The 57,671-nt window shown below is 70.9% G+C and carries 43 protein-coding genes and 2 tRNA genes (1 of these 45 running past the window's edge); 24 read left to right on the top strand and 21 right to left on the bottom strand.

Annotated features, from left to right (window positions below; translation table 11 throughout):
• The coding region (locus FHT37_RS00005) for an anti-phage deoxyguanosine triphosphatase (protein ID WP_221210931.1) at nucleotides 1-1,340 on the top strand (1,340 nt) is incomplete at its 5' end.
• Between the two features lie 83 nt (nucleotides 1,341-1,423).
• Here the strand turns inward: FHT37_RS00005 and FHT37_RS00010 are convergent.
• From FHT37_RS00010 to FHT37_RS00020, 3 genes are all read right to left on the bottom strand, one after another.
• Nucleotides 1,424-1,499: transfer RNA gene (locus tag FHT37_RS00010), tRNA-Asn, on the bottom strand.
• 103 nt (nucleotides 1,500-1,602) lie between these two features.
• Nucleotides 1,603-1,678 (bottom strand) — tRNA-Asn (locus FHT37_RS00015).
• Nucleotides 1,679-1,714: 36 nt separating this feature from the next.
• Nucleotides 1,715-3,880 (bottom strand): TonB-dependent siderophore receptor, encoded by a 2,166-nt coding sequence (locus FHT37_RS00020; RefSeq protein WP_255489457.1) that lies wholly within the window; start codon nucleotides 3,878-3,880, stop codon nucleotides 1,715-1,717.
• A gap of 409 nt (nucleotides 3,881-4,289) precedes the next feature.
• Here FHT37_RS00020 and FHT37_RS00025 point away from each other — a divergent pair, with 409 nt between their 5' ends.
• From FHT37_RS00025 to FHT37_RS00080, 12 genes are all read left to right on the top strand, one after another.
• A complete protein-coding gene (locus FHT37_RS00025) occupies nucleotides 4,290-5,054 on the top strand; it encodes an SDR family oxidoreductase (protein WP_183478436.1) in 765 nt (254 codons plus the stop codon).
• 164 nt (nucleotides 5,055-5,218) lie between these two features.
• Complete coding sequence (locus FHT37_RS00030) at nucleotides 5,219-5,539, top strand: hypothetical protein (RefSeq protein WP_183478437.1); 321 nt, start codon at nucleotides 5,219-5,221, stop codon at nucleotides 5,537-5,539.
• A 195-nt stretch (nucleotides 5,540-5,734) separates the two neighbouring features.
• Entirely contained in the window at nucleotides 5,735-6,253 is a 519-nt protein-coding gene (locus FHT37_RS00035) for a hypothetical protein (RefSeq protein WP_147240312.1), read from the top strand.
• Between the two features lies 1 nt (nucleotide 6,254).
• Nucleotides 6,255-6,923 (top strand): PspA/IM30 family protein, encoded by a 669-nt coding sequence (locus FHT37_RS00040; protein WP_147240313.1) that lies wholly within the window; start codon nucleotides 6,255-6,257, stop codon nucleotides 6,921-6,923.
• Nucleotides 6,920-7,546, top strand: coding sequence for a YqiJ family protein (locus FHT37_RS00045; protein ID WP_091722113.1), 627 nt, complete (start codon nucleotides 6,920-6,922; stop codon nucleotides 7,544-7,546). The genes FHT37_RS00040 and FHT37_RS00045 overlap by 4 nt, the downstream gene beginning before the upstream one ends.
• Before the next feature lie 84 nt (nucleotides 7,547-7,630).
• Entirely contained in the window at nucleotides 7,631-9,388 is a 1,758-nt protein-coding gene (locus FHT37_RS00050) for a flotillin family protein (protein WP_183478438.1), read from the top strand.
• A 179-nt stretch (nucleotides 9,389-9,567) separates the two neighbouring features.
• A complete protein-coding gene (locus tag FHT37_RS00055; RefSeq protein WP_183478439.1) occupies nucleotides 9,568-12,417 on the top strand; it encodes an AAA family ATPase in 2,850 nt (949 codons plus the stop codon).
• 266 nt (nucleotides 12,418-12,683) lie between these two features.
• Nucleotides 12,684-14,111 carry an efflux transporter outer membrane subunit gene (locus tag FHT37_RS00060; protein WP_183478440.1) on the top strand — a complete coding sequence of 476 codons (1,428 nt, stop codon included), beginning with the start codon at nucleotides 12,684-12,686 and terminating at the stop codon, nucleotides 14,109-14,111.
• A gap of 71 nt (nucleotides 14,112-14,182) precedes the next feature.
• Nucleotides 14,183-15,409 carry an HlyD family efflux transporter periplasmic adaptor subunit gene (locus tag FHT37_RS00065; protein ID WP_183478441.1) on the top strand — a complete coding sequence of 409 codons (1,227 nt, stop codon included), beginning with the start codon at nucleotides 14,183-14,185 and terminating at the stop codon, nucleotides 15,407-15,409.
• Nucleotides 15,410-15,431: 22 nt separating this feature from the next.
• Nucleotides 15,432-16,970, top strand: coding sequence for a DHA2 family efflux MFS transporter permease subunit (locus tag FHT37_RS00070; RefSeq protein WP_183478442.1), 1,539 nt, complete (start codon nucleotides 15,432-15,434; stop codon nucleotides 16,968-16,970).
• 21 nt (nucleotides 16,971-16,991) lie between these two features.
• Complete coding sequence (locus tag FHT37_RS00075) at nucleotides 16,992-17,198, top strand: hypothetical protein (protein WP_183478443.1); 207 nt, start codon at nucleotides 16,992-16,994, stop codon at nucleotides 17,196-17,198.
• A 75-nt stretch (nucleotides 17,199-17,273) separates the two neighbouring features.
• Nucleotides 17,274-22,205, top strand: a complete 4,932-nt coding sequence (locus FHT37_RS00080; RefSeq protein ID WP_183478444.1) for a C39 family peptidase — start codon at nucleotides 17,274-17,276, stop codon at nucleotides 22,203-22,205.
• A 102-nt stretch (nucleotides 22,206-22,307) separates the two neighbouring features.
• Here FHT37_RS00080 and FHT37_RS00085 read toward each other — a convergent pair whose 3' ends face one another.
• From FHT37_RS00085 to FHT37_RS00135, 11 genes are all read right to left on the bottom strand, one after another.
• Nucleotides 22,308-23,399: an NAD(P)/FAD-dependent oxidoreductase gene (locus FHT37_RS00085; RefSeq protein WP_404932389.1), complete on the bottom strand. Its 1,092-nt coding sequence runs from the start codon at nucleotides 23,397-23,399 to the stop codon at nucleotides 22,308-22,310.
• A gap of 66 nt (nucleotides 23,400-23,465) precedes the next feature.
• Entirely contained in the window at nucleotides 23,466-23,789 is a 324-nt protein-coding gene (gene fdxA, locus FHT37_RS00090) for a ferredoxin FdxA (RefSeq protein ID WP_091722144.1), read from the bottom strand.
• Between the two features lie 116 nt (nucleotides 23,790-23,905).
• Entirely contained in the window at nucleotides 23,906-24,766 is an 861-nt protein-coding gene (gene cobA / locus FHT37_RS00095; protein ID WP_183478445.1) for a uroporphyrinogen-III C-methyltransferase, read from the bottom strand.
• 20 nt (nucleotides 24,767-24,786) lie between these two features.
• Nucleotides 24,787-26,079, bottom strand: a complete 1,293-nt coding sequence (locus tag FHT37_RS00100; protein ID WP_183478446.1) for a sulfate adenylyltransferase subunit 1 — start codon at nucleotides 26,077-26,079, stop codon at nucleotides 24,787-24,789.
• 84 nt (nucleotides 26,080-26,163) lie between these two features.
• Nucleotides 26,164-27,123 (bottom strand): sulfate adenylyltransferase subunit CysD, encoded by a 960-nt coding sequence (cysD, locus tag FHT37_RS00105; protein WP_147241469.1) that lies wholly within the window; start codon nucleotides 27,121-27,123, stop codon nucleotides 26,164-26,166.
• Nucleotides 27,120-27,968, bottom strand: coding sequence for a phosphoadenylyl-sulfate reductase (locus FHT37_RS00110; RefSeq protein WP_183478447.1), 849 nt, complete (start codon nucleotides 27,966-27,968; stop codon nucleotides 27,120-27,122). Before FHT37_RS00110 ends, cysD begins: the two co-directional genes overlap by 4 nt.
• A 2-nt stretch (nucleotides 27,969-27,970) precedes the next feature.
• Complete coding sequence (locus FHT37_RS00115) at nucleotides 27,971-28,480, bottom strand: DUF934 domain-containing protein (RefSeq protein ID WP_091722165.1); 510 nt, start codon at nucleotides 28,478-28,480, stop codon at nucleotides 27,971-27,973.
• Between the two features lie 11 nt (nucleotides 28,481-28,491).
• On the bottom strand, nucleotides 28,492-30,189 hold the full coding sequence (locus tag FHT37_RS00120) for a nitrite/sulfite reductase (protein ID WP_183478448.1): 1,698 nt from the start codon (nucleotides 30,187-30,189) through the stop codon (nucleotides 28,492-28,494).
• Between the two features lie 199 nt (nucleotides 30,190-30,388).
• Nucleotides 30,389-31,318: a DNA-binding protein YbiB gene (gene ybiB, locus FHT37_RS00125; RefSeq protein ID WP_221210932.1), complete on the bottom strand. Its 930-nt coding sequence runs from the start codon at nucleotides 31,316-31,318 to the stop codon at nucleotides 30,389-30,391.
• Nucleotides 31,319-31,458: 140 nt separating this feature from the next.
• Nucleotides 31,459-32,019: an outer membrane protein gene (locus FHT37_RS00130; protein ID WP_183478450.1), complete on the bottom strand. Its 561-nt coding sequence runs from the start codon at nucleotides 32,017-32,019 to the stop codon at nucleotides 31,459-31,461.
• A 290-nt stretch (nucleotides 32,020-32,309) separates the two neighbouring features.
• Nucleotides 32,310-33,404: an ornithine cyclodeaminase gene (locus FHT37_RS00135; protein WP_183478451.1), complete on the bottom strand. Its 1,095-nt coding sequence runs from the start codon at nucleotides 33,402-33,404 to the stop codon at nucleotides 32,310-32,312.
• Between the two features lie 216 nt (nucleotides 33,405-33,620).
• Between FHT37_RS00135 and FHT37_RS00140 the strand changes: the two genes are divergently transcribed.
• Nucleotides 33,621-34,046: an Lrp/AsnC family transcriptional regulator gene (locus FHT37_RS00140; RefSeq protein WP_091722186.1), complete on the top strand. Its 426-nt coding sequence runs from the start codon at nucleotides 33,621-33,623 to the stop codon at nucleotides 34,044-34,046.
• A gap of 51 nt (nucleotides 34,047-34,097) precedes the next feature.
• Here FHT37_RS00140 and FHT37_RS00145 read toward each other — a convergent pair whose 3' ends face one another.
• Nucleotides 34,098-34,961 (bottom strand): hypothetical protein, encoded by an 864-nt coding sequence (locus FHT37_RS00145; protein ID WP_183478452.1) that lies wholly within the window; start codon nucleotides 34,959-34,961, stop codon nucleotides 34,098-34,100.
• A gap of 96 nt (nucleotides 34,962-35,057) precedes the next feature.
• Between FHT37_RS00145 and pncB the strand changes: the two genes are divergently transcribed.
• Nucleotides 35,058-36,272, top strand: coding sequence for a nicotinate phosphoribosyltransferase (pncB, locus tag FHT37_RS00150; RefSeq protein ID WP_183478453.1), 1,215 nt, complete (start codon nucleotides 35,058-35,060; stop codon nucleotides 36,270-36,272).
• 33 nt (nucleotides 36,273-36,305) lie between these two features.
• Here pncB and FHT37_RS00155 read toward each other — a convergent pair whose 3' ends face one another.
• Entirely contained in the window at nucleotides 36,306-38,711 is a 2,406-nt protein-coding gene (locus FHT37_RS00155) for a penicillin acylase family protein (protein WP_183478454.1), read from the bottom strand.
• Nucleotides 38,712-38,794: 83 nt separating this feature from the next.
• Here FHT37_RS00155 and FHT37_RS00160 point away from each other — a divergent pair, with 83 nt between their 5' ends.
• Nucleotides 38,795-39,775, top strand: a complete 981-nt coding sequence (locus FHT37_RS00160; protein WP_183478455.1) for a patatin-like phospholipase family protein — start codon at nucleotides 38,795-38,797, stop codon at nucleotides 39,773-39,775.
• Nucleotides 39,776-39,793: 18 nt separating this feature from the next.
• Here the strand turns inward: FHT37_RS00160 and FHT37_RS00165 are convergent, their stop codons facing one another.
• Nucleotides 39,794-40,363 carry a YdeI family protein gene (locus tag FHT37_RS00165; RefSeq protein WP_183478456.1) on the bottom strand — a complete coding sequence of 190 codons (570 nt, stop codon included), beginning with the start codon at nucleotides 40,361-40,363 and terminating at the stop codon, nucleotides 39,794-39,796.
• 282 nt (nucleotides 40,364-40,645) lie between these two features.
• Here FHT37_RS00165 and FHT37_RS00170 point away from each other — a divergent pair, with 282 nt between their 5' ends.
• Nucleotides 40,646-41,353, top strand: a complete 708-nt coding sequence (locus tag FHT37_RS00170) for a TetR/AcrR family transcriptional regulator (protein ID WP_183478457.1) — start codon at nucleotides 40,646-40,648, stop codon at nucleotides 41,351-41,353.
• 107 nt (nucleotides 41,354-41,460) lie between these two features.
• On the opposite strand, the gene phaP is transcribed toward FHT37_RS00170, so the two are convergent.
• Complete coding sequence (gene phaP / locus FHT37_RS00175; RefSeq protein WP_091722216.1) at nucleotides 41,461-42,018, bottom strand: TIGR01841 family phasin; 558 nt, start codon at nucleotides 42,016-42,018, stop codon at nucleotides 41,461-41,463.
• A gap of 198 nt (nucleotides 42,019-42,216) precedes the next feature.
• Between phaP and FHT37_RS00180 the strand changes: the two genes are divergently transcribed.
• The 6 genes from FHT37_RS00180 to FHT37_RS00205 all read left to right on the top strand — a co-directional run bounded on the left by FHT37_RS00180 (nucleotide 42,217) and on the right by FHT37_RS00205 (nucleotide 48,651).
• A complete protein-coding gene (locus tag FHT37_RS00180; protein ID WP_183478458.1) occupies nucleotides 42,217-43,170 on the top strand; it encodes a histone deacetylase in 954 nt (317 codons plus the stop codon).
• Nucleotides 43,171-43,199: 29 nt separating this feature from the next.
• Nucleotides 43,200-43,682, top strand: a complete 483-nt coding sequence (locus FHT37_RS00185; protein WP_183478459.1) for a thioesterase family protein — start codon at nucleotides 43,200-43,202, stop codon at nucleotides 43,680-43,682.
• Nucleotides 43,679-44,410 (top strand): nitroreductase, encoded by a 732-nt coding sequence (locus FHT37_RS00190; protein ID WP_183478460.1) that lies wholly within the window; start codon nucleotides 43,679-43,681, stop codon nucleotides 44,408-44,410. The genes FHT37_RS00185 and FHT37_RS00190 overlap by 4 nt, the downstream gene beginning before the upstream one ends.
• Before the next feature lie 91 nt (nucleotides 44,411-44,501).
• A complete protein-coding gene (locus tag FHT37_RS00195) occupies nucleotides 44,502-45,485 on the top strand; it encodes a D-glycerate dehydrogenase (RefSeq protein ID WP_091722233.1) in 984 nt (327 codons plus the stop codon).
• 329 nt (nucleotides 45,486-45,814) lie between these two features.
• Nucleotides 45,815-47,281 carry a DNA recombination protein RmuC gene (locus FHT37_RS00200; protein ID WP_091722238.1) on the top strand — a complete coding sequence of 489 codons (1,467 nt, stop codon included), beginning with the start codon at nucleotides 45,815-45,817 and terminating at the stop codon, nucleotides 47,279-47,281.
• A 179-nt stretch (nucleotides 47,282-47,460) separates the two neighbouring features.
• Nucleotides 47,461-48,651 carry an MFS transporter gene (locus FHT37_RS00205; RefSeq protein WP_183478461.1) on the top strand — a complete coding sequence of 397 codons (1,191 nt, stop codon included), beginning with the start codon at nucleotides 47,461-47,463 and terminating at the stop codon, nucleotides 48,649-48,651.
• Nucleotides 48,652-48,893: 242 nt separating this feature from the next.
• Here the strand turns inward: FHT37_RS00205 and FHT37_RS00210 are convergent, their stop codons facing one another.
• Complete coding sequence (locus tag FHT37_RS00210; protein WP_183478462.1) at nucleotides 48,894-49,853, bottom strand: hypothetical protein; 960 nt, start codon at nucleotides 49,851-49,853, stop codon at nucleotides 48,894-48,896.
• 255 nt (nucleotides 49,854-50,108) lie between these two features.
• Here FHT37_RS00210 and FHT37_RS00215 point away from each other — a divergent pair, with 255 nt between their 5' ends.
• Complete coding sequence (locus tag FHT37_RS00215) at nucleotides 50,109-53,339, top strand: EAL domain-containing protein (protein ID WP_183478463.1); 3,231 nt, start codon at nucleotides 50,109-50,111, stop codon at nucleotides 53,337-53,339.
• On the opposite strand, the gene FHT37_RS00220 is transcribed toward FHT37_RS00215, so the two are convergent.
• Together FHT37_RS00220 and FHT37_RS25590 are read right to left on the bottom strand one after the other, a co-directional pair.
• Entirely contained in the window at nucleotides 53,324-55,396 is a 2,073-nt protein-coding gene (locus tag FHT37_RS00220) for a M3 family metallopeptidase (protein WP_183478464.1), read from the bottom strand. The two genes, FHT37_RS00215 and FHT37_RS00220, sit on opposite strands and share 16 nt — an antisense overlap.
• Before the next feature lie 154 nt (nucleotides 55,397-55,550).
• On the bottom strand, nucleotides 55,551-57,671 hold the 3' portion of the coding sequence (locus FHT37_RS25590) for a methyl-accepting chemotaxis protein (protein ID WP_221210933.1). It continues 9 nt past the right edge of the window; the window shows 2,121 of its 2,130 coding nt (coding positions 10-2,130); its start codon lies off the right edge, out of view; the stop codon is at nucleotides 55,551-55,553.

A 57,671-nucleotide genomic window follows, 5' to 3' on the forward strand; every position in this document is an offset into this window, starting at 1 on the left:
CAAGAAGTTACCCACAGCCTGAGCCTCAGAGGCTCGAACAAGGGTGGGTCAAGATTGGATGGAAACGGTGGGTCAGTATCGAGCGGGAATCAACACGCGTGATCCACTCCTCAGCGTTCCGAAGGCTGCAGGCGAAGACTCAGGTTCTGGGGATAGGGGAGGGTGACTTCCATCGAACTCGACTGACGCACTCTATGGAGGTGGCTCAGATTGCGCGCGGTATTGTGCGCATGTTCAAAGAAAAGGCTTCCGGCTCGGAATCGTGGTATCAGTGGTTGCCCGGTCAAAACCTGATAGAGGCAATCGCACTTTGCCACGATCTGGGACATCCTCCGTTTGGGCACGGTGGAGAGGTCGCGCTCAATTTTGCAATGAGAGAGGCCGGCGGATTCGAAGGCAACGGCCAAACGTTGCGTCTCGTAAGTTCATTGGAGGCTCACACCGAAGGGCATGGATTAGATTTGACGCGCCGAACGTTGTTGGGTGTTCTCAAATACCCAGCGCCTTACGAGCGTGTCGTGAAGAGCACCTTGCCCGATTGGCCAATCTCCACAATCCAACTTAAACGCGACGATTGGAAGCCTCCAAAATGCTTCCTCGGAACCGAATTGAATTTGGTCGAGTGGATCATGGATCCCTTCGACATCAACGACAGGGAATTATTTACGTCTTGCCAAACTGCTGACCAAGGAAAGCATTCAAAGACTCTGTATATCGCGTTTGATACTTCCATTATGGAATTGGCGGACGATATTGCCTATGGCGTACATGATTTCGAGGATGCAATCGCGTTGCGAATGGTTGTGCGCGAAGATTGGCAGGAGGTTGCGAGTTTCCTCGATCCTGCGTGGGCTACAGAGAGGGGGCTTGGGTCATCCGAGGAGGTTGAAGCTGCATTGTTCGGATCCTCCGCAGCCTCGCGTAAGCAAGCGATTGGAGGGCTTGTTAACGCATTCATTATCTCGGCCAGTGTTCGAGTTCAGGAAGGTTTTTCCCATCCGCTTTTGAATCACCGCGCTGAGTTGGAACCAGCGGCCACAAGGTTCTTGGACGGGCTGAAAGATCTTGTCGTAAGGCGGGTGATTAGAAATCCTCAAGTGCAGACACTTGAGTACAGGGGGCAGCAAATCGTCGTTCGCTTGTTCGAAGCCCTGCAGTCGGATCCCGAGCGCTTATTAAAAGAGTCTTTTCAGGAACAGTTGAAGAGGGCTGCTGGGGTTCCGAATGCACGCATGCGGGTTGTTTGTGACTACATCGCAGGCATGACTGATGGTTATGCCACGCGCATGTTTGAGCGGCTCTTTATACCGAGACAAGGGCAGTTCTCGGACAGATTCTGATTGGGGGATTGACACGCTCCCAGCATTCCCGAGCGCCAAAAGAAAAAACCCCCGACACCTTGCGATGTTGGGGGCTTCAATTTTGGCTCCTCGACCTGGGCTCGAACCAGGGACCTACGGATTAACAGTCCGGCGCTCTACCGACTGAGCTATCGAGGAAAAGTCTGCTCAGATCCTATCGATCTGAATTCTTTGGCCAGGGTCTTCGGTCGGACTCTGGCTGAAAAAGAACGAAGGTCCGAAGACCTTCGTCATCTGATCTTGGCTCCCCGACCTGGGCTCGAACCAGGGACCTACGGATTAACAGTCCGGCGCTCTACCGACTGAGCTATCGGGGATCAGAGCCTAAGAGTATACACAGAAAAATCAGAAGCTCACAAGACCCACTCCACCGACGCACGCCAGGTGCGATTGGCGAGCGGGTACAGGTAGACGTGACCGTACTGATACGGCGACTCGCGCCACGCCCGGCGGTCGGTCACGTTGTCCACGCCGACACGCCAGATCAGCTGTTGCCGACCGATGTTCTGCTCGTAGCGCGCGCCCAGGTCCAGCCGCGTCCAGCTCGGGATGGCCAGCGAGTTGTCCGGCAGCACCATGCGCTTGCCCTCGTACACGACGCCCGCCTGCAGCTCCAGGCCCGGCAGCCCGACGCCCTGGCGCGCCTGCAGCTTCAGCACCGTCTCCGGCACGTTGGTCGGCTTCAGGCCGTTGAGCGTCGCGTCCTCGCTGCGCTCGCGGCGCGCGCGCAGCTTCATCGCGCTTGCCATCAGGCCGCCGTTCGTCCACTTCAGGTCCGCTTGCGCTTCCACGCCGCGATGGTTCTGCTCGCCGTCGATGCGGGTCTCGAGCATGTCCAGGCCGTTCACCGTGACCGCCACGTCGCGCGTCGCGGGCTTGCTGACGTCGAAGTAGTTGATCGACCAGTCCACCGTCCGGCTGCCCGACTTCAGACCGATCTCCCACTGCCTGCTGCGCAGCGCCGGCAGCACCGCGGTGCGGTTCGCATAGATCGGCAGATTGGGCACGACTGCCGATTCGATGCCCTGGCCCCAGCTCGCATAGGCCAGCAACTGCGAGTTGATCGCGTAGCTCACGCCGAGCCACGGCGTCGTGAACGACTGCGCGTACGGATTCGGCGTGCCGACCTGGCCGGCCTCCGGGCCCACCGCGACGCTGTCGCGCTTGAGCCGCGTGTGACGCACGCCGAGCCAGCCTTGCCAGCGCTCGCTGAACTGCATCGCGTCGCGCAGGTAGACCTCGGTGCTGCGCTCGGTGCGGTTGGTGTTGGTGCCGGTGAGCGTCGGATCGGCCGTCGTCGGCAGCGTGCCCCAGATGTTGCCGGTGCCCGCCCAGTTGTAGGCCTGGCCCTGCAGCCGGCTCTTGTAGCGCGAGAGCAGCACGCCGGTCGTCAACTCGTGCGTGATGCCGGCCGTGTTGAGCCGGCCCTGCGCCGAGAGGTCGAGCGCGTCGCTGTTGCGGTGCTCGTTCTCGCTGCGGAAGTCGTACTGGTCGAAGGTGCCGTCGGGGCAGTAGGTGCTCGGGTAATAAGTGCCGTCGCCGGCGGTGCAGCCGAAGGGGTAGGCGAGGCGGTCATCGGTGACCAACCGCTGGATCGCGGCATGCGCCTGCAGCTTCCAGTCGGCATTCAATTGGTGCTGCACGCGCAGGGAAGCGGTGCGGCCTTCGAAGACGACCGGCAGGCTCCACGATTGATTGTTCAGGTTGGTGCGCGGATCGATGGACTTCGCGTCGGGCAGGCGGTCGCCGAGCAGGCTGAAGCCGGGCTGGCTGGGCTGGGACTGGCGGGAGACCTCGACCTCGGCCTCGACCAGCGTGTCGCGCGTGACGCGCCAGTCGCCGGCGACGGCCATCATCCAGCGATGGCCGTCGGCGTCGCGCAATTCGGGCCGGAGTTTGGCGGCCTGCAGATTGACGCGCAGGCCGAAGGCCTTGTCGTTGCCGTGGCCGTCGCTGAAGCGGTGGCTCCAGTCCATCGCCGATTCGAGGGTGCCGCGCTCGCTGACGCCGAGCGTCACGCTGGTGAGCTCGGTCGTCGGCCGCTTCACGACGAGGTTCACGAGGCCGCCGGGGGCGCTGGTGCCCGCCTGGATGCCGCTCGTGCCCTTGAGCACCTCCAGGCTGCTCTTGTTCGCGAGGGGCAGGGCGGTCTCGGCGTTGATCGGCAGGCCGTCGCGACGGAAGTTGAAGCGGTTGTCGAGGTCGTAGCCGCGGATCTTCAGGTAGGAGACATACCCGGCGGAGTTGTACGAGTCGCCCACGCTGGCATCCAGCAGTGTCAGGCCGGCCAGGCTGGTGAGGCCGCGGTCGGTGAGCTGCTCGGCGCTGACGATGCTGGCCTGCATCGGCAGCTTGGCGACCGGCGTGTCGCCGAAGCCGCCGACGGTGGCGGGCGCCTCGGCCGAGCCCTTGATGACGACGCTGGGCAGCGCCGGCGCGGCCGTCTGCGCGGCGGCGTGGAAGGACAGGCCGCCGGCCGCGAGCGCGAAGGCGAGGCGGCGGAGCGGGAATGGAGTCAAGCGAGACGAAGTTGCCATCGATGTGCCGGAGCCAGAAACGCGATGGCAGGTCGGCAAACCAGCACGCCGATGAGAAGGCGGCGTGCGAGGACACGAGGCGTGTCGAAGGCATGCTTCCCTGCGCGAGGATTACCTCAAGTCTCCTGAAGGAGACTTTGACGCGCGCCTTGCGGCACGCGCCAACAGGTTCAAAGGGACTTTCTCAGCCGGCCCCTGACGCATCGTCCGGACCAGCACCCCTAGCGAGGCTCGCCGGACGGGCCGGCGAGCGGGTGGGATTCTAGCGGGAGGCGCCGCGGCGCCGGGGCTGCCACCCGGGGATGTCACAACACGCCTTCGCATCTCGTCTTGCCAGTGTGGCCAGCCGATGTCGCGTTGGCCCACGCCTCAATCCTGGAAGGACAGTGACATGAACGTGACGATCATCGGAGGCAGTGGCCTCATCGGCCGGAAGCTCGGCCCCCTGCTGGAACGCGCCGGTCATCGCGTGGTCCTGGCGTCGCCCTCGCAAGGCGTCAACACCTTGACCGGCGAGGGCCTGGCCCAGGCCGTGGCCGGCGCGGACGTGGTGGTGGACGTCAGCAACTCCCCCTCGTTCGAAGCCCAGGCGGTGCTGCAGTTCTTCCGGACCTCGACGACGAACCTGCTCGCCGCCGAGGCGTCGGCGGGTGTCCGCCACCACGTGGCCCTGTCGGTCGTCGGGGCCGACCGGCTCGCAGACAACGGCTACATGCGTGCCAAGGTCGCCCAGGAGGCGCTGATTCAGGAGGGCCAGGTGCCCTACACGATTGTGCGAGCCACCCAGTTCTTCGAGTTCCTGACCGCGATCGCCGGGGACGGCGCCGAAGGCGACGGCGGCGCGCGCGTGTCGTCGGCGCTGTTCCAGCCCATGGCGGCCGCGGACGTGGCGGCGGGCCTCGCGGACGTCGTGTCGCGGGCGCCGCGCAACGCCATCGTGGAGATCGGCGGGCCGCAGCGGCTGCCGATGAGCCAGGCGGTGCAGCGGGCGCTCGAGGCCCACGGCGATGCGCGCCGCGTCGTCCCGGATGCCCAGGCGCCGTACTTCGGCTCCGTGCTGGACGACGCCTCGCTGGTCGCGGGCGCGGACGCGCAACTCGGCGCGACGAGCCTCGAGGCCTGGCTAGTCAATATCGCCCGCGCGGGCGACCGCTGAACCGGAGCGCGGGAGCGCGGGAACGCGGGAACGCGGCCCGTGCCGCGTCGCCGCCCGCCCGCGGCACCGGCCCGTTCAACGGCCTCAGCCGCAGCTCGCGACATGGCCTGCCCCGTTGCCGTGCGCGCCGCATACAACGCCTCCACCACCAAGGAGGATTGAACATGCATGCGGATTCAGCAGCCGTCGCGGCGGCACGGGCGGGCGAGGGGCAGGCGCCGCTCGCTCCCCCTCGGAAGAAGGGCTACTTCCTGGCCAACGTCGCCACCGTGCTCGCCCTGGCGGTCGGCGCGGCGGCGACCTGGATCACGGCGATGGCGCTCGTGGAAGCCTATGGCATCGGGCCGGACAACTTCGGCCAGGCGGTCCAGGCAGCGCGGCGGGAAGCTCCCGGCGTCGGCCTGTACCTGCTGGACGCCGGCGCGCTCGCCGTCGTGGCCGTGCTCTCCTGGCTCGCCGCGCGAGGCTATCGGTCCGGGCGCTGAAGTTCGACGTCTCCCACCAATGGGGGAAAGCGATTGACGTCGACGCCACGGACCGGTCCACTCCGCCCTCGTGAGCGCGCCCAGGGCGCGGCAAAACCTGCATGAGGCGTCGGAAATTCGAATGCATTCGCCTGTTGACGGATGAATTCGAATGAATACACTGGGCCGGTCCCAACGGTTTCAAGCCTCATCGTCATGAACGCGAGCAGCCCGCCGCCCACCATGGAGCCTTTATCGGCTCGCATCCCCAGCGACCTGTACCTCTGGCTCGCCCAACTGCAGGTCGAAGGGGCGACGACCAACAGCGACAAGCTGCGCGTGCTGCTCGGCCAGCTCAAGCGCCAGCACGACGGCGCCTTCGACTACGTCGCCGCCCATGCCTGGACCCGCGACCTCACCGCGCGGCTGCGCGAGGCGCTGGTCCGGATCGAGAGCGAGACCGGCCACCACTCCGAGGTCGTCAGCCTGTTGCTGGACCACTTCGTCGCGGCGCTGGCGCTGGCGATCAGCCAGGCCCCGGCCGACGCCGACGACGCCCGCAAGTTCGAGGAGGCGCTGGTTCGACGCGCCGCCACCCTGTGCGAGACCCTGCTGCGCCAGGGCACGCCGCTCACCGCCGCGGCCTACGACCCGCAGGTCGTGAGACGTCACCTCGGGCCGACCCTGGACCTCGCCCATCCCCTGCAAGCCACTTCGTCCTCGAAAGGATCCTGAGATGACCGACTCCCTGAAGACCCGCGTCGGCCGCGTGATCGCCGGCAGCGTGCACGCGCTCCTCGACCGCATCGAGGATCAGGCGCCCGAGGCGACGATGGAGCAGTCCCTCCGCGAGGCCGACGCCGTCATCGACGAAGTGCGTCATGAGCTGGGCACCGTGTCGGCCAACCGCCACCTGTCGCAGCGCCAGCACGCCAACCTGAACCAGCTGCACGCGACCCTGTCGTCGCAGATCGACGAGGCGATGAGCGCCGGCCGCGAGGACCTGGCCCGCGCCGCCGTGGCCCGCCAGCTCGACATCGAGGCCCAGCTGCCGGTGCTCGAGACCACGCTGGCCGAGCACGCGCGCCAGGAAAGTGAGCTGACCGGCTTCGTCGCCGCGCTGCTCGCGAAGAAGCGCGAGATGCAGGACGCGCTGGCCGAGTTCCGCAAGAGCCGCGCCGCCGCCGCGACCGCGACGGCACCCACCGGTGCCGGCAGCGCGGCCCACCGCATCGGCAAGGTCACCGACGCCTTCGACCGCGTCTACGAGCGCCAGACCGGTCTCTCCGGCACCGCTCGTCAGAACAGCCTGCAACAGGCCGCGCAGCTCAAGGAGCTCGATGACCTGGTCCGCGACAACAAGATCGCCGAGCGCATGGCGCAGCTGAAGGCCGCCAAGTCATGAGCCTGTTCACCGCGCAGGAGAACCTGCCGTTCGGGATCGGCTTCGCGCTGATCGTCGGCATCGCGGTGGTCGAGGGCGCCGGCATGCTGATCTCGCTCAGCCCCAGCAACCTGATCGACGACTGGCTGCCCGAGGTCGACGGCGACTCCGGCCTGGACCGCGTGCTGGGCTGGCTGCACCTGGGCAAGGTCCCGGCGCTGGTCCTGCTGCTGCTGTTCCTGACGGGTTACACCGTCTTCGGCTACAGCCTGCAGGTCGTGATGAACGGCCTCTTCGGCGGCTACCTGCCCGCCGCAGTGGCCGGCCTCGCGGCGGTGCCGGCGGGGCTGGCGACGGTGAGAGGCCTGGGCGCCTTGATCGCGCACATCATTCCGCAGGACGAGACCAGCGCCGTCAGCGAGCAGAGCCTGGTGGGGCGCGTCGGGGTCGTCGTGACCGGTTCGGCCCGGCGCGGGCTCGCGGCGCAGGCGCGGGTCAAGGACGTCCACGGTCGCTCGCACTACCTGATGGTCGAGCCCGATGTGGATGACGAGGTCTTCCAGGAGGGGGCGCAGGTGCTGATCGTCAGCAAGGCCGGCGCGTTCTACCGCTGCATCGCCAATCCGCATCCAACCTTGATGTAGCGCGGCGCCACGGAAGGCGAGTCGTGCCGCCGCCGATTTCCATACCAACACGGATTCCAAGTTTCTTGAGGGAGTAACCAGTCCATGAGCAATCTGATCGAGCTGCTGACCATCGCGGGCATCGCCCTGGTCGCGCTACTGACCATCGGCTTCGTCTTCGCGCGCCTGTACAAGCGTTCGACGAAGGAGACCGCCTTCGTCCGCACCGGCCTGGGTGGCCAGAAGGTCATCATGGACGGCGGCGCGATCGTGCTGCCGGTGTTCCATGAGCGGGTGCTGGTCAACATGAACACGCTCAAGCTCGAGGTGCAGCGCCGCGAGCGCGAGAGCCTGATCACCCGCGACCGCATGCGCGTCGACGTGACCGCGGCCTTCTTCGTGCGGGTCAAGCAGACCGAGGAGGCGGTCAGCATCGCCGCGCAGACGCTGGGCGCCCGCACGATGAGCCCGGACGAGCTCAAGGCGCTGGTGGAGGACAAGTTCGTCGACTCGCTGCGCGCGACGGCCGCCACGATGTCCATCCAGGAGCTGCAGGACAAGCGCCGCGACTTCGTCCAGGCGGTGCAGAACGCCGTCGCGGAGGACCTCGAGAAGAACGGCCTCGAACTGGAATCGGTGTCGCTGACCAGCCTGGACCAGACGGACAAGCAGTTCTTCAACCCGAACAACGCCTTCGATGCCGAAGGCCTGACGCGGCTGACCGAGCAGACCGAGGCGCGCCGCAAGCAGCGCAACGACGTGGAGCAGGACACCGAGGTGCAGGTCCGGACCAAGAACCTGGATGCGACGCGGCAGAAGCTCAACATCGAGAAGGACCAGGAGTTCGCGACGCTGTCCCAGCAGCGCGAGATCGAGATCACCCGGGCCGAGCAGGTCGCGTTGATCGCGTCGCAACAGGCCGAGCGCACCCGCCAGGCCGAGGCGGCGAAGATCGAGGCCGAGCGTCAGGTCAGCCAGAAGCGCATCGAGGCGGATCGCGAGATCAAGTCGGCGGAGATCGAGAAGAACCTGGTCGTGCAGACCCGCGAGATCGAACTCGAGCGCAAGACCGAGATGCAACGCGCCGAGCAGCGCAAGCAGGTCGAGATCGCTCGCCAGGACACGCAGATCGCGATCGCGACGAAGTCGCGCGAGCAGTCCGATGCCGACGCGGCCGCCAACATGGCCCGCGCGGACGCGGTCAAGGCCGAGGAACTGGTGAACACGGCGCGGCAGGTGGCCGTCGCCGAGCGCGAGAAGAACATCCAGCTGATCGAGGCCTCCAAGGAAGCCGAACAGCTCGCCATCGCCGTGCGGGTGTCCGCATCGGCGGAAAAGGAGGCGGCGCTGGACCGCGCCGAGGCGCTGACCATCGAGGCCCAGGCCAAGCAGGCCGCGGCGCTGGCGGAAGCCGAAGGCCGCCGGGCGATCAACGAGGCGCTGAACACTCTGTCCGCCGCGCAGATCGACCTGCAGGTCCGCACGATGCTGCTGCAGCAGCTGCCCAACATCCTGGAGCAGGCGGTGCGTCCGATGGAGAAGATCGATTCGATCCGCATCTTCCAGGTCAACGGCATGCCGGGCGCGAGCAACGATGGCGGCGCGGCGAGCGGGCAGGGCGGCGCGGGCGGCACCGGTGCGGGCGTCGGCGCGACCTTCCCGGAGCAGGTGATGAACTCGGCGCTGCAGTACCAGATCGCCAAGCCCATCGTCGATGCGGTGATGAAGGATGCGGGTCTGTCCAACGAAGGCATCACCGGCGTGGCGCAGTCGCTGGCCGGCATGCTGGGGCAGGGCAACGGCGCGCCGGTCCCCCAAGTCCCGCACGCAGCGCAGAAGTCGATCGACGGTCCGCACGCCTGATCAGCCAACCTGAAGGAACGAAGCCCGCCGGTGAAAGCCAGCGGGCTTCTTGCTTTCAGACAGGCGAGTTCCGCGAGTCAGGCCGCGAGGGCGAGTCGGGCGTCGTGCTCTTCACCTCACGGCTGCATATCGAGTTGATCGTTCGCAAGTCTTGGCCGAGGCAGATAATCCTCGCCGCCATGGACGATCCCTCAGTTCCCCTGTCGTTGCGCTTCGGTCCGTTCGCCTTCGACGAGGCGAATGCGCGGCTCTTGGCCGAGGGACAGGCGATCGCTCTGGCGCCCAAGGCCTTTGGCGTGCTCACGGAACTGCTGCGCCATGCCGGCACGCTCGTGACCAAGGACGCGCTGCTCGACAGCGTCTGGGGCCATCGCCACGTGAGCGAATCCGTGCTCAAGACCACGATCAGCGAACTGCGCGCCGCGCTCGGCGATGACGCGAAGCATCCGCGCTGGGTCGAGACCGCCTCGCGGCGCGGCTACCGCTTCATCGGATCAATCGAGGGCACGGCCACCGCGCTCAACGAGCCCCGCGGGCTCATCGGCCGCGAGCCTGAACTCGCCCGCCTGCGCGCCGCCTGGTCGCGCGCCGCGGCCGGACAGCGCCAGCTGTGCTGCGTCGCCGGCGAGGCCGGCATCGGCAAGACCGCGATGATCGACGCCTTCGTCGCGTCGCTCGGCGAGGCCGCCACCGCCCACGGCCAGTGCATCGAGCAGGTCGGCGAGGGCGAGCCCTACCTGCCGGTGCTGGACGCGCTCGCCGGTCTGGCGCGCACGGATGCGTCGCTCGTCACGCAGCTGCGCCGCGTCGCGCCGACCTGGCTGCTGCAGCTGCCCTGGCTCATCGACCGCGAGGAACAGGAACGGCTGCAGGCCGGCCTCGCCAGCGCCACGCAAGACCGCATGCTCCGCGAGTTCTCGGAGCTGGTGGAGCAGCTCACCGCCGTTCGGCCGCTGCTGCTCGTCACCGAGGACCTGCACTGGTGCGACGAGGCCACCGTGCGTCTGATCGACCACGTCGCGCGCCGCCGCCCACCGGCGCGCCTGATGTGGATCGTCACCTACCGCACGCCGGAACTCGTCGCCAACGACCATCCGCTCAACGGCCTGCGCCACGAACTGCGCGCCCGCCGGCTGTGCGAGGAACTGCTGCTCGATCCCTTCAGCGAGGCCGAGCTCGCTGCCTACCTCGCGCGGCACCGGCCTGGCCTGGCCGCCGACGAGGCGCATGTCCGCCGCCTGCACCGCCAGACCGACGGCTTGCCGCTGTTCGTCGCCAACGCGGTCGACGAGCTGTCCACGGCCACGACCTCAGGCGACGCCGGCTCGCACGACGACTGGGCGGTGCCCGATTCGCTGGCCGGCGTCATCGAGCGCCAGCGTGCCCGCTTGGCGCCGGACGCCGCCGCGCTGCTGGAAGCCGCCGCCGTCTGCGGCGTTGAGTTCGCCTGCTCGATCGTGGCTCACATGCTGGGCAGCGATGCCGCCACCGTCGCGGCGGACTGCGATGAACTCGCGCGCCGCCAGGCCTGGCTGGCGCCGGCCGCGCTGGAGCCGCTGGCCGATGGCACGCTGGAGGCGAGATTCACCTTCCGCCACGCGCTGTACCGGCAGGCGCTCTATCAACGCATCGCGCCGTCGGCGCGCGTGTCGCTGCACCGGCGCGCCGCGGCCGCGCTCGAGCAATGGCGCGCCGATCGCATCGACGCGGTCGCCGCCGCGCTCGCGCTGCACCATGAGCGCGGTCTCGATGCGCTGGCCGCCATGCGCGCCTACGCGGCGGCCGGCGAACGCGCGCTCGGGCGCTTCGCGCCGCACGAGACGCTGTTGCTGGTCACGCGCGGCCTGACCCTGCTCGACCGCGCGCCCGAAGGCGAGGCCCGCTGCGAGGCGGAACTCGCGCTCCAGCAACTGCGCGGCGCCGCGCTCGCCCAGTCCACGGGCGTGACGACACCGGAAGGCCGAGCCGCCTATCTCCGCTGCGCGACGCTGTGCGAGCTGCTCCCGCCGACCCGGCCGCGCGCCTGGGTCATGACCGGCCTGGTCTGGATGTTCACCGCGTCCGGCGAATACCTGCAGGCCGAGGCCATCGCGCTGCGACTGTGCGCCGCGGCCGACGCCTTCGACGACGACCTGCTGCGCGCCGCCGGCGCCGTGTCCCTGGCCGTGACGCTGCTGCAGCGTGGCCGGATCGGGGAGGCCATGCCCCTGGTGCAGCGGGCCCGCGCCTTGACCGAAGCGCTCGGCCATCCGCGCCTGCCCGTGACGGTGATGCACGACCCCTCCGCGCTAGCGTGGGGCGTCGGCGCGGTCGTGCATGCGTACACGGGCGCTGTCGAGCTCGCCCGGCAATGGGCCGAGGCGGGCGCCGCGCGCGCCGCCGAGATCGGCGTGCCGGTGATGCGGGGCTTCGCGGCGCGCTGCGCGAGCATCGTCGACGTGCGCTTCGGCCGCGCGCAGCAGGTGCTCGCCCGGACACAACGGATGCGCGAACTGGTGCGGGAGCATCAGCTGGGACAGGGCGAGGGTCCGAGCCGCGCCATGCTGGGCTGGGCGCGTGCGCGGACCGGCGATGCCGCCGGGCTGTCCGACGTGGAGGCCGGCTGCGCCGCCCACGCGGCGACGGGCGCCTGGTTCGAGGCGTCCGGATTGCGGTGGATGGCGGTGGACGCCGCGCTCGCCAGCAACGACCTGGCCGCGGCGCGGCGTCATCTGGACGATGGCTTCGCGATGGCCGAACGGCTGGGCGAGACCCTGCATCTCCCCGACCTGTGGGCCGCCCGAGCCACCCTGGCCGAGCGCGAAGGTGACCTCACCGCCGCGCGGGAGGCGGCCGGGACCTCCGCGCGCCTGGCGGCGGAGCAGGGCGCGTTGACGGCGGAGCTCATCGCGCGCCTGGCGCTGTGCGAGCTGCAAGGCGCCTCGCCGGCCGAACTGGACGACCTGCGCGCGCTGCGCGCCCGCTGGCACGACACGACGCCCTGGCCGGTGCTGGCGCGCGTGGACGCGCTACTGGCCGCCGGCGCCTGACGCGCGGCGCCGGCCACGCTTCGGCCAGGCATCGGCGAGGCACCGGTCAGGCACCGGTCAGGCAACGGGCACGTATTGGCCAGACATCGGCCAGACATCGACCGGGCGCCGCCCGGACCCGTCGTCCTGACCGCCCGGCGCCCGTTCCCGACCATTCCCGGACCGTTCCCCGACCGTTCCCGAACGACTTCCCGGACCCTCGTCCCTACGCTTCAGTCCATGGCCGATGCGCTCCCGCGCCGGCCGCAACGACTGGAGAAAAGACGATGTCCACCCGCCCACGCCGCTTCGCCCGCCTCGCGCTGGTTCCGGCCGTCGCGGCCGCCCTGGCCGCCTGCGCGGCCCTGCCCGAGACCCCGCCGCTGGCGACGCCCCGTCCCGTCGACGGCTACGCCGCGACGCAGTCGCTGGCCGCCGCCCGCGCTGACTGGCCCACCGACGCCTGGTGGCGCGCCTATGGCGACGCGCAGCTCGACCAGCTCGTCGACGAGGCGCTGGCCGGATCGCCCTCGATCGCGACCGCCCAGGCCCGGCTGGCGCGTGCCGAGTCGGTGGTGCAGACCTCGCGCGCCGCCAGCCGGCCGCAGCTCAAGGCCAACGCGTCGATCAGCGAGCAGAAGCAGAGCTACGAGTACCTGACCCCCCGCGCCGCGACGCCCGACGGCTGGAAGGACTACGGCCGCGCGACGCTGGACTTCTCCTGGGACCTGGACTTCTGGGGCCGCAACCGCGCCGCGCTGGCGGCGGCGCTCTCCGACGCCGAGGCCGCCCGCGCCGATGCCGCGCAGGCGCGGCTGATGCTGGCGGCCTCGATCGCCTCCGCGTATGCCGAATTCGCCCGCCTGTGGGCGCTGCAGGACACCGCCGAGGCGGCACTGGCTGTGCGCGACAAGACGGTCCAGCTGCTGCGCATGCGCCGCGAGAACGGCCTGGAGACGCTGGGCGGCGTGCGCCAGGTCGAGGCCCGCCGGGCGATGGCCGACGCCGATCTGCAATCGGCCCGCGAGCAGCTCCAGCTGCAGCGGCATCGCCTGGCGGCGCTCACCGGCGCAGGCCCCGACCGTGGGCTGGCGCTCAGCCGCCCGGAGCTGGACGTCGCCCGCGACTTCGGTCTGCCGGAGCAGCTTCCCGCCCAGTTGCTTGGCCGCCGCCCGGACATCGTCGCCGCGCGGCTGCGCGTCGAGGCCGCGCTCGGCCGTGTGGATTCCGCCAAGGCGGCGTTCTATCCGGACGTCAACCTGACGGCCTTCGCCGGCATGCAGTCGCTGGGCCTGTCGAAGCTGACCGACGGCGGCGCCTTCACCGGCAGCATCGGCCCGGCGATTTCGCTGCCGATCTTCGACGGCGGCCGGCTGCGCGGACAGCTGCGCGGCGTCCGGGCCGATGCCGACGCGGCTGTCGCCAGCTACGACCAGGCGGTCGTACAGGCGCTGCAGGAAGTGGCCGACATCGCCGCCAGCGAGCGCGCCCTCGGCGGCGAGCTGGCGAGCACCGATGCCGGCGTCGAGGCCGCGCGCGAGGCCTGGCAGATCCAACAGCGGCGCTACGCCGGCGGCCTGTCCACCTACCTCGAGGTGCTGACCGCCGAGGACGCCTGGCTGACCAACCTGCGCACGCAGACCGACCTGCGCTCGCGCGCCTTCACGCTCGATGTGGCGCTCAAACGCGCCTTAGGAGGCGGCTTCCGCAGCTGACGCGGAAGTTGTGTCGGGAAAACGACCGAGCAAACCATCAATGAAACCTTAGAGAGAAAGCGAGTCCCGTCATGTCCGAAGCCACCTTGCCGCGCGCCGCGGCCACGCCGTCCGCCAAGTCGCCCCTGCATACCGCCGATCCCGCCCACGACACGCCGGCGGCCCCGGCCCGCCCCGAGGCGCGCAAGAAGCTGTTCACGCTGCTCGCGCTGACCGTCGTTGCCGCGGCGGTGGGCGTCTTCGCCTACGAGCACTTCTTCGCGTCGCGCTACGTCAGCACCGAGAACGCCTATACGGCCGCCGAAATGGCGCAGGTGACGCCCTTCGTCGGCGGCATCGTCCGCGAGGTCCGCGTCTCCGACACGCAGGCCGTGCGCCGCGGCGATGTGCTGGTCGTGCTGGACGACACCGACGCCCGGCTCGCGCTGGAGCAGGCCGAGGCCGAGCTCGGCCGCGCCCAGCGGCGCGTGCGCGGCTACGTCGCCAACGACACCAGCCTGGCGGCGCAGGTGATCGCGCGCGATTCCGACCGCCTGCGCGCCGAAGCCCAGCTCGCGTCGGCCGCGTCCGACCTCGAGCGCGCCAAGGTCGACTTGGAGCGCCGCGAAGCGCTGTCGGATTCGGGCTCGGTCTCAGCGGACGAGGTGACCCGCGCCCGCAACGCCTTCCAGACCGCCACCGCCGCGCTGGCCGCGGCCAAGGCGGCCGCGGCCCAGACCAACGCCAACCGTGCGGCAGCGCTCGGCCAGCGCGAGGCCAACGCCACGCTGATCGCCGACACCACCGAGGCCGCCAACCCCGAGGTCGCCCTGGCCCGCGCCAAGCGCGACCAGGCGCGCGTGAACCTGGAACGCGTGGTCGTGCGCGCCCCGGTGGATGGCGTCGTCGCCCGGCGCGCGGTGCAGCTGGGCCAGCAGGTCGCCGCCGGCACGCCCTTGCTGGCCATCGTCCCGATGGGCCAGGTCCACGTCGACGCCAACTTCAAGGAAGGCCAGCTTGACAAGGTCCGCATCGGCCAGCCGGTGGAGGTCGAATCCGATCTCTATGGCCGCTCGGTCGTGTACCACGGCACCGTGCAGGGCCTGTCCGGCGGCACCGGCTCGGCCTTCGCTGCGATCCCGGCGCAGAACGCGACCGGCAACTGGATCAAGGTCGTGCAGCGCGTGCCCGTGCGCATCGCGCTGGATCCGAAGGAGCTCGCGCAGCGTCCGCTGCAGGTGGGACTGTCGATGACGGCCACGGTCGACACGCGCGCCGAAGCACGCGCCGAAACCAGCGCCAACACGAGCGCGCAATGAGCGCCCGACCAGGAACCGCGCCATGAACGCCGCCATCCCCGACGACCAGCGCCCGCTCGAGGGCGGGCAGCTGTGGCTCGCCGCCATCGTGCTGGCCGCCGCGAACTTCATCGCGGTGCTGGACATGACGATCGCCAACGTCTCCGTGCCCGATATCGCCGGCAGCCTGGGCATCAGCTCGAGCCAGGGCACCTGGGTCATCACCTCCTACGCGGTGGCCGAGGCCTGCATCGTGCCGCTGACCGGCTGGATCGCCGGCCGCTTCGGCGCGGTGCGGGTCTTCGCCACGGCAATGGTGCTGTTCGGGCTGTGCTCGGCGCTGTGCGGCCTGTCGCCGACGCTGGGCCTGCTGGTCACCGGCCGGGTGCTGCAGGGCCTGTCGGGCGGCTCGCTGATGCCGCTGTCGCAGACGCTGCTGCTGCGCATCTTCCCGAAGGAGAAGGCCGGCGGCGCGATGGCGCTGTGGGCCATGACGACGCTGGTGGCGCCCATCCTCGGGCCGATCCTGGGCGGCTGGCTCTGCGACGCGTTCTCGTGGCCGCTGATCTTCTTCATCAACGTGCCGATCGCGCTGGTCGTCGCGCCGCTGGCCTGGCGCATGCTGCGCCGCTATGAGACGCCGCTGGAGCGCCAGCCGATCGACCGCGTCGGGCTGGTGCTGCTGATCGTCTTCGTCGGCGCGCTGCAGCTGATGCTGGACCTGGGCAAGGAGAAGGACTGGTTCGAGTCGACCGAGATCATCGCGCTGGCCGTGGTGGCGGCGATCGGCTTCGTCGCCTTCCTGATCTGGGAGCTCACCGAGCCCTATCCGATCGTGGACCTGCGGGTGTTCCGGCATCGCGGCTTCGCCGTCGGCGTGCTGACGATCGCGCTGGGCTTCGGCGCGATGTTCGGCGCCAACGTGCTGACGCCGCTCTGGCTGCAGAGCTACATGGGCTACACCTCGACCTGGGCCGGCCTGGCGACGGCCTGGTCCGGCGTGCTGGCGGTGGCGGCTGCGCCGATCGCGGGCAAGCTCGCCGGCAAGGTCGATCCGCGGCCGCTGGTGTTCTTCGGCCTGGCCTGGCTGGGCGCGGTGATGGTGCTGCGCACCGTCGGCACCACGCAGATGGGCTACTGGCAGATCGCGCTGCCGCTGCTGCTGATGGGCGTGGGCATGCCCTTCTTCTTCGTGCCGCTGACGGCCTTGTCGCTGGGCAGCGTGGAGCCGCGCGAGACCGCCTCCGCCGCCGGTCTGCAGAACTTCGTGCGCACGCTGTCGGGGGCGGTCGCGACCTCGCTGGTCACCACCAGCTGGGAGAACCGCACGACCGCGATCCATGCCGACCTGGTCGGCGAGCTGGACCGCTCGGGCGAGGTGATGCGCACGCTGACCGGGCTGGGCCTGCCGTCGGACGCGCGCAGCGGGGTGCTCGACAACCTGCTCACCGGCCAGAGCGTGATGCTGGCGACCAACCAGATCCTGTGGATCGTGGCGGCGCTGTTCCTGGTCTCGGCCTTCGCGATCTGGCTCGCGCCGCGGCCCACGCGCACGGTGGAGATGAGCGAGGCCGGTCACTGACCCCCGACGCCGGAGGCTGCGATGACGCTGGATCGAGACCCGCGGCATCCCGCCCGCCGGCAGTACGTGCTCAAGCTCGACCGCCGGGCGGAACCCAGCCGTGCCGCGCTGAGCGGACGGGTCGAGAACCTGGCCACCGGGCAGGCCTTCGAGTTCAGCGACGTCGAGTCGCTGCTCGAGGGCCTGGCGCGGGACCTGGCCGCGCCCGTGGACCGCAACGATGCCTGATCGGTCACGGTCCGGCGCCGCGAGGCGGGGGCAACCCTGAAGGCGCGGGCAGGCGGCTTCGCTAGCATCGCGCGCATGAACATGAGGGAGGGGAGCGCGCCCACGCTTCCAGAACAAGACTGGTCGGCGATCGATCGATCGCTGGATCTCGGGCACTACCTGACGGTCGCCGACCGGATCGACGGCTGGATTGCCGACGGTTCGCCGGATGCCGCCGTCCGCGCCATCCGCGCGCTGAGCTACCTGGGCGACGACCGCCGCGCCGAGGCGCTGGCGCTGCGCCTGGGGCGCCGCCACCCCGGTCACCCGCAGGCGCGGCTGTACCTGCTGCGCACGGTGCTGGCGCGGCAGGGACCGTTCGGGATGTGGCGGGCCTGGCGCCGCTTCCCGTCCCCGCCCGGCCAGGACGATGCGGCCCGCGCCGACGAGCACGCGCTGCGCGGCACCTGGCTGGGCCAGCTGCGCGACTTCAGCCGCGCCTGCGCCGAGCATGAGCGGGCGATCGCGCTCGATCCGTCCGACCCGTGGCTGCGCATCGAGTACAGCTTCACCCTGATGGGCCAGGACCGCTACGAGGACATGCTGGCGCGGGCCCGCGAGGCGCTGGCGCTGTGCCCTGGCTACCGCTCCGGCCTGCAGGCCGAAGCCCGCGCGCTCACGCTGCTGAACCGCCAGGACGAGGCCGTCGACGTGCTACGCGCCGCGATGGCGAGCACCGAGTGCGCGGCCATCGCGCTGCAGCTGGCGGATCTGCTCAACGAGCGCGAGGCCTGGTCCGAGGTGCTGGCGCTGCTGGCGGAGGCGCAGCGGATGATGCCGCGCGCGAACGCGGCTGAACTCGGCTACCTCGAGGCTCGGCGCGCCGACGCGCTGATGCGCCTGGGACGCCATGCCGAAGCGCGCGAGGCGGCGCTGCGCGTGCCGGGGACCGGCTTCTACAGCGCGCTCGCCGAACGCCTGGTCGATCCGCCGCCGGGCCAGGCGCGGGTGCTGCTCCGGCTGCCTTTCGTGCGCCAGCATTGGTCCACCTGCGCGCCGGCCACGCTGAGCTCGCTCTGCCAGTACTGGGGCTGGCCGGCCGAGCACCTCGAGATCGCCCAGGCCATCTGCTACGACGGCACCAGCGATGCCAACGAGCGTCTCTGGGCCGAGCAGCGCGGTTTCCTGGTCCGGGATTTCCGCCTGGACTGGGACAGCGCCTGCGCGCTGATCGACGCCGGCGTGCCCTTCGCGCTGGTCACGAAGGGGGCCGCGAGCGGCCACCTGCAAGCCGTGGCGGGATATGACCGGCTGCGGCGCACGCTGCTGATCCGCGATCCCTTCCACCCCTCCCATGCGGAGATGGAAGCGGCGCCGCTGTTCGCCGCGCAGGCGGCCCACGGGCCGCGCGCGATGCTCATGGTGCCGCCGGACCAGGCCCACCGCCTCGACGGCATCGGGCTGCCCGAGGCCGAGGACCACGACGAGCTGTTCCGCGTCCAGACCGCGCTGGAGCGGCACGACCGCCCGGCCGCGCTGGTGGCGCGCGACGTGCTGGCCGCGCGCTCGCCGGGCAGCCGCCTGGCCTGGCGTGCCGCGCGGCTGGTCGCGCTCTACGACGGCAACGAGCCGGCGATCCTCGAGGCGACCGAGGCCCTGCTCGCGATGTTCCCTGACGATCCTCACCTGCGGCTGAGCCAGGTCGCGTCGCTGTCCGCGATCGCCGGCCAGGCCGCCAGTTCGCGCGCGCTGGAGGCGCAAGCGGCGGCGCCCGGCGCCGACCCGCTGGTGCTGGTGCGCTGGGCCGACCGCCTCGCGCTCGACAGCCGCCGTGCCTGGCAGGCCCGACAGTGCCTGCGCCGGGCGATCCGGCGGGGGCCGGTGCTGGGGCAGGTCTGGTGGCAATGGGCGGACTTCGAGTGGGCGCACGGCTCGCGCGAGGACGCGCTGGCGCTCTACCGCTGGACCGCCTGCCTGCTGGCCACCGATGAGCAGGCCGCGCGGGCCTACATGACCGCCTGCCGCGTGCTGGGCCGGGAGGCCGAGGGCCTGGCCTTCCTGCGCGAACGCGAGCACGAATGGGGCGGGCGCTCCAGCGCGCCCCTGATCACGCTGTACCAGCAGCTGGACCTGATCGAACGCGCGGAGGAGGCGGAGGCGCTGTTGCAGGCCGGCCTCGCCCGGCGGCCGGACGACGCCGCGCTCAAGCTCTTCGCCGCCGAGCAGCGTCTGCGCCGGCAGCAGCTGGACGCGGCGCAGGCGCTGGTGGAGGCGGCCGTGCAACCGGCGCATCCGGCCGAGGTCCTGCGCCTGCGCGCGCTGCTGGACGAGGCGCGGGGCGAGCTCGACGCGGCGCTGCGCTGGGCCGACGAGGCCTGCGCGCTGCAGCCTTTCGGCCTGGCGCTGCACCGCTTGCGCCTGCGCCTGTTGTCGCGCCGGGACGGTCAGGGCGCGGCGCTGGCCGCGCTGCGCGAGGTGGCCGGGCGCCACCCGGCGCATTACGGACTCCAGCGGCTGCTGTTCGACTGGGTGCCCGACCGCCCCGAGGACGTCAACGCGGTCCTGGAGCGCCTGCGCGAGCATCACCCGGACGACGCCTGGACCCGGCGCGAACTGGCGGTGCAGGCCAGCCGGCAGGGGCGGCACGACGAGGCCGTCGCCACGGCCGAGGCGGCCTGCGCGCTCACGCCCGAGCGCGCCGACGCGCAGGGCGTGCTGGCCTACGTGCTGCACCGGCGTGATGGGTATGACGCGGCGCTGCCGGCGCTGTGGCGGGCCATGGCGCTGGACGCGGATTACGACTTCTCGATGCGCCTGCTGGTCAATGCCGCGCCGGATCCGACGAAGGCCCGCGACGCTGTCGATCGGGCCGCGGCGGAGCTGGACCGGCAGGTCGTGCTTGGCGACGGCTGGCTGTGCTTCCAGCAGGTGGCCGGCCGGGGCTGGCGGCCGACGGCGGTCGCGCGCCGGCTGATGCGGGCCCTGCGTCGCCAGCCCGACACCTGGCACCTGTGGGTCGCGCTGGCGCGGCAATGGATCGAGTCGGGCCGCGCGCCGCGGGCGCGGCGCCTGCTGGTCGAGGCGGCGCGGCGCTTCACCGCGCTGCCGCGCGTGCAGCACGAACTGGCGGAGGCCTTGCGCCAGATCGGCGATCGCGCGGGCGCGCGGGCCGCCTGCGAGGCGGTGCTGGCGGAGTCCCCCGGCTGGAACACGGCGGTGCGCCTGCAGGTCGACCTGCTGACCGAGTCGCAGCCCGACTACGACGCCGCCGAGCGCGTCGTGACGCGCGCGCTGCACCACGCCCATGACGACGACGACCTGATCGCGCTGCTCGCCTGGCTGCATGAGCGCCGTCAGCGGCCGGACGACGCCCTGCGCGAGGCGCGCCGCTCGCTGCTGCTGAATCCGCGCCCGACCTGGGTCTGGGCGATGGTGCGACGGGTCTGCGAGGCGGGCGAGCGCCTGCACGACTTCGACGCGATGGTCGACGAGGTCGAACGCAGCCGCCCCGGCGACGCCAGCGCCTGGCTGGTGCGCGCGAGCCAGGGGCGGGACGACCTCGAGGCGCTGGCCGCGGCCGAGCGTGCCGTGGCGCTGGCGCCGATGCTGGAAGCGGCCTGGATCGCGCGCTTCGAGCGCCTGGCGCAGCTGTCGCGCCACGATGAGATCGAGACCCTGCTCAAGGCGCTGCCCTGGCCCGGCGTGGCCCCGGTCGCGCTGCGGGCCTGGGAGGCGCGCTGCGCCTGGCGGCGCGGCGACCGGGCCGGTGCCGTCGCCCGGCTGCGCGCGCTGATCGCGGAGGTGCCGGACGACGAGGCCCTCTGGCGCGACCTGGCCGACTGGGAAGACGCGCGCGACGAGAACGCGGCCTACCTGGAAGCGGCGCAGCGGCTGCGGGCGCTCCTGCCGCACCGCGGCATGCCGCACGCCTACGTCGGCCATGCGTTGTTCAAGCTGGGTCGCCATGCCGAGGCGGTCACCGAACTGCGCCGCGCGCTGGAGCTCGAAGGTCGCTACCTGTTCGCCACCCGCGTGCTCTGCGAGGCGGCGGAGCGGGTCGGCGACACCGACAGCGTGGAGTGGGCGGTGCGCTCCCAGTGGGCCGCCGAGCCGACCACCGACCTCGCGCGCCGGGCGGTGATCGCCGCCAGCCGCGCCGGACGTCGCGACCTGGCCTTCGAGTGGCTGGAGCGCCTGGTCGACCTGCCGGGCTATGACCTGGTGCAATCGCGCCTGGCCTGCGAGGCGATCGACGCGGCGGGTTGGGGACAGGGACTGGCGGCGTGGCAACTGGCCCGCATCGAGCGCGGGGAGGGCGCGCCCGGCCTGGCCTACCACTGGCTGATCGCGCAGGCGCGGCGCCGCGGTGAGCTGATCACCGCCTTCACGGCCGCGCGGCTGCTGCGACGCGCGCAAGGCCAGTTGCTGCTGCGCGCGCTGCTGCGCTGGCTGGTCGACACCGAGCGCGACTTCTGGCTGCGCTGGCTGGTGCGCCGGCATGGCGACCGGCTGCGCGCGGACATGGCGAGCTGGGGCGAGACGAGTTATGCGCTGGTCTCGCGCGGCCTGTTCCGCGACACCGTCGACTGGATGCGTGACTGGCGCGACCGCGCGCAGCCGCCGCTCTACGCGCTGACCAACCTGTGCATCGCGCTGGCGCGGCGTGGGCACTGGGACGAGCTGGGCGAGGTGGTCGCGCATGCCCTGCCGCGGGACCCGTATCAAGAGGACATGCGCCTGTGGGAGCTGGCGCTGCTGGCCGCGCACTCGCGTGGCGAGCAGCTGGAGCATCGCCTCGCGCGGCGGCATGAGTGGTCGCCGTCCGGATGGATGACGCCGGCGCTGGCGATGATCGAGGCCTATGCCGCGCTGATGCGCACGGGCGGCCGCGAGGGCTCGGTGGCGGCGCTGCGGCGGGCGGTGATCGGGGACGGCCCCGGCGCCTCGATCTGGCGGCGCCTGCGCCATCCCGCGCGCTGGGTCCACACCGCGCCGGCGCAGCGCTGGCGCTGGTTCGTCCCGCAATGAAAAGAGCCCGCCGGCATCGCCAGGCGGGCTCTCTTTCGGTCCAGGCGCCCCGACGGGGCCCTCGGGGTCCAGCGCCCCGTTGGGGGCACTGGGCCGCCGGATTCAGTCGAACACCGGCGTCTCGACGCCCAGCACCTTGTGCAGCTTGGGGCTGGTGGTCGTGTACTGCAGGTGGACGCGCTTCTCGGGGTTGATGATCGGCATCGCGCCGAAGGCCGCCAGCGCGGCCTCGTGGAAGCCCGACAGGATCAGCTTCTTCTTGCCCGGGTAGGTGTTGATGTCACCCACCGCGAAGATGCCGGGCACGCTGGTCTGGAACTTCTCGGTGTCGACCTGGATCTGCTTCTTCTCCAGCGCCAGACCCCATTCGGCGATCGGGCCCAGCTTGGGCGACAGGCCGAAGAACACCAGCACCTGGTCCGCCGGGACCACGCGCGTGACGCCGTCGCCGCCGGTGATCTTCAGGCCCTTGAGCGCGTCCTCGCCTTCGTCCAGGTCGGCCACCTGGCCCACCATGAACTGCATCTCGTAGGCGTCGCAGAGTTCCTTCATCTTGGCCACCGAGGCCGGCGCGGCGCGGAAGCCGTCGCGGCGGTGGACCAGGATCACGCTCTCGGCCTTGTGCGGGTTGCCGTCGGCATTGCCGGCGCAGAAGTTCAGCGCCCAGTCCAGCGCCGAATCGCCGCCGCCGATGATCACCAGGTTCTTCCCGGCGAATTGCGCCGGGTTGCGCACGCGGTAATGGACCTGCGAGCCCTCGTACTTGTCGATGCCCTCGACCTTCAGGGTGCGGGGCTGGAAGGAGCCCACGCCGCCCGCGATGAAGATCGTCTTGGTCAGGAACTGCGTGCCCTTGCTCGTGGCGACGAAGAAGCGGCCGTCCTCCTGCTTCTCGACGGTCGTGACCTCCTGGCCCAGATGGAAGGTCGCGCCGAAGGGCTCGATCTGCTTCATCAGGTTGTCGGTCAGTTCCTTGCCGGTCACCACCGGCAGCGCCGGGATGTCGTAGATCGGCTTGTCGGGATACAGCTCGATGCACTGGCCGCCGGGATAAGCCAGCGAATCGATGATGTGGGCCTTGATCTCGAGCAGGCCCAGCTCGAACACCTGGAACAGGCCCACCGGGCCGGCGCCGACGATGACGGCATCCGTTTCGATCACGCCCGCGTGCGGGGCGGAGGTCGCTTCAGTCACTTGCGTTTCCATTCTTGTGAGAAGCAGCGGCCGGCAGGCTCCGGCGCCGCGAGATGAGGGGATCGGTCAGCGGACCAGCTGATCGACCTTGCCCGTCTTGTCCTTCCACTCGTCGGCATCGGGTAGCGGCGTCTTGCGCTTGGTGATGCTGGGCCACTTCTTGGCCAGATCCGCGTTCAGCTTGATCATGATCTGCTGGTCACCGGGGACGTCCTCCTCCGGCATGATCGCGTTCACCGGGCATTCGGGGATGCAGACCGCGCAGTCGATGCATTCATCGGGGTCGATGGCCAGGAAGTTCGGGCCCTCGCGGAAGCAGTCGACGGGACAGACATCGACGCAATCGGTGTATTTGCAGCGAATGCAGGCTTCGGTGACGACGTGGGTCATAGCGGCTCTTCTAGTGGCGGGGCCGGCGGGGGGCCCTCGAAATTCAGCGTCCCTGGCGGTCTCCAGGCGATTCCCGGACGGTGGGCTCGGTCGGCGCTGACGGAAAACGGCGGATTTTAAACGTTCGGGGTTTGCGCCAGCGCTTCCGGCCCGCGCGGCTCAAGGTCTTGGGACGGGGAAAGCGTCGCGTATTCGCCCAATCCGGGGTCGGAGGCCCGCTCGGGCGCGGTCGCCGGCGAGGCACCGGTGGCTGACGCCCGGTCCGGGACTGCCGCGCCCGCCGTGCCCAGTGGCGCGGCGCCCGCGCCGACGACGACCACCGTCGGCCGCCCCCGATGCAGCATCGACGCGGCGCCCAGCGTGGCGACCTCATGCTCGCTGGCCAGCGCGTCCGCGCAGCCGGCGCGGGACACGACGCTTACCGGTGCATCCGGCGCCCAGCCCGCGGCGAGCAGCCGGCGGGCAAGGGCGGCCAACTGCTGCCCGGCCATGTAGAACACCTCGGTGTCGGCGGACTTGGCGGCCTGGAGCTCGCCCTCGCGGGTCATCGCGGTGGTCAGCGCGACGCTGCGTCCGGCGCCGCGGCGCGTCAGCGGACGGCCGGTCTGCGCGGCCGCGGCAATCGCGGCGGTGACGCCGGGCACGATCTCGTAGCCGATGCCGGCCTCGGCCAGCGCCTGCAATTCCTCTTCCAGCCGGCCGAACACGCTGGCGTCGCCGCCCTTGAGCCGCACCACGAGCGCATGGGCCTTCGCCTCCCGCACCAGCGCCGCGTTGATCGCGGTCTGCTTGGTCGAGTGGCAGAAGCCGCGCTTGCCCACGTCCAGCCACCGCGCCTGGGGCGCGAGCTCGCGCAGCGCCGGGTCGGTGAGGGCGTCGAACAGCACGACCTCCGCCTGCGCCAGCGCCCGCGCGCCGCGCAGCGTGATCAGGTCGGCGGCGCCGGGTCCGGCGCTGACGAAGAGGACGCGTCCCATGGCGGTCTCCTGGACGGTGTTCAGCGGACCAGCAGCGCGCCGCTGGTGCGGTTGCTGGTGGGATCCACGACGATCAGCGCGCCGCCGACGCGGTTGTCCGCATAGGGCTGCAGCGGCAGCTCGGCCTGCAGCTCCACGGTGACATGGCCGATCTCGTTGACGGAGAGTTCATGCGCCTCGGTCTCGGCCAGGGTCTGGATGTCCAGGCGGTGGTCGATGGCGGTGATGCGGGCCTGGACCCAGCGGTTGCCGTGGCGGACCCAGTACTTGCGGCCGATGACGGCCGGCTCGGTGTCCAGCCAGGCGAGCGTGGCCTCGAAGGCGCGGCGCGGCGTCGCGGCGCCCGGCGCCACGATCCAGTCGCCGCGCGACACGTCGACCTGGCGATCCAGCAGCAGCCCGGCGGATTCGCCGGCCACCGAGGCGGCCACCGGCTCGCCGGCGCGGCGCAGCTCGCCCACCACGGCGGTCTGGCCGCTCGGCAGGATCTGGACCTCGTCGCCGACCTGCACCTGGCCCTGCGCGATGCGGCCCCACAGCACGCGGGGGTTGTTGCCGGTGCCGTCGCCATCCTTGGCCACGTACTGCACCGGCAGCGCGAGCGGGGCTTCGACGGTTTCCTGCACGGTGGGCAGCGACTCCAGCACCTGCAGCAGCGAGGGGCCGTCGTACCAGTCCGCCTCGAGCGGCTGGGTGACGTTGTCGCCGCGCAGCGCGGAGACCGGCACCACCGCGGTGACCTGGATACCGGCCGCCGATGCGAACTTCTCCAGCGCGGCCGAGACCTTGCGGAACGCGTCGCCCGGATGCGCGGCGGCGTCGATCTTGTTGATCGCGAAGACGATGCTGGGCACGCGCAGCAGATGGGCCAGCAGACTGTGGCGGCGCGTCTGCGGCAGCAGCGGGACGTCGTCCACCGACAGGTCCAGCTTGGTCACGTCGACCAGCACCACGGCGGCATCGCTGCCGGCGGCGGCGGTGACCATGTTGCGGGTGTACTGCTCATGGCCGGGGGCGTCGGCAATGATGAACTTGCGCTGCTTGGTCGCGAAGTAGCGGTAGGCGACGTCGATCGTGATGCCTTGCTCGCGCTCGGCCTCCAGGCCGTCGGTGATCAGGCTCAGGTCGATGGGCTGGCCGGCGGCGCGCTTGGCCAGCGTGTCGAGCTGGTCGGCCAGGATCGCGCGGCTGTCGAAGAGCAGACGCCCGATCAGCGTGCTCTTGCCGTCGTCGACGCTGCCGGCGGTCAGGAAGCGCAGCGCGCGGTGCGTGGTGTCGACGTCGGATTGATGGATCTTTTGAACGGCGGTCATCGGGACTCCTGCCGGGCCGCCCCAAAGGAGGCCCGCGCCCCCTCGGGGGGCAGTGAACGAAGTGAGCGTGGGGGCGTCGTCATTTCAGAAGTAGCCCTCTTTCTTGCGGCGCTCCATGGAGGCGTCGGAGGTGCGGTCGTCCATGCGCGTGGCGCCGCGCTCGGAGACGGTCACGGTCAGCGTCTCGGCGACGATGTCGGCGGCGCTGGCGGCGGGGCTCTCCACCGGGCAGGTGCAGGTCATGTCGCCGACGGTGCGGAAGCGCACCTGCGCGGTCTCGACGGTCTCGCCGGCCTCGGGTGGCGTGACCTCGGTCAGCGGCACCAGCAGGCCCTTGCGGCGGATCACCTGCCGGTCATGCGCGAAGTACAGCGACGGCAGCGGGATGTTCTCGCGCGCGATGTAGAGCCAGACATCCAGCTCGGTCCAGTTGCTGATCGGGAAGGCGCGGAAGTGCTCGCCCGGGCGGATGCGGGTGTTGAAGAGATTCCACAGCTCGGGCCGCTGCTCCTTGGGCTGCCATTGGCCGAAGCTGTCGCGGTGGCTGAAGATGCGCTCCTTGGCGCGGGCCTTCTCCTCGTCGCGGCGGGCGCCGCCGATGAGCACGTCGAAGCGGTGCTCCTCGATGGTCTCCAGCAGCGTCACCGTCTGGTGGCCGTTGCGCGACTCCAGCGGATGCGACAGGCGGATCGTGCCCTTCTTGATCGAGTCCTCGAGATGGCCGACGACCAGACGCTCGTCCATCTCGGCGACGCGGCGGTCGCGGAACTCGATAACTTCAGGGAAGTTGTGGCCGGTGTCCACGTGCACCAACGGGAAGGGCAGCTTGCCGGCGAAGTCGTTGCCGGCGATGCGGCGCTTGAAGGCCTTCTCGGCCAGGCGCAGCACGACGCAGGAATCCTTGCCGCCAGAGAACAGCAGGGCGGGGCGCTCGAAGGCCGCGGCGACCTCGCGCAGGATGAAGATCGCTTCCTCTTCGAGGTGGTCCAGATGGCGGTGGTCCGCCAGCGGCAGCAGTTGTTCGAGGTTCACGGGGGCGTTCATGCCGAGGCTCCGGAGGTCTCAGGGGAATCGGTGGATTCGGGGGTGTGGGTCGCGTGCAGGCCGCATTCCTTGGACGAGTCCTCCCACCACCAGCGGCCGGCGCGGAAGTCCTCGCCGACGGCGATCGCGCGCGTGCAGGGCGCGCAGCCGATGCTGGGCATGAACTGGTCGTGCAGCGGGTTGTAGGGAACGTCATTCGCCTGGACGTAGTGCCAGACGTCGGCCCAGGTCCACTCGGCGAGCGGATTGATCTTGGTGCGGCCCTGGCCATCGTCCTCGCGGAACGGGACCTCGGCGCGGTTGGCGCTCTGCTCGCGGCGCAGGCCGGTGATCCAGGCGCTGCGGCCGGCGAGCATGCGCGCCAGCGGCTCGAGCTTGCGCACGCCGCAGCAGGCCTTGCGCAGCTCGACGCTGCGGTACATCGGCTCCTCGCCGTTGGCGCGGACGAAGTGGACCACCTGCTCGCTGACCGGCGCGAAGACCTCGACGGCCAGCCCGTAGCGCGCCTGGATGCGCGGGATCAGCGCCAGCGTTTCGGCGTGCAGCTTGCCGGTGTCGAGCGTGGCCAGCGCGATGGGCAGGCCGTGGCGCGCGATCAGGTCGGTGATGACCATGTCCTCGACGCCCAGCGAGGTCGACTGCAGCGCGCCGGGGCCGAAGTCGGCGGCGGCCTGCTTCAGCACCTCGACCGTGCGCGCGAGGCGCTCGTCGAAGCCAGCGGTCTTGCGGGCGTACAGGCCGATCGCGGAGCCGACCCCGGTGCCGGGCAGCGCGGACACGCCCAATGCGGCCGCGTCATTGCCGCCGATCGGCGTGAAGTCCAGCGAGGACAGCTCGCCGCTCATGCTCAGGCCTCCGCCTTCTGGCTCGTGGCGCCGGCTCGCGCGAACAGCGGACGGGTCTCGTTGACGTCGGCCTGGTAATGGCCGGGGAAGAAGGTCAGCGCGCGTTCGGCCGCTTCCAGGTTCTGGTCGCCGCGCAGCTGCACGGCGTCGACGCCGCAGCGCTGCAGCAGCGGCAGCATGTCGACCAGCACCTCGCCGATCGCGCGGACCTCGCCGGCGAAGCGCAGCCGCGAGCGCAGCACGTGGGCCTGGCTGTAGGCGCGGCCGTCGACCCACTTGGGGAACTGCAGCACCACCAGCGCCAGGCGCGGGAGGTCGGCCTTGAGCTCGGTCACGTCGACGTCGTTGGGCAGGATCACGCCGGTGGCCAGGCCTTCCGGCCAGGTGTCGCGCACGGCATGCCACTGCTCCAGCGTCAGCAGCTTGTGGTCGGCGGCGGCGGGATGCGGCTGGGGGCCGTCCTCGCCCGCGCAGGTGTGCCAGGGGTCTTGGGCCTTGGAAACGAACTTCATGGTGCGGCGGCTCAGTCGGTGGTCTGCTTGGCGGTGGTGCGGCGGATGCCGTTGGTCGCCTGCTTGAAGGCGTCCAGGCCGATGCGGCGCACCGTCTGGAGGAAGCGCTCGCCGGCTTCGCGCTCGCGGCGGTAGGTCGCGATCACGGCCTCGACGGCGTCGGCCGCCTCGTCGGCCGCGAAGGACGGACCGATCACCTTGCCCGGCACCGCGGGGCCCGACAGCGTCGAGCCGTCCGAGCCGCCCAGCGTGATCTGGTACCACTCGCTGCCGTCCTTGTCGACGCCGAGCACGCCGATATGGCCGCTGTGGTGGTGGCCGCAGCTGTTGATGCAGCCGCTGATGTGCAGGTCGATGTCGCCGATGTCCCAGAGCTCGTCCAGGTCCTGGAAGCGCTCGGTGATCTCGGCCGCGACCGGGATCGAGCGGGCGTTGGCCAGCGCGCAGAAGTCGCCGCCGGGGCACACGATCATGTCGGTCAGCAGGCCGATGTTGGGCGTGGCGAAGCCCTGTGCCTTGGCGGCTTCGTAGAGTGCGGGCAGGTCGCTTTCGCGCACCCAGGGCAGCAGCAGGTTCTGGTCGTGGGAGACGCGCAGCTCGCCATGGCTGAAGCGGTCGGAGAGGTCGGCGGCGGCGTCCATCTGCGCGTCGGTGATGTCGCCGGGCGGCAAGCCCAGGCGCTTGAGCGACAGCGTCACCGAGCGGTAGCCGCTGACGCGGTGGGCGTGGACGTTGCGCTCCAGCCAGCGGCGGTAGGCCGGGGCGGCGCCTTCGAAGATGTCGATGCCCGGGGCCGGGGTCACGCCTTGCGGCTCGACGAAGCTGGCGGCGACGCGGGCCAGTTCGGCCTCGGGAATGATCTGCTCGTGGCTGCCGGCGTCGTCGTTCAGGATGGACTGGTACTCGGCGTTGACGGCGTCGAAGTAGGCCTGGCCTTCGGCCTTCACCAGGATCTTGATGCGCGCCTTGTACATGTTGTCGCGGCGGCCGAAGCGGTTGTACGTCCGCACGATCGCCTCGAGGTACAGCAGGATGTGCTGCCACGGGACGAAGGCGTTGATCTCCTGGCCGATGATCGGCGTGCGGCCCATGCCGCCGCCGACGAAGACCTGGAAGCCGACCTCGCCCGCTTCGTTTCTGCGCAGCTGCAGGCCGATGTCGTGCCAGCCGATGGCGGCGCGGTCTTCCTTCGCGCCGGAGATCGCGATCTTGAACTTGCGCGGCAGGAAGGCAAATTCAGGATGCAGCGTCGACCACTGGCGCAGCACTTCGGCGTAGGGGCGCGGGTCGATGAGTTCGTCGGCCGCGACGCCGGCGGTGACGTCGCTGGTGATGTTGCGGATGCAGTTGCCGCTGGTCTGGATGCCGTGCATGTCGACGTCGGCCAGCAGGTCCATCACGTCGGCCGACTGCGGCAGCGGGATCCAGTTGAACTGCAGGTTCTGGCGCGTGGTGAAGTGGCCGTAGCCGCGGTCGTGCTCGCGGGCGATGCGGCCGAGCTGGCGCAGTTGCTTGGACGACAGCACGCCGTAGGGGACGGCGATGCGCAGCATCGGCGCGTGACGCTGGATGTACCAGCCGTTCTGCAGGCGCAGCGCGCGGAAGTCGTCGTCGGGGAGCTGGCCGGCCAGATGGCGCTCGAGCTGGTCGCGGAACTGGGCCGCGCGGGCGTGGACGAACTGGCGGTCGAAATCGGTATAGGCGTACATGGCGTCAGCTGGGCCCCGGCCGGGTTTCAAGAAGGGCCCGCCGCGTCATCTGACACCGCGGCTGGCGCCCTGGGCTGGCCGGGAGTCTGGACTCTATGAACGCTTTATATATATGAGAACTACAAATTCGTAGATTGCTTATGGCGAGATAAGCATATGAATGGAGCTGCAAAGGCGCTTGCGGCCGCCGGCCGCGTGCTCAGGCGGTCGCCAGGCGGCGCAGCGCGGCAAGTTGGTCCTTGATCCGCGGCGGCAGCGGCTCGGCTCCCGCGAGGATCGCGCGAATCAGCGCGGCGTTGTCCGCCGGCTCGCAGGCGGTGGACAGCGGCCAGTCCAGATCCTCATTGCTTGGCGGATTGAGATCGATCGCTTGTCCGTCCGCGAAGCCTTGCAGATGCGCCTTGCGCCGCAGATGCAGATAAGCCTCGCCCTCGCTGGCCCGCATCAGCAGCGCCCGGCCGTCGCCGGCGCTCAGGACGGGCAGGGCCGTCCCCATGCTGTCGACGTATTCGGGATGCGTCACCGCCACCACGCGCACGCTGCGCCCGGGCAGCGGATCCAGCAGCTTGGCCACGCTGTGGCTGCTGTTGCGCAGTCCCAGCCGCGGACGCAGCGCCATCATCGCGTCGAGTCCCGGATGGATCGCCGCCGTCGGAAGGATGGCGAGCCGATCCGCTGCGAGCCGCTGCCCGGCTTCCCCGACGTCCCCCGCCACCGGCAGCCCCAGGGCCTCGAACAGCTCGAACGGACTGATGCGGCTGTCGAAGTCATGCCGGCCGTGGATCAGCACCGGGATGCCTTCCCGCGCCAGCAGCATCGCCACCAGCGGCATCAGGTTGGCCTGCTTGCGGGCGCCGTTGAAGGTGGGCAGGACCACCGTGCGCGGTCCCTCGGGGGCCGGGACGCGCGCCGCGCCGGCCTGCATGGCCTCGACGAAGCCCAGCAGCTCGTCCAGGCTCTCGCCCTTGATGCGCATCGCGATGAGGATGGCGCCGCGCTCCAGATCCGGCACGGTGCCGTCGAGCAGCTGTCCGAAGAGCTCGCGCGCCTGCTCGCGCGTCAGGTCGCGGGCGCCGCGCGCGCCGCGGCCGATTTCCTTGATGAGCGGGGCGTAGGGAGCGGAGTCCACGGCAGGTCGGTGCGAAGCGCGGGGGCGGAACAAGCGCCGCATCTTAGCCAGCCCGGCGTCCGGGAACGCAGGAGGTGGAACGGCCCGCGCGGGCCGTTCCGCACCCGGGCGGCCGCGTCATCGGCCGCCCGGGCTCACGATCAGAACACCGAGCGCAGCACCACGCTGAACGCGCGGATGTTGGCTTTCTCCTTCGCCAGCTTGGCGCGGGTGAAGTCCGCGCCCAGGCCCACCGAGTAGGTGTCGTTCAGCGCGAAGGCGGCACCGAGGCCGAGGTAGGGCTGGACCGAGCGCTCGCGGGCGCTCTGGGTGGTGATCTTGTTGTCCCAGGTGCTGGCCTTGATCTGGTTCCAGGCCACGCCGCCGCGAGCGTTCAGGCTCAGCCGGTCAGTCAACGGATAGCGATAGACGCCGCCGATGCCCCAGCCGCTGAGCTTGGCGCGGGCGCCGTTGACCTCGTCGCCGGCCTTGACGCGGGCGTAGTCCAGCCAGCTCGCTTCAACGCCCAGGCCGCCACCGAACAGGTAGCCCAGGCTCAGGCGCGAGTCGACGTCGGTGGCATCGCATTTGGGCAGGTCGCGGCACTGGCCGTTGACCTTGCCGGTGCCCAGCGAGGCTTCGAGATACACCTGCGCCTGCGCCGCGCCTGCGCCCACGGCCAGCGCGAGCACCAGAAGGGAAGGGAACGGAGAGAACTTCATGCGGGATTGCTTTCGTTGGATTGAAAAAGAAGCGCCAGCGCGAAGCTGGCGAATCGGATTCTTGAAAGGGCAACCCAGGGCGTAAATCGCATCCATCAGGCAGCGTGGCGTCGTGACTGACTCATGCAAGGGGGAAGGATCTGTGGGTGGGTGGAAGGCGGCGTTGACGGTGTCTTCGGAGCGCAGACCGCGCACGCCAGCCGACGCACACGCGGACGCGAGAGCGGACGAAAAAAAGCCGGTCCAAGGACCGGCTTGCTTGCGCGTGGAGCGCCGACGGGCAAAGGCGCTCAGGCGGCCAGCGGCGTGATCACCGGGGCCGGCGCGGCGGCGCCCGTGGCGATGCCGACGCCTTGGGGCTGCGCCGGCAGGCCCAGTTCGCCGAACAGGTCCTTCGGGTCGGCCATGTCCGGCACCAGCGCCAGGTCGCGGCCCAGTCCCAGGGCCAGCGCGCGGTCGCGCAGCCAGCGCAGCGTGGCGAAGTCCTCGAGCGCGAAACCGACCGAGTCGAAGACCGTGACCTCCTCCGCCGAGCGCCGGCCGGCGGCCTCGCCGCGCAGCACGCGCCAGAACTCGGTGACCGGGAAGTCGGCGGGCATCTGCTGCAGGTCGCCTTCGATGCGCGATTGCGGCTCGTACTCGACGAAGACGCTGGCGCGCTCCAGCACGCCGCGATGCAGTTCGGTCTTGCCGGGGCAGTCGCCACCGACGCCGTTGATGTGCATGCCGGGCTCGACCATCTCCGGCGTCAGGATGGTGGCATTGCGCTTGTCGGCGGTGACCGTGGTGACGATGTCGGCGCCGCGCACCGCTTCGGCGGTGTCGCGGCAGCGGACGACCGTCAGACCCTCGATGCGCGACAGGTGGCGGACCAGCTTGTCCGTCGCCGCCGGGTCGACGTCGAACAGGCGGATCTCGGCGATGCCCAGCAGGTGGTGGAAGGCCAGGGCCTGGAACTCCGCCTGGGCGCCGTTGCCGATCAGCGCCATCACGCGCGAGTCGCGGCGGGCCAGGTGTTGCGCGGCGAGCGCCGAGGTGGCGGCGGTGCGCAGCGCGGTGCTGAGCGTCAGCTCGGACAGCACCTGCGGGGTGCCGGTCGCGACATCGGCGAGCACGCCGAAAGCCATCACCGTGGGCAGGCCCACGAGGTGGTTTTTGGGGTGACCGTTGACGTACTTGAAGGTGTAGAGCGCGGCGTCGGAGATCGGCATCAGCTCGATCACGCCTTCGTCGGAATGGTTGGCGACGCGGGCGCTCTTGTCGAATTCGGCCCAGCGGACGTAGTCGTCGGCGATGTAGCGGGCCAGGGTCCGGAAGCTGTGCGCCAGGCCGTCGTGGCGGACCACGCGGGCGACGTCGGGGGTGAGGAGCAATCGGGTCGTCATCGGCCGTCTCATGGCAGTGGGGATGCCTCCATTCTTCGGATCCGCGTGTCAGCAGGAAGCCAAACAACTGATCAATAATCGAAGCCGATTGAGCATTTCGGCAGCACTGGCTGTCGAAATGACGTGAAATCCGGGTTAACCCTGGGCGCTGTGCGCGCATCCGCGCCGGACATGCGCCACGGTGGTGCGGCCCGGCCGCGACTTCCGGGAGCCTCCATGGACACGCTGGACCATCAACTCATCGCGCTGCTGCGCCAGGACGCCCGCGCCAGCATCGCGACGCTGGCGCACAAGCTGAAGGTGTCGCGGGGGACGGTGACCAACCGGCTGACGCGCCTGGAGGACAGCGGCCAGATCGTCGGCTACACCGTCCGGCTGCGCGCCGACGTCGCCCAGCCGCACATCACCGCCTGGATGAGCATCGCCGTCGAGGGCAACCGCACCCGCGAGGTCGTCGGCATCCTGCTGGGCGAGCCGGGCGTGGCCGGGTTGTTCGACACCAACGGCCGCTGGGACCTGCTGGCCGAGTTGCGCGCCGACAACCTCAGCGAGCTGGCCGAGATCCTGGAGCGGGTGCGCCTGATCAAGGGCATCGGCGCGACCGAGACCAGCATCCACCTGCAAACCTACAAGCTGTCCTGACGCGACGTCCGGCAACGTCCGGCGGCGCCCGGTCGCGCACCACGCGTTGCGTCAGCGCTTCGCGGGCGGCGCGTCGTCGTCGGGTTCGGGCGCGTCGGGCTCGAGCTGGAAGTGGCCGTCGCGCAGTTCCATGCGGGTGCGCTGCACCACCGGGCGCGGCGCGGGGCAGTCGCCTTCGTTGAAGCGCAGCACGATCTCCACGCGCGGGCCGCGGCCGGGGCTCAGCACGCTGACGCCCGAAGTCTGCGGCGCCGCGCCCGCGCCGCAGGCCTGCGGGCCGGGCTTGTCGTCGAAGCTGAGTTCGGCGCCGAGCTGCAGTTCGCCATCGCGTTCCAGCACCAGGCGCTCGCTGCGGCTCTCGCGGCCGCGGTCCTGGTCGTGGCGCCGGCTGCGCAGGATCCAGCGCTGTTCGTCGAGCTGCAGCAGTTGCAGGTCCTCGTCGCCCGAGCCCGGCGTGCCGGCCATCAGCAGCGGGCCCTTGGCGCGCAGGCGCCAGCGGCCCTGCGCGTCGGCGGCCAGCACCGCCGCGCCGAGCGCCGGCACGCAGGCCGGGCAGCGGAACTGCTCGCGCGGTCCGGGCGTCAGCTGGTAGACCAGCATCAGCTTGTCGACGTCCTGCTCGACGTAGCGCGCGCGGAAGACCTCGCGCACTTCGGCGCGCAAGGTCGGCGAACGGCCGCCGAAGAAGGCGGCGACGCGCGCGTCGCGCCAGCTGCTGCCGCCGTAGACCATCTTCATCGCGAGTTCGGGCTTGGGCGGTTGCTCGATGGCCACGGGGAGTTGCGCGAGCGCGTTCGCGGCGGCGAGCAGCAGCGGCGCGGCGGCGCCCAGCGCGAAGGCTCGGGACGAGACAGGGAGGAAGGCGGGGCGTTGGAACACGTCGGCGGCGAATCGGAGGTACCAGGGGGCGATCATCGCCGAGTGCTGGAGTGAAGGCGGGGCAGGGCCGAGGCAAGGGCCAGGCTGAGGGCCGGAAGCAGGGGCGGGAAGGCGGCGGTACAGTCGCCGCCCATGAGCCGTTCCGACACCTCGCCGCCGGTGATCCGCAGCCTGCTGGAGACCGACCTCTACAAGTTCACGATGTGGCAGGCGATGCTGCACCGGCATCCGCAGGCGCAGGCCGAGTACCGCTTCGCCTGCCGCAACACGCCGCAGTACCCGCTCGCGACGCTGGTGGCCGACCTGGAGCGCGAACTGGACCACCTGTGCGCGCTGACCTTCCGGCCGGACGAGCTCGACTACCTGCGCGGCCTGCGCTTCATGAAGCCGGACTTCATCGACCTGCTGCGCATCTTCCGTTTCCAGCGCGTCTTCATTTCGGTGCGCGCGGACGGCGAGCGGCTCGAGATCATCGTGCGCGGCCCGCAGGTGCATGTGATGGGCTTCGAGATCTTCGTGCTGGCGATGGTCAACGAGCTGTACTTCCGACGCTTCGATGCCGCGCCGGCGATCGAGGAAGGCCGGCGCCGGCTCAAGCGCAAGGTCGAGACGGTCCGTGCCTTCGTCCGCGACGAGGCGCCGCGCCGCCACCCGTTCCAGTTCTTCGACTTCGGCCTGCGCCGGCGTTTCTCCGGCGCCTGGCACGAGGAGGTGCTGCGCACGCTGCGCGACGAGCTGCCGGAGACCTTCCGCGGCACGTCCAACGTGCTGCTGGCCAAGGAGCTGGGGCTGGTGCCGATCGGCACGATGGCGCACGAGTACCTGCAGGCCTACCAGGCCACCGGCGTGCGGCTGCGCGACCACCAGAAGGCGGCGCTCGAGAACTGGGTGCAGGAGTACCGCGGCGACCTGGGCATCGCGCTCACCGACGTGATCGGCATGGACGCGTTCCTGGCTGATTTCGACCTCTACTTCGCCAAGCTCTTCGACGGGCTGCGCCACGATTCGGGCGATCCGGTCGAATGGGGCGAGAAGGCGCTGGCGCACTACGAGCAGCTGCGCATCGACGCCAACACCAAGCGGCTGGTGTTCTCCGACGCGCTGGACATGCCCAAGGCGCTGGCGCTGTACCGGCATTTCGCGGACCGCGTCCAGCTGGGCTTCGGCATCGGGACCCAGCTCAGCAACGACATGGGGCTGCCGACGCTGAACATCGTCATCAAGCTGACCCACGTCAATGGACAGCCGGTGGCCAAGCTCTCCGACAGCCCCGGCAAGACCATGTGCGAGGACCAGACCTTCCTGGCCTACCTGCGGCAGGTGTTCAAGGTGCCGAGTCCGCGATAGGCGCACGCGTCCTGCGACGGTCGCTGGCCGCGCTCAGTCCCGGTGCGCCGTGATGCGATGGATCACCGGGCCCGCCAGCAGCGGCGTGGGCTTGCCCTCGACCCAGTCCTGGTGCCCCGCGCCGTAGAACGGCGACATCGGATGGCCGCTCTGCCCGCCCGCCATCGACAACCAGCCTTGTTCCTCGCGGCCCGGCGAGACGACCAGCCGCTCCGACTGCCCGAAGGCCGGCCCGGCCACATGCGGCAGGTTGCTGTCGCCCGACTGCGGCACCGACGGCATGTCCAGCCAGCGCGACAGCGCCGGGATCGCCTTGGCCAGCGGATGCTGGATGCGACTGGCGTTCTGCGCGCCCCAGGTGGCGCCGCCGAGGTTGCCGTCCGGCGCGATTTCGCGGGCCGCGGCGTCCAGCTGCGCCAGCAGCAACGCATCCCAGCTCGCGTAGGCCGCCGGCAGCAGGTGCCCGGGACGCTCGTCGAGCGCGCGCGCCGCGCTGTACTCGAACTGGTTGCGCCAGCGGATGCGGCGCTTCGGGTCGAGCTGCCGATCGCCCAGCGCGGGCAGCGTCCACGCATCCCACAAGGTATCGAGCACCCGCAGCCGCGCCTGGCGCACCAGGCGGTAGGCGGCCGAGTCCGCGTCGGCGCGCCCGTTCCAGTTCTCGAGCAGCTGCACGAACGCGCGGTGCGTCGGATGGGTCGCGGCATCGCTGCGCGCCACCGCCAGCAGCCGAGCCGCCCAGGTCTTCATGAAGCGCGCCTCGTCGTCGTGATGGATCGCGCCGATCGAGGCTTCGTCATGCTTGTCGCGCGCCGAGAGCCGGTCGCGGATCTGCTGTGCGCGGGCGCCGAGATCGAAGCCGCCGTCGCCGAGCAGCTCGCCGGGCGCGCCATCCAGCTGGCGGTTGTTGGCGGTCCACAGCTGGCCCTGCGCCGGCGAGAGCACCTGCGGCGCCCGGTCCGGGTCGAGCCACTCGCGGCGCATCGCACCCGGCGCGACGAAGCGCCCGAACCCCTCCGGCAGCCCCGGCTGCGCCCACAACCGGCCGGCGATGGTCCAGCCGATCTGGCCGTCGCGGTCGGCGGCGATCAGGTTCTGGTGCGGCATGCCGGCGCGCTGCGCCAGCCCCAGCGCGTCGCTGACATGGCGCATCCGCAGCATCCGGTCCAGCTCGAGGTTGTAGGCCGCGCCCTGATGCGCGACCCAGTGCAGCGCGAAGCGGCGGTCGCCGTCGCTGGCCACGATCGGCGCGCCGTCGATCTCGCTGACCGTCATCGTCACCGCGGGGCCGCCGTGGACCTCCAGGGTCTCGATGTGCGTCGAGCTCTTGGCGTCGGGCGGCACCTCGACCCAGTCGAACCACTGGCCGTAGGCATTCGTGAAGCCCCAGGCCACCGCGCCGTTGCTGCCCACGACCATGGCCGGCAGGCCCGGCAGCGTCACGCCGGCGGCGCGCAGGCCGTTCGCGCCGCTGCCGATCTGGAACTGCGCGCGGTACCAGATCGCCGGCACGCCCAGGCCCAGGTGCATGTCGTCGGCCAGGATCGCGCCGCCGTGCGTCGAGCGCGAACCGGCGACCGCCCAGTTGTTGCTGCCCAGCACCGGCGGCTCCGCGCGGGCGCTCGCCGGCGAGGCCGCGGGACCGGGGACGGATGCGCTGGCCGGCGCCTCGGGCGCTGGAGCGCGACGCAGGTCCAACTGCTCGGGCGTCGGCATCGGCGGCGGCGCCAGCTGGCTGCCGTCGAGCGCCGCGTCCCAGCGGCCGCCCCGCGGGCTGAGCCAGTCGAAGACCGCGTCGCCGGCGCGCTCGCGCAGCACCGCGCGCTCGAAGCCGGCCTCGAAGCTGGTCCCCTGCAGCATGAAGTACATCTCCGCGATCACCAGCAGCGAGTCCACCGGCGTCCAGTCCTGCGGCCGCGCGCGCAGCAGCAGGTAGGGCCAGGGCCGCATCGGCAGCGCATGCAGCCCGGCGTTGACGCCCTCGGTGTAGGCCAGCAGCAGCAGCCGGTCCTCGCCGGAAAGCTGCTCGAAGCGATCGGTCAGCCGCGCCCGCAGCCGATGCACGCGCCGCGTGCGATCGCGCTCCAGCGCCTTGTCCCCGAACAGCGCGGACAGCTCGCCGGCGGCCGAGCGGCGCGTCAGGTCCATCTCGAAGAAGCGTTCCTGCGCATGGGCGAAGCCCAGCCCGCGCGCCACGTCCAGCCGCGTGCGGCCCTCGACGACCAGCGTGCCGAGCGCGTCGCGGCCCAGGCTCACCGGCGCGCTCAGGCCGGGGATCGCGGCGTCGCCGTCGAGCTGCGGCAGGCTGGCGCGCACGCTGGTCCAGACGCCGAGCGCCAGCGCGATCAGCAGCAGCGGCAGCCCGATCAGGGCCCGCACCAGCCAGCGTCGGGGCGCGCCGGGTCGGCGGTGGCTGTCCTTGGCGCTCTTGTCGTTCATCGATGGGCTCTCCGCTTGCGGGCCGGGATTGTGCGTGCGCCTGGCAACAGGATCGCTACAGCGTTTCCCTAGAATCCCGCGCCATGTTCCGAGACGACCGCGACCCTACCAAATCCGCCGGCCTGCCGCCCGAGCCGTCCCGTCGCCGCTGGCTGCTTGCCGCCGGTGCCGCCGGCCTGGGCGTGCTGGGCGGCTGCACGACGCTGTCGCCCACCAGCGCGCCGACGCCGGTGGTGACCACGCCCGACCCCGAGCTGCCCACGCCGGTCACGCCCAAGCCGGTGCCCAAGCCCCCGCGCCTGGGCCTGGCGCTGGGTGGCGGCGCCGCGCGCGGTTTCGCCCACATCGGCGTGATCCAGGTGCTGGAGGAAAACGGCATCAAGGTCGACCTGGTCTGCGGCACCTCGGCCGGCAGCCTGGTGGGGGCGCTCTACGCGGCCGGACGCAGCGGCAAGGAGCTGCAGACCGTCGCCGAGGCGATGGACGAGGGCGCGATCACTGACTGGACCTTCCCGATGCGCGGCCTGATCCGCGGCGAGGCGCTGGCGCGCTACGTCCGGCAGATGACCGGCAACCGCGGGCTGGAGCAGCTGCCGCTGCCGCTGGGCATCGTCGCGACCGACCTGGGCGACGGCTCGCCCATCCTGTTCCGCCAGGGCGACGTGGGCACCGCGGTGCGGGCGTCCAGCGCGGTGCCGGCGGTGTTCCAGCCGGTGAAGATCGGCAACCGCGAGTACGTCGACGGCGGCCTGGTGGCGCCGGTGCCGGTGCGCTTCGCCCGGCAGATGGGCGCGGAACTGGTCATCGCCGTCGACATCGGCGAGCCGCCCGATCCCAAGATCCCCGGCGACGCGATGCGCATGCTGCTGCAGACCTTCTCGATCATGGGCAAGTCGATCAACCAGTACGAGCTGCAGGGCGCCGACGTGGTGCTGCGGCCCAAGCTGGACGGCTTCAGCGGCTCGGACTTCAGCACCCGGCGCCGCGCGATCACGCTGGGCCGCGAGGTGGCGACGGCGATGCTGCCGGAGATCCGCCGCAAGATCGCCGCGAAGACGCGCTGATCGGCGGGAGCGGGGCGCCTAGAGGCGCTCGCCGCGCGCGCTGGCCTCGATCAGCTTGTTCAGCCGGGCCAGCTGGGTCTCGGGCTTCTTCGCGCTGAGGATGTGCCAGATGCTGGTGCGGCGGTAGCCGTCGGGCTGCTGCTGGAAGAAGGCCCAGGCGACCGGATGCCGCATGAAGACGACCTCGTGGGCCGGCGTCAGTTCCACCAGTTCCTTGGGCTGCTCGAACGCATAGACCCGCGAGCGCTCCTCCTGGCGGCGCTCGAAGGCGGCCAGCCCGGCCGGCTTCATGCGACCTTCCTGGATCAGCGCCTCGGCGCGGGCGATGTTGACCGCGCTCCAGATCGACACCGCCTTGCGCGGCGTGAAGCGGATCTTGTAGCGCTTGTCGTCGATGCGGGTGCGCACGCCGTCGATCCAGCCATGGCAGAGCGCCTCGTCGACCGACTCCGGCCAGGCGAGGCTGGGTTCGCCGGTGGCGCGCTTGTGGAAGCCGACCACGACCTCGGTGGCCGTGGCGGCGTGCTGGTCGAGCCAGTCGCGGAACTCGGCGGCGCTGGCGAAGAAGATCGGGGTGCGGGTGGCCATGGGCCGCGAGTATGCCCCGGTACCGGGCTCGGCCTGGCAGCAGCGCCGGTGCCCGTGGCGCGCGTTTTGCCCTTGGACAGGAAGCGCCGGTCGCCGTGGGCGCGGCCGCCGCCGCCGGACGCGTCGGTCGCCGTCGGCCCGCGAGGAGGGGTTGGGGTCAGCTTTTTGCGTACGTGTACGCAATGACGAAGGTCCCGTCCCTGCGCGGGTTCACGAGGATTGGATGCGGTCTCCAGCGTGAGATAACGTACGCCGACAATAACCTTTGAATGCAGGAACGCCGTGGCACACATCGATCAGCACACCGACCGCGAGCGGCCCCGGCTGCGCCGCGGCCCCGCCGAGATGGCCGCGCTCAAGCGCGAGATGCTGGAGCGCGCTCGCAAGATCTACCGGGACGAAGGCGTGGAGGCGCTGAGCATGCGGCGCCTGGCGCAGGAGCTGGGGATCTCGACGATGGCGATCTACAGCTACTTCGAGAGCAAGAAGGCGCTGCTGGACGGGCTGTGGATCGAGGTCTTCGAGGCGCTGACCGACGAGCTGCTGGACGCCTCCAAGGACCAGCGCGCCCCGCGCAAGGTACTGGAGGCTCACACCCGCTGCCTGCTGGACTTCTGGGAGCGACATCCGGAGCAGTTCCGGATGATCTACATGTCGCTGACCCAGACGGGCTCGCTGGAGGAGATCGGCCAGTCGCAGCAACCGGTCTACAACCGGCTGCTGGGCCTGATGCGGGAGCGGGTGGCGGCCTGCGCGCCGGAGGGCTTCGAGCCCGATGAAACCGCGATCCGGCTGATCTGCGACCAGATGTCGGTGCGCACCATGGGCTACCTGATGATGGTGATCGGCCTGCCGCGTTACCCGCTGTACGACCGCGAGGCGCTGCGCGAGTTCACCGTGCAGGGCGTGCTGCGCGACGTGGCGGACCAGTTCGCCCGCTTCGCCTCGGGGGCGAACGCGGCGACGCCGGTGGTGTCGTACGGCGACTGATCCGCACCAAAAAAAAGCCCAGCATGAAGCTGGGCTTGAAGGGCACTTGGGAAGCCAAGCTTCCTTGGGTACCGAGGAGACAACCGTTGCGGCAACTCTCGAAACGCTCAGGCCGTGGCGCGCTTGGCGGTACGGGTGGCGTTCTGGGTGGCCTTCACCGCCGTGCTGGTCACGGCGTTGAAATTCGATTCAGCGATCTCGGAGGCCTGCTTGGCAGCCTTGTGCAGGCTTTCGTAAGCGTTGTTGGCCGCGGCGACCGCCGACTTCACCAAAGCAACAGCATTTTCCGTGCCAGCCGGGGCGTTCTTGGTCGCGTTGTCGACGACGGCGCCGAACTTGACCTGGGCGTCGGCGACTTGCGACTCGGCCAGCTTGACAAATTCCGACGAGGTCGACGAGGCGATGTCGTACAGGTGACGGCTGTAGGCGACGGCCTTCTCGGCGGTCGGTTGCAGCAGCGAGGCCTGCAGGGCCCACAGTTCCTGCGGATCCTTGACCGTGATGGCCTGCTGGGCGGTTTCGGCGGCTTCGCCGAGCGCGGTCTTGGCGACCTGCAGGTTCAGCTCGACCAGCTTCTCGTAGCCTTCGAAGGCCTTGGCCGTCAGGCCGAACAGGGAAGCTTGCAGGTTCTTTTGTTGGTCGAGCACTTGGTCAGCGGTCAGCATGCGAGATCTCCTTTGAGAGTGATGTCAGCCAGGGGAAATGCGGCAGGCTGAGCGCCGTTGCTGACCTTTGTTGCGGTGCAGCATGAACTCAGTATAGGACCGTCGACGACGATTGCAAGCACTTTTTGTGCATCGCAGCAAAATCCGGGAAACCGGCCTGACGGCGCGGCACGGCGGGCTCTGCTAGCGTCCCGGACCATGCTTGCCTTCCATTACGACCATTTGACGCTGGCCCTGCCGCCCGGGCATCGCTTCCCGCAGTCCAAGTACCAGATGCTGCGCGAGCGGGTGGAGCGCGAGCCCGGCGTGATGCGCCCGCGGGTGGCCGAGGCGGCCGGGATCGAGGCGCTGGCGCTGGTGCACACGCCGGACTACATCGACGCCGTGATGCACGGCACCCTGAGCGCGGCGGCGCAGCGCGAGATCGGCTTCCCCTGGGGGCCGGCGCTGCCGCGGCGCTCGCTGTGCTCGGTCGGGGCGACGATCGCGGCGGCCCGGGCCGCCCTGGAAGAGGGCGTGGCCGCCAGCCTGGCGGGCGGGACGCACCATGCGTATGCGGACAAGGGCAGCGGCTTCTGCGTCTTCAACGACGTGGCGGTGGCCGCGCGCCTGATGCAGGCGGATTGGCACCGCCGCCATCCGGGGCGCCCCGGCCTGCGGGTGCTGGTGGTGGACCTGGACGTCCACCAGGGCAACGGCACGGCCAGCATCTTTCAGGACGACGACAGCGTGTTCACCTTCTCCGTCCACGGGGAGAAGAATTTCCCCTTCCGCAAGGAGGCGAGCGACCTGGATGTCGGCCTGCCCGACGCCTGCGGGGACGCGGTCTACCTGGACGCGCTGCAGACCGCGCTGGCCGAGGTCTGGCGGCGCCTGGCCGACCGCCCGCCGGGGCTGGCCTTCTACCTGGCCGGCGCCGATCCGCACGAGGGCGACCGGCTCGGCCGCCTCAAGCTCAGCGCCGACGGGTTGCTGCGCCGCGACCGGATGGTGCTGGACGCGCTGGTCGAGCGCCGCATCCCGGTGGCGCTGAGCATGGCCGGCGGCTACGGCGAGGACCTGGCCGTGACCGTCGAGGTGCAGATGCGCACGCTGGGCGCGGCGGCGCAGGCCTGGGCGCGCTGGCGCGACAGTAGCCCGCGCGACACCTGACCCCGCGCGGCGGTGGAAGAATCGCCGCCATGTCCTCCATGTCCGCCAACCACCCCGGCGCCTCCACGCCCGAGCCACGCCCGGCCCCCGAGCCGCGCCAGGCCTTCGCCCGTTTCCAGCCGGTGCCCACGCGCTGGATGGACAACGACGTCTACGGCCATCTGAACAACGTCGTCTACTACAGCCTGTTCGACACGGCGGTGAACCGCTACCTGATCGAGCAGGGCGCGCTGGACCTGCACCATGGCACCGTCATCGGCCTGGTCATCGAGACGCACTGCAACTTCTTCGCCTCGCTGGCCTTCCCGCAACTCGTGGACGCTGGCCTGCGGGTGACGAAGCGCGGCCGTTCCAGCGTCCGCTACGAGATCGGCCTGTTCGCCGAGGGCGAGCCGCTGTGCGCCGCGCGCGGGCACTTCGTCCACGTCTATGTCGACCGGGAGACGCGCCGCCCGGTGGACGCGCTGCCCGACACCTACCAGCAAGCGCTGCGAGCGCTGGAGATGCCATGACCCTGCCCGACCCGCTGCCCAATCCGTTCACGCCGCCCACGCCCGAGCAATCCGCGGCGGTGGACGCCGCCATCGTGACCCGCCATTCGATGCGCGCCTTCCTGCCCACGCCGGTGCCGCGCGCGCTGATCGAGGAACTGCTGGCCGTGGCGGCGCGGGCGCCCTCGGGCACCAACACCCAGCCCTGGCAGGTCCATGTGCTGACCGGTGGCGCGAAGGAGCGGCTGGTGGCGCGCATCCAGTCGGTCTACGACGACCCGGAGGAACTGGCCACCCACAGCGAGGAGTATGCCTACTACCCGCGCGAGTGGGTCTCGCCCTACATTGATCGCCGCCGCAAGGTCGGCTGGGACCTGTACGGACTGCTGGGCATCACCAAGGGCGACAAGCTGCGCATGCATGAGCAGCACGGCCGCAACTACCGCTTCTTCGACGCGCCGGTGGGCCTGATGTTCACCATCGACCGGGTGATGCAGCAGGGCAGCTGGCTGGATTACGGCATGTTCCTGCAGAACATCATGGTGGCGGCGCGCGGCCGCGGCCTGCACACCTGCCCGCAGGCGGCCTTCACCCAGTTCCACCGCGTGATCGCCGAGGAATTAGGCCTCGCGCCCAACCAGCAGGTGGTCTGCGGGATGTCGCTGGGCTACGCGGACCCGGCGGCGATCGAGAACACGCTGGTCACCGAGCGCGATCCGGTGGCCGCGTTCACCCGCTTCCTCGAGTGAGGGACACGCGGACGCCGAGGTGGGCGATCCGCGTGCAGCCTCCCGGGACCCTCGGCCTACAGTTGGCGCTTTCCTGCACGGAGATGCGCCCATGAGCAAGCCCAGCGTCCTGGTGGCCCGCAAGACCTTCGACGACATCGTCGACCGGCTGCGCCCTCACTTCGAGGTCGAGGCCAACGACAGCGACACGGGCTGGTCCCAGGACGAACTGATCCGCCGCCTGCAGGGCAAGGCCGGCGCGTACATCGCCGGCGGCGACCGCATCGACGCGAAGCTGCTCGACGCCTGCCCCCAACTGAAGGCCGTCTGCACGATGGCCGTGGGCTACAACAACATCGACGTGGCCGCCTGCACCGCGCGCGGCGTGGTCGTGACCAACGCGCCGGACGTGCTGACCGAAACCACCGCGGACTTCGGCTTCGCGCTGATGATGGCGACGGCGCGACGCATCACCGAGAGCGAACACTTCCTGCGCCGCGGCGAGTGGAAACAATGGTCGGTGACCATGTTCGCCGGCGCCGACGTGCACGGCGCGACGCTGGGCGTGCTCGGCATGGGTCGCATCGGCGCGGCGATCGCGCGGCGCGGGCACCTGGGCTTCGGCATGCCGGTGCTGTATCACAACCGCTCGCGCCTGCCGGCCGACCAGGAAGCACCGCTCGGTGCGCAGTGGGTCGAAAAGGACGAATTGCTGCGACGCGCGGACCACCTGATCATCGTGGTGCCCTACAGCGCGTCGTCGCACCACCTGATCGGCGAGCGCGAGCTCCGCTTGATGAAGAAGACAGCGACGCTCACCAACATCGCGCGCGGCGGGGTCGTGGATGACGCGGCACTGGCGGCGGAGCTCAAGGCCGGCACCATCGCCGCGGCAGGGCTGGACGTGTTCGAAGGGGAGCCGACCGTGCATCCCGACCTGCTCGCGTGCGAGAACGTGGTGCTCACCCCCCACATCGCCAGCGCCACCATCGCGACGCGGCGGGCGATGAGCAACCTCGCCGTCGACAACCTGATCGCCGCGCTCACGGGTGGAGTGCCGCCGACGGCGTTGAATCCGGAAGTGCTGCGGGGGTGAGGGCGCCTGCCTGCGATGGACGGCGCGCTGGCCGCCATGGCATGGGGCCGCAGGCGGCAAGCGCCTGAACCCCAAGCCATGCCGTCCCCCACCATCGGCGTCCTGCCACGGTTTGGGTGTGGCGTCCTGCCAAGGTTTGGGTGTGGTGGACTGCCGCGGTTCCTCTGTCCCCTCTCCCCCGCGAGGGGGAGAGGGTTAGGGTGAGGGGGCATCGCACGGCACCACTGTCGTACTTCGACGCCCCCTCACCCCTCCCTCTCCCCGCAAGCGGGGAGAGGGTGAAAGAAATGTGGCGGGGACGTCAGGGCTGGCGCTGAGAGAATCGCTCGATGACTTTCGTTGACCTGCTGCATCTCGCCCTCTCCGGGGTGATCGTGATCCTCCTCATCGCCGTCTGGCTCACGCTGCGACGACAGTCCGGCGCGGATCCGGCGGCGACCATGGGCCCGCTGCTGCAGCAGTCCGGGGAACGCCTGGAGCGCCTGGAGCGGGCGCTGCGCGATGAGCTGGGTCGCGTGAACACCGGCCTGCGCGAGGAAGTCGGCCGCGGGAACGCCGGCCTGCGCCAGGAGACGCTGACGACGCTGACCCAGTTCCAGCAGGCGCTGTTGACGCAGGGCGGCGATACGGCGCGCTCGCAGAACGAGCAGATCGACGCCTTCCGCGTGCAGCTGGCGCAGCTGCAGCAGTCGCTGGCGCAGCAGGCCGCGACCGCGCGCGAGGCGCAGGACGCTGCCGCCGCGCGCACGACCACGGTGCTGACGGAGCAGCTGCAGGCGCTGGCCCAGCGCAACGAGGCGGGCCTGGCGGAAACCCGTCGCACGGTGGAGGCCCGGCTGCAGTCGATCCAGCAGGACAACGAGAAGAAGCTCGAGCAGATGCGGGCGACCGTCGACGAGAAGCTGCACGCGACGCTGGAGCAGCGCCTGGGCGAGAGCTTCAAGCAGGTCGCCGAGCGGCTGGAGCAGGTCTACCGGGGCCTGGGCGAGATGCAGACGCTGGCGCGCGATGTGGGTTCGCTGAACCGGGTGCTGACCAACGTCAAGACGCGCGGGATCTTCGGCGAGGTGCAGCTCGCGGCGCTGCTGGAACAGGTGTTCACGCCGGAGCAGTACGCGGCCAACGTCGAGACGGTGCCGGGCAGCGGCGGGCGCGTCGAATTCGCGCTGAAGCTCCCCGGGCAGCGCGACGACGGCAAGCCGATCTGGCTGCCGATCGACGCCAAGTTCCCGCGCGAGGATTACGAGCGCCTGCTGGAGGCGCAGGAGCGCGCCGACGCGCCGGCGGCGGAACTGGCCGGCCGGGCGATCGAGACGCGGCTGCGGCTGGAAGCCAAGACCATCCGCGAGAAGTACCTGGGCCCGCCGCATACGACCGACTTCGCCCTGCTGTTCCTGCCCACCGAGGGCCTGTATGCCGAGGCGCTGCGTCGCCCCGGCCTGAGCGAGGCGCTGCAGCGCGAGCACAAGGTGATGCTGGTCGGCCCGACGACGCTGCTGGCGACGCTGTCCAGCCTGCAGATGGGCTTCCGCACGCTGGCGCTGGAGAAGCGCTCGGCCGAGGTGTGGGAGGTGCTGTCGGCGGTGAAGACGGAGTTCGGCAAGTTCGGCGACGTGCTGGCCAAGACGAAGAAGAAGCTCGAGGAAGCGAGCAACACGATCGATGCCGCCGAGGTCCGCACCCGCGCGATGACGCGCCGGCTCAAGACGGTCGAGGCGCTGCCCGAGGACCAGATGTCCCGCGTGCTGCAGCTCGGCGCCACGGACGCGCCCGACGAGGAAGGCGCCGCCGGATGAGCGACCGGCCCGGCTCGACGCCCCCGCGTGCGCCCGGGCCCGCGCCTGTCGGCACGACGGTCGACCGCGTCGCAGACGCCGGGCCAACGGCCAGTGCTCCTCGCGGGCCCGCGCCTGTCTGCACGAACGCAGACGCGATCGACGCCCCGAGTCCTTCGGTGGATTTGCAGACTCCGCCAATGCCAACGCCGACTCCGGTGGCGGGGTACACCGGCCTGAGCGTCGGCTTCGCGGCGGTGATCGCCTCGCTGGTGGCGGTGCATGCGTGCATGGCCACGACGCGGGTCGCGGCGACGCTGTGGGTGCTGCACCAGGGCTACGGCGGTGGTTTCGTCGGCGTGCTGCTGAGCCTGTTCGCGGTCGCGCCGCTGGGGCTGTCGATGTGGGCCGGCCGGCTGGCCGACCGCCACGGCTTTCATCGGCCGGTCGGCATCGGCGTGGCGATGGCCTTCGCCGGCGCGGTGCTGGCGCTGGCCGCGCAGCTGCTGGGCTGGTTGTGGCTGCTGGCGCTGGGCTGCCTGCTCTGTGGCGGCGCGGTCGCCGTCTCCGCGGTTGCGATCCAGCGCGAGGCCGGCCTGATGGCCCGCGATGCCTCGCAGCTCAAGCGCGTGTTCAGTTGGGTGGCGCTGGGGCCGGCGCTGTCCAACGCGCTGGCGCCGGTGATCACCGGCATCGTCATCGACCTGGCGGGCTTCAGCGCCGCGCTGGTGCTGTCGACCCTGCTGCCGCTGGCGGCCTGGGCGGTGGCGCTGCGCGTGCCGCGGCAGGCCGCGGCGCCGCTGGCGACCGGCGCCAAGCCGCGACCCGCCTGGGACCTGCTGAAGGACCGCGGCCTGCGCAACCTGCTGATCGTGAACGTCGCGATGTCCTCGTGCTGGGATGCCCACAGCTTCGTTGTCCCGGTCGTCGGCCACGCGAAAGGCTTGTCGGCCTCGAGCATCGGCCTGGTGCTGGGCAGCTTCGCCGCCGCGGCGACGCTGGTCCGTCTGGCCATCGTGCGCTGGGCCCATCACATCGACGAGGTCAAGGCGCTGCGCGCGGCGATGGCCATCGCCACCGTGACGCTGATCGTCTATGCCTGGCTGCCCGGCACGCTGGGGCTGATGGCGGGCTCGGCGGTGCTGGGGCTGGCGCTTGGCGCGGTGCAGCCGATGGTGCTGGCCACGATGCACCAGGTCACGCCGCCCGACCGACACGGCCAGGCGCTGGGGCTGCGAATGCTGGCGTCCAACGGCGCGACGGTGGCGATGCCGCTTGGCTTCGGCGCGCTGGCCGCGATCAGCGTCGCGGCGGCGCCGCTGTGGCTGATGGCCTCGGTGCTGGTGGGCGCGCAGTTCGCCGCCAGAGAGATGGGCCGCTCGACGCGCTGACGCAAGAGCGGTGTTGGCTGATTCCCTCTCCCGCTGACGGGAGAGCGAGGGTGCGCGCAAAAGCGGCGTTGACTGAACGCCTCTCCCGCTGGCGGTAGAGGGCTGGAGTGCGCAAGAGCAGCGTTGGCCGAAGGATTCCCTCTCCCGCTTGCGGGAGAGGGTAGGGTGAGGGCCAACGGCCAACGGCCGACGCAGTGCGCCCGCTTCGTTTGCCGTTCCGTTCGTCGGCGTGCCAACCACCCTCACTCGCCCGGCGCCATCGCGACCTGCCGGCGCGCCTCCTTGTGCTTCATCGCCACATACTCCTCGAGCGACTGCTCATGCAGCTGGCGCGCATAGCGCTCGGTCGCCGCGAACCAATCGCGCAGGCGCCGGTCCAGCCGCTGGTCGGAGGGCGTGGACAGCGTGTCGAGGTAGGACTCGATCGCCAGGAAATAGCGCATCGTGTTGCGTTCCGCGATGCCCTGGATCCCGCCGACATAGCGCGGCTGACCATCCTCCTCGCGGCCGACCACGGTGAAGCCGACCTTGTCCCGGCCCGAGGTCGCCAGATAGGCGTTCGTCGCCACCCGCGCGGCGAAGTTGTTCATGTACGCATACCGCAGCCGCACGAAGCTGCGCCTGGCGTCCAGCGGCACCGCCTCCAGCGTGAGCCGGTAGTGGCTGGTCCCCATCGGTCCCTTGTTCGCGCTCATCTCGACGAGCAGGTACTGCGGCTGCGCCGCCAGCACCTGGAAGCGGAAGTCGAGCGCATAGGCATCCTCGATCGGCTGGTCGAACTTGCGACCGATCGCCATGTGCAGCGTCGCGCCGGGCGCGGCGTCGTCCTCGACCGCGCAGCGCTTGACGTTGGCCGGCAGCGTGAGCACATCGCACCACGCCCCGGCGTCGCGCAGCGCGCCGGCCAGCGTCGCGAAGCTGTGCTGGACGACGGCATGCATCTCGCCGGTCGGCCGTTCGGTGTCGTTCACCGAGCTCAGGACGATCGGCCGCTGGAAGGGACTGCGCGCCAACTGCGGCGCGAGCTGCTCGTACTGGGCACGCAGGCCCGCGCCTTGCTGCGCCGAGACCTCCGTCGCGAGCAGCAGCAGCCCCAGCAGCAGCGCCGCATGGGACAGCCAGAACATCACGCCGTGATGGCCGGGGCCGTGGCGACCGTGCCTCGGACGCCCGGCATGGAAGAGGGACGGGAGGGAACGCATGGCGAACTCCATCGCTCGACCGAAGGGTCGTTGATCCACCTTAATGGCGGGGCGGGGGGCGGTCTGTCGGACAAGGCCGCATCGCGTCGTCGGGCCGGCGCGCCCCGCGCACACGGTGTTGGGAAGCCGGGGGCCTTCGCCTAGGATGCGGCGCGGCGATGATGAGGGCGGGGCAATGAAGCCGCCCACGGGCGCGCCATGAAGCGAGGGACGATGACACGCGAGATGAGGGCTGGATCGAACGGACCGCGAGGCATGCGGGCCCCGCAACGCGGCGCGCTGCGATGGCCTTCGCGCTGGGCCTGGGCCCAAGCGGTGCTGGCGTTGGCGGTGACGGCGGTCGTCGCGCTGCTGTGGTTCGCGCGCCCGCAGGCCGGACCGATCGCGCGGCTCGACGGCCTCGTGCAGGACGCGCAAACCCAGTGGCGCGGTCGGCTCGCGCCCGGCACGAGCTACCCGATCACGCTCGTGCAGTTCGATGACGCCAGCGCCGCGCGCTTCGGCAGCATGGCGCCGGCGCGACCGCTGCTCGCCGAGGCGATCGCGCGGGTGCAGGCCGCTCAGCCTCGCCTCATCGCGATCGACCTGCCGATGCAGGACGCGCGGCCCGACGGCGACGCCGCGCTGGCGGCCGCCATGCGCGGTGGCGCGCCGGTGCTGCTGCCGTTCGCGCTGCCGCCCGCCTCGATCTCCGCGGCCTCCGTCTCGCCCACCGCCCCCTTGCCCCCAGCCGAAGCGCCGGCACTCGAGCCAGCCGCGGCCGTACCGCCCGCGCTGCGCGCCCAGGCCTTCCTCAACGTCGAGGGCGAGCCCCGCAGCGCGCTGCGTCCGGCGCGCGCGGACTCGCCGCCGGAGCCGCTGCTGTCGGCGGCGAAGTCGCTGGGCCATGCGCAGCTGGTGCGCGAGGCCGACGGCGCGGTGCGTCACGAGTTGCCGGCCCTGCCGCTGGACGGCGCGGCCTATCCGTCGCTGGCGCTGCGCATTGCCGGCGACGCGATGCGTCAGCCCTGGTCCGAGGCCACGCTGCGCTGGAGTCGCGACCTGCGCTGGGGCACGCTGCGCGTGCCGCTGGACCTGCTGTCGCGCCAGGGCGTGAATCCCTACGGCCCGGCCGGCACCTTTCCGTCGGTGTCGCTGGCCGACCTGCTCGACGGCAAGGTGCCCGACGAGGCGCTGCGCCACCGCATCGTGATCCTGGGCGTGTCGGCGCGCGGGGCCGGCGCCGCTTTCCCCACGCCGTTCGACGCCGGCCTGCCCGACGCGGAGCGGCTCGCGACCGTCGTCGACAACCTCCTGACCGGCCGCACGCTGACGCGACCGTCCTGGGCTCCGCTCGCGGAGCTGGCCGCGCTGCTGGCGCTGCCGCTGCTGTGCGCGGCGCTGCTGGCACGCGGCCGGTTGTGGCTCGGACTGCTTGGCGTCGCGCTGCTGGTGGGCGCAGGCCTGGCCGCGGCGCAGTGGGCCTTCGAGGACCGCTTCCTCGTGCTTGCGCTCGGCCATCCGCTGCTGGCGGTCGCCGCGGCGAGCGTGGGCGTGCTCGGCCTGCGCGGGCTCGCCGCCTGGTCGCGACGGCGGGCGGCGTGGCGTCGCCTGAAACTCAGCGAGGAACGCCATGTGCTCGCCGCGCAGGGCGCCAACGACGGCCTCTGGGACTGGGACATCGCGACGGACCGGCTGGAGGTGTCGGCGCGATGGCTGGCGCTGATGGGCGACGCGGCGAGCGGTGCGGGCGGCGGCAGTGACGCAGCTGTCGGTGCCAGTGCCCGTGCGAGCGCCCGTGCAAGCGCCGCTGCTGGCGCTGCTACCGGTGCAGGTACTGATGCTGTTGCCGGAGCTCGGTCCAACGAAAGGCCGGACGGCATCGCGCGCTTCACGCGTCCGTTGGACGACGCGGCCGCCGGCCCGTTCCGCGCCGATCTCGACGCACACCTGCAGGGCCGCAGCCTGCAGTTCCACCATGTCCTGCGCTTCGAGCAGGGCGGCCAGCGGCGCGCACTGCTGGCGCGGGGCGTCGCGGTGCGGCGCGACGGCAAGCCGGTGCGCATGGCCGGCGCCCTCACGGACCTCAGCGAGCAGGAGCGTCTGCACGAGCAGGCTGAGCAGGATGCGCTGCGCGACCGCCTGACTGGCTTGCCGAACCGAGCGCTGTTCATGGAGCTGATCGCCCAGCGCCTGGCGAATCCGACCCCCGGCGTGCCGATCGGTCTGGTGCTGCTGGGCCTGGACGATTTCCGCGCGTTCGCCGAGCGCCAGGGGCCGGTCGCCGCTGACGCGGTGCTGGTCGAATGCGCCCGGCGCCTGGCCGGCGGCACGGGCCGGGCGGCGCGCGCGGGCCGCGTGGTCGCGCGGCTCGGCGCGGACCAGTTCGGCGTGCTCTTCGACGCCCGCATCGAGGCCGGCGCGCTGGTCGACCGCGTGCCCGAATGGGCGCTGGCGCGCATCGAGGAGCCGTTCCTGTTCGAGACGATCGAGGAAGCGAGCGCGGGCTCGAGAACCGGCGCGCACCGCCTGACCGCCAGCGCGGGGTGGGCCTTCACGGGGCAGGGCAACTTCAGCCCGGACGACCTGCTTGCCGCCGCCGAAAGCGCGCTGGCTCGCGCCAAGGCCGCCGGCACGGGCCACGCGCGCCTGTTCGACCCGACGCAGCCGCGCATCGAGGCGTCCCGGCGCGCGCTGCGCGAGGACCTCGAGCGCGGCCTGCAGGCGGGGGAATTCCAGCTGGACTACCTGCCGATCGTCAGGCTGTCGGACCGCGCGCTGCTCGGCTTCGAGGCGCTGATCCGCTGGCGGCATCCCAGCCGCGGCCCGGTGCTGCCTGACGACCTCATCCCGGCGGCGGAGGAGGGCGGCCACCTCATGGCCATCGGCCGCTGGACGCTGATCGAAGCCGCGCTGCAGCTGAGGCGCTGGCGCGAGATCGGCTTCAAGGGCGAGGTCGCGATCAACCTGTCGGCCGCGCAACTGGCGCAGGGCGACGTGCTGCTGGCCGATGCGCGCGAGGCGCTCAAGGCGCTCGGCGAGGTGCCGCCTTCGCAACTGCGCCTGGAGGTCGCCGAGCGCGCCGCGATGGCCTGGCCGCAGCGCCATGCCGAGCTGCTGCAGGCGCTGGCGCGCCTGGGCTTCGGGCTTTCGATCGACGACGTGGGGAGCGCGCAGTCCTCCCTGGCCCATCTGCACCGCTTCCCGGTCGACACGCTGAAGATCGACCGGAGCTTCGTCACGCGGCTGGGCGAGGGCGGCGAGGCGCTGGAGGTCGTGCGCACGATCGTGGGCCTGGCCCGCGCGCGCGGCTGGCGGACCTTGGCCGAAGGCGTCGAGACGCAGGCGCAGGCCGCGCTACTGGAAACGCTCGGCGTGGAGATGGCACAGGGCTGGCTGTTCGCCCAGGCGCTGCCGGCGGAGGACGCCCGGCGCCTGATCCAGACCGTGCCGTGGAAGAAGCCGGCGGCGCCGCCGCCGCCGACCCGGTCTCAGGCCATGCCCTGATGCCGCAGCAGCGCGTCGATCTGCGGCTCACGGCCGCGGAAGGCCTTGAAGTTGTCCATCGCGTCGCGGACGCTGCCCATCGACAGGATCTCGTCCAGGTAGCGCCGGCCGGTCGCCGGGTTGAACACGCCTTCCTCCTCGAACGCGCTCCAGCAATCGGCGGATAGCACCTCGGCCCACTTGTAGCTGTAGTAACCCGCCGCGTAGCCGCCCGCGAAGATGTGCGAGAAGCTGTGCTGGAAGCGGTTGAACGCCGGCGGCGGCAGCACCGTCACCTCGGCCCGCACCTCGTCCAGCACTTCCTGCACCCGGGTCTCGGCGCCGGGCTCGGCATGCAGCCGCATGTCGAAGAGCGCGAACTCGATCTGGCGCAGCGTCTGCAGGCCGGCCTGGAAGTTCTTGGCCGCCAGCATCTTGTCGAACAGCGCCCGCGGCAGCGGCTCGCCGGTGTCCACATGGGCCGACAGCTGCTGGATGACCTCCCACTCCCAGCAGAAGTTCTCCATGAACTGGCTGGGCAGCTCGACCGCGTCCCACTCGACGCCGGAGATGCCCGACACGCCCAGTTCCGCCACGCGCGTGAGCAGGTGGTGCAGCCCGTGGCCGCATTCGTGGAACAGCGTCGTCACGTCGTCGTGGGTGAGCAGCGCCGGCTTGCCGTCCGCGCCCTGCGGGAAGTTGCAGACCAGGTGCGCCACCGGGATCTGCTCGGCGCCGCTGCCGGCCAGGTCCGGCCGCGCCCAGCGGCTGCGCACCTCGTCCATCCAGGCGCCGGGGCGCTTGCCGCTGCGCGCGTACAGGTCCAGGTAGACCTGGCCGATCAACTGGCCGTCGCGGCGCAGCTCGCAGAACTGCACCGACTCATGCCAGACCGAGGCCTTGGCCGGCACCAGCTGCACGCCGAAGAGCCGGTCGACGATGCGGAACAGCCCGTCCAGCACGCGCGGCAGGGTCAGGTATTGCCGCACTTCCTGGTCGGAGAAGGCGTAGCGCGCCTCCTTCAGCTTCTCGGAGACATAGGGCAGGTCCCAGGCCTGCGGATCGTCCAGGCGCAGCGCGGCCTTGGCGAAGTCGCGCAGCTCGTCCAGGTCGCGCTGCGCATAGGGGCGGGCACGGGTCGCCAGGTCGCGCAGGAAGCTCATCACCTGCGCCGGCGAGCTCGCCATCTTGGGCACCAGCGAGGCCTCGGCGAAGTTGGCGAAGCCCAGCAGCTTCGCCTCCTCCTGGCGCAGCATCAGCAGTTCCTGCATCAGCGGGCCGTTGTCCCAGTCGGGCTTGTCGCCGAGCTCGCTCGCGCGCGTCACGTAGGCGCGGTACAGGCGCTCGCGCAGCGCGCGGTCCTCGGCGTACTGCATCACCGGCATGTAGACCGGAAAGTGCAGCGTCAGCTTGTGCGCGTCGGGATCGGCGTAGCCGTCCTTCTCGGCGGCAGCGCGCGCGTTGGCGACGACGTCCGCCGGCACGCCCTTGAGCTCGGCGGCGGTGGCGAGGTAGCTCCAGCCGTCGGTGGCGTCCATGACGTGCTCGGAGAAGGCCTGGCCCAGTTCGGCGCTGCGCTCCTGGATCTTGGCGAAACGCGCCTTGGCCTCGCCCTGCAGCTCGGCGCCGGAGAGCACGAAGTCGCGCATCGCGTGCTTGAGCAGCTGGGCGCGTTCGGGCGTGAGGCCCGGCTGCGCGGCGATCGCCTTGTAGAGCGCGTACAGCGCCTCGTTGGCGCCCAGCGCGGTGTGGAACTCGGTCACTGCGGGCAGCATCGCGTTGTAGGCCTCGCGCAGCGCCGGCGTGTTGGCGACCGCGTTCAGGTGGCCGACGGCACCCCAGGCGGTGCCCAGGCGCTCGGTGGCGACGTTCAGGGTGCGGGAGAGGCGTTCGTAGTCGGCCGGCGCGCCGGGCGCCGTGACCTGCTCGAGCGCCTGCTGGGCCTGGGCGAGCAGCTCGGTGATGGCCGGCTGGATGTGGGACGGGTCGATCGCGGCGAAATCAGGCAGCGGCGCGGTGGACAGCAGCGGGTTGGCGGCGGTCGGCGCGGCGGCCGAAGGGGCGGAGGAGTCGGTCATGCAGGCCTCGTGAGTCTGACGAAATGCCGGGACAGTGTCTCAGCCTTTCGCGCGCGGATGCGCGGGAGCTCTCTATCGTGGGGATGGGCCCCAGGCTATCAAGCCCGCGGTTCTCCCGTTCACGAGGCGCGGATTGTCCCAGCGGCCTCCGCAGTCAGAAGGTTTCCCAGTCGCCGTCGTCGGCGGCTGGCACGGGACGCGGCGGGGGCGCCGCGACCGACGGAGCGGCGGCGGCTGGCTTCGGCGTCGGCGGCTTGACGGTGCCATGCGCGGCGCCATTCGCCCCGGGCCGGACCGCCTTCATCGGCGCGGGCTGGGTCGAGGCCGTCTTCGTCACCGCGCCGGGCGCGGTCGATGCCGAGCGGGGCGATGCCGTTGACGCCGCCGACGCCGCCAACGCCGCCAACGAGGCCGGCCTCGCCGCCGGCGCGCGAGCCGCGGCCTGAGCCGGCGCCGCCCGCTTCACCCCCTCCATCGCGTCTTGCCCGAGCCGGAACACCGACACGATCTCCGTCAGCCGATGCGCCTGGTCCTTCAGGCTCTCGGCCGCCGCCGCCGATTCCTCCACCAGCGCCGCGTTCTGCTGCGTCATCCGGTCCAGCTGCACCACCGCGTCATTGACCTGCGCGATGCCGGCGCTCTGCTCGGTCGACGCGGCGGTGATCTCGCCGATGATGTCCGTCACCCGCTGCACGCTGTGCACGATGTCGTTCATCGACTCGCCCGCCGCCTGCACCAGCCGCGACCCGGCCTCGACGCTGGTGACGCTGGCGCCGATCAGCGCCTTGATCTCCTTGGCGGCCTCGGCGCTGCGCTGCGCCAGCGAGCGCACCTCGCTCGCCACGACCGCGAAACCGCGTCCCTGCTCGCCGGCGCGCGCCGCCTCCACCGCCGCGTTCAGCGCCAGGATGTTGGTCTGGAAGGCGATGCCGTCGATGACGCCGATGATGTCGTTGATCTTCTTGGAGCTGGCGTTGATCTCGTCCATCGTCGAGACCACCTGGCCCACCACCTCGCCACCGCGCGCCGCCGCGCTCGACGCGCTCGAGGCCAGCTGGTTGGCCGTCTGCGCCGCGTCGGCGGTCTGGCGCACCGTCGCGGTCAGCTCCTCCATCGACGAGGCCGCCTGCTGCAGGTTGGACGCGGTCTCCTCGGTGCGCTGCGACAGGTCCTGCGAGCCGATCGCGATCTCGCTGGACGCGGTGGTGATCGAGTTGCTGGCCGAGCGCACGTCCAGCAGGATGCGCTGGATCTTCTCGGCGAACAGGTTGAAGGACGACGCGATGCGGCCGACCTCGTCCCGGCCGCCCGCGGGCAGGCGCTGGGTCAGGTCGCCGTCGCCGGCGCTGATGTCGTCCAGCGCGGCGCGCACGCGGTCCACGCCGCGCAGCATCGCGCTGATCGTGCCGGTCATCGCCAGCGCGGCGATCGCCATCATGACCAGCGCCGTGATCACCGCGGTGCGCAGCAGCGCGCCCAGCGAGGCCAGCGCCTCGTCCTTCTTCGCCGCGACGAACAGCTGCCAGTCGGTGTCCGCGATCGGGGTGCCGCTGATCAGGAAGTCTTCCCCGCCGACCCGCGCCTCGGCCCAGCCGGCCTGCGGGTCCAGCGCGGTCGCCAGCGCCTGCGGCGTCAGCTGCTCGGAGATCGCCGTGGCCGCCTTCAGCGCCAGTTGGGCGTCCGGGTGCGCGACGATCTTCCCGTCCTTGGACATCAGGAAGGCGAAACCGCCGGGCGTCGGCTTGATCGCCTGGACCGTGGCGACGACGTCGTCCAGGAAGACATCGGTGGCGACCACGGCCTTGGTGCCGCCGCCGCTCTTGTCCGCCGCTGCGAAGGTCACCACCAGGCGGCCCTTGGACGCGTCCATGTAGGGCGCGGTCAGGATCGTTCCCGACGCGGAAGCGGCGCCGGTGTACCAGGGGCGGCCGGTGGGGTCGTAGTCGGCGGGCAGGTTCTGCGGCGTGTTGAAGACGATCTTCTTGTCCGCGAAGCCGACGTAGGCGGCCTCGAGCCGGCCGGACCTGGCCGCCTGCTGCAGCAGCGGCACCGGGTCGGCGGCGCCGACCGCTGGCTGCAGCGAGGCCACGATGTCGCGCTGCGCCCGCACCCATTGCCGGATCGCGTCGCCGCGCGCCGCGGCCAGTTCATCCAGGGCCTGGGAGACCTGCCGGTGGGTGTGGCCGCGCACCGTCACGTAATTGGCGACGGTGATCGCCAGCAGCGTCAGGGCGACGATGCCCACGCCCAGCGAGATCAGTCGGGTCTTGATCGA

Source organism: Mitsuaria sp. BK037 (assembly GCF_014193045.1).
In the GTDB taxonomy this organism is placed as follows: Bacteria; Pseudomonadota; Gammaproteobacteria; order Burkholderiales; family Burkholderiaceae_C; genus Roseateles.

Bases quoted from the DNA above. Each gene is read 5' to 3' on its own strand.
- FHT37_RS00120 (WP_183478448.1), bottom strand. From the start codon at position 30,189: ATGTACGCCTATACCGATTTCGACCGCCAGTTCGTCCACGCCCGCGCG.
- cysD (WP_147241469.1), bottom strand. From the start codon at position 27,123: ATGAACGCCCCCGTGAACCTCGAACAACTGCTGCCGCTGGCGGACCAC.
- FHT37_RS00210 (WP_183478462.1), bottom strand. From the start codon at position 49,853: ATGCGTTCCCTCCCGTCCCTCTTCCATGCCGGGCGTCCGAGGCACGGT.
- FHT37_RS00145 (WP_183478452.1), bottom strand. From the start codon at position 34,961: ATGATCGCCCCCTGGTACCTCCGATTCGCCGCCGACGTGTTCCAACGC.
- FHT37_RS00195 (WP_091722233.1), top strand. From the start codon at position 44,502: ATGAGCAAGCCCAGCGTCCTGGTGGCCCGCAAGACCTTCGACGACATC.
- FHT37_RS00030 (WP_183478437.1), top strand. From the start codon at position 5,219: ATGCATGCGGATTCAGCAGCCGTCGCGGCGGCACGGGCGGGCGAGGGG.
- FHT37_RS00040 (WP_147240313.1), top strand. From the start codon at position 6,255: ATGACCGACTCCCTGAAGACCCGCGTCGGCCGCGTGATCGCCGGCAGC.
- FHT37_RS00115 (WP_091722165.1), bottom strand. From the start codon at position 28,480: ATGAAGTTCGTTTCCAAGGCCCAAGACCCCTGGCACACCTGCGCGGGC.
- FHT37_RS00165 (WP_183478456.1), bottom strand. From the start codon at position 40,363: ATGGCCACCCGCACCCCGATCTTCTTCGCCAGCGCCGCCGAGTTCCGC.
- FHT37_RS00045 (WP_091722113.1), top strand. From the start codon at position 6,920: ATGAGCCTGTTCACCGCGCAGGAGAACCTGCCGTTCGGGATCGGCTTC.
- FHT37_RS00065 (WP_183478441.1), top strand. From the start codon at position 14,183: ATGTCCGAAGCCACCTTGCCGCGCGCCGCGGCCACGCCGTCCGCCAAG.
- FHT37_RS00160 (WP_183478455.1), top strand. From the start codon at position 38,795: ATGTTCCGAGACGACCGCGACCCTACCAAATCCGCCGGCCTGCCGCCC.
- FHT37_RS00190 (WP_183478460.1), top strand. From the start codon at position 43,679: ATGACCCTGCCCGACCCGCTGCCCAATCCGTTCACGCCGCCCACGCCC.
- FHT37_RS00070 (WP_183478442.1), top strand. From the start codon at position 15,432: ATGAACGCCGCCATCCCCGACGACCAGCGCCCGCTCGAGGGCGGGCAG.
- pncB (WP_183478453.1), top strand. From the start codon at position 35,058: ATGAGCCGTTCCGACACCTCGCCGCCGGTGATCCGCAGCCTGCTGGAG.
- FHT37_RS00140 (WP_091722186.1), top strand. From the start codon at position 33,621: ATGGACACGCTGGACCATCAACTCATCGCGCTGCTGCGCCAGGACGCC.
- FHT37_RS00155 (WP_183478454.1), bottom strand. From the start codon at position 38,711: ATGAACGACAAGAGCGCCAAGGACAGCCACCGCCGACCCGGCGCGCCC.
- fdxA (WP_091722144.1), bottom strand. From the start codon at position 23,789: ATGACCCACGTCGTCACCGAAGCCTGCATTCGCTGCAAATACACCGAT.
- FHT37_RS00135 (WP_183478451.1), bottom strand. From the start codon at position 33,404: ATGACGACCCGATTGCTCCTCACCCCCGACGTCGCCCGCGTGGTCCGC.
- FHT37_RS00100 (WP_183478446.1), bottom strand. From the start codon at position 26,079: ATGACCGCCGTTCAAAAGATCCATCAATCCGACGTCGACACCACGCAC.
- FHT37_RS00080 (WP_183478444.1), top strand. From the start codon at position 17,274: ATGAACATGAGGGAGGGGAGCGCGCCCACGCTTCCAGAACAAGACTGG.
- FHT37_RS00060 (WP_183478440.1), top strand. From the start codon at position 12,684: ATGTCCACCCGCCCACGCCGCTTCGCCCGCCTCGCGCTGGTTCCGGCC.
- FHT37_RS00180 (WP_183478458.1), top strand. From the start codon at position 42,217: ATGCTTGCCTTCCATTACGACCATTTGACGCTGGCCCTGCCGCCCGGG.
- FHT37_RS00050 (WP_183478438.1), top strand. From the start codon at position 7,631: ATGAGCAATCTGATCGAGCTGCTGACCATCGCGGGCATCGCCCTGGTC.
- cobA (WP_183478445.1), bottom strand. From the start codon at position 24,766: ATGGGACGCGTCCTCTTCGTCAGCGCCGGACCCGGCGCCGCCGACCTG.
- FHT37_RS00200 (WP_091722238.1), top strand. From the start codon at position 45,815: ATGACTTTCGTTGACCTGCTGCATCTCGCCCTCTCCGGGGTGATCGTG.
- FHT37_RS00025 (WP_183478436.1), top strand. From the start codon at position 4,290: ATGAACGTGACGATCATCGGAGGCAGTGGCCTCATCGGCCGGAAGCTC.
- FHT37_RS00110 (WP_183478447.1), bottom strand. From the start codon at position 27,968: ATGAGCGGCGAGCTGTCCTCGCTGGACTTCACGCCGATCGGCGGCAAT.
- FHT37_RS00215 (WP_183478463.1), top strand. From the start codon at position 50,109: ATGCGGGCCCCGCAACGCGGCGCGCTGCGATGGCCTTCGCGCTGGGCC.
- FHT37_RS00185 (WP_183478459.1), top strand. From the start codon at position 43,200: ATGTCCTCCATGTCCGCCAACCACCCCGGCGCCTCCACGCCCGAGCCA.
- FHT37_RS00130 (WP_183478450.1), bottom strand. From the start codon at position 32,019: ATGAAGTTCTCTCCGTTCCCTTCCCTTCTGGTGCTCGCGCTGGCCGTG.
- FHT37_RS00220 (WP_183478464.1), bottom strand. From the start codon at position 55,396: ATGACCGACTCCTCCGCCCCTTCGGCCGCCGCGCCGACCGCCGCCAAC.
- phaP (WP_091722216.1), bottom strand. From the start codon at position 42,018: ATGCTGACCGCTGACCAAGTGCTCGACCAACAAAAGAACCTGCAAGCT.
- FHT37_RS00205 (WP_183478461.1), top strand. From the start codon at position 47,461: ATGCCAACGCCGACTCCGGTGGCGGGGTACACCGGCCTGAGCGTCGGC.
- FHT37_RS00035 (WP_147240312.1), top strand. From the start codon at position 5,735: ATGAACGCGAGCAGCCCGCCGCCCACCATGGAGCCTTTATCGGCTCGC.
- FHT37_RS00055 (WP_183478439.1), top strand. From the start codon at position 9,568: ATGGACGATCCCTCAGTTCCCCTGTCGTTGCGCTTCGGTCCGTTCGCC.
- FHT37_RS00075 (WP_183478443.1), top strand. From the start codon at position 16,992: ATGACGCTGGATCGAGACCCGCGGCATCCCGCCCGCCGGCAGTACGTG.